Annotated in this window: 41 protein-coding genes, 4 tRNA genes and 1 rRNA gene (1 of these 46 only partly in view); 32 read left to right on the top strand and 14 right to left on the bottom strand. The window is 47.1% G+C overall.

Annotated elements, in window-relative coordinates; genetic code table 11:
• Together HW447_RS08005 and HW447_RS08000 are read left to right on the top strand one after the other, a co-directional pair.
• A 23S ribosomal RNA gene (locus HW447_RS08005) occupies positions 1 to 113 on the top strand; the annotation flags it as partial.
• A gap of 81 nt (positions 114 to 194) precedes the next feature.
• Positions 195 to 266: transfer RNA gene (locus tag HW447_RS08000), tRNA-Gly, on the top strand.
• 75 nt (positions 267 to 341) lie between these two features.
• Here HW447_RS08000 and HW447_RS07995 read toward each other — a convergent pair.
• The 5 genes from HW447_RS07995 to HW447_RS07975 form a co-directional block, all read right to left on the bottom strand.
• Positions 342 to 1,535, bottom strand: coding sequence for a tyrosine-type recombinase/integrase (locus tag HW447_RS07995; RefSeq protein WP_176254783.1), 1,194 nt, complete (start codon positions 1,533 to 1,535; stop codon positions 342 to 344).
• Positions 1,536 to 1,712: 177 nt separating this feature from the next.
• Positions 1,713 to 2,675 (bottom strand): rolling circle replication-associated protein, encoded by a 963-nt coding sequence (locus HW447_RS07990; protein WP_176254782.1) that lies wholly within the window; start codon positions 2,673 to 2,675, stop codon positions 1,713 to 1,715.
• 70 nt (positions 2,676 to 2,745) lie between these two features.
• Positions 2,746 to 3,498: an AAA family ATPase gene (locus HW447_RS07985; RefSeq protein WP_176254781.1), complete on the bottom strand. Its 753-nt coding sequence runs from the start codon at positions 3,496 to 3,498 to the stop codon at positions 2,746 to 2,748.
• Positions 3,485 to 4,207, bottom strand: a complete 723-nt coding sequence (locus tag HW447_RS07980) for a hypothetical protein (protein ID WP_176254780.1) — start codon at positions 4,205 to 4,207, stop codon at positions 3,485 to 3,487. Before HW447_RS07980 ends, HW447_RS07985 begins: the two co-directional genes overlap by 14 nt.
• Positions 4,204 to 4,521, bottom strand: coding sequence for a hypothetical protein (locus HW447_RS07975; RefSeq protein WP_176254779.1), 318 nt, complete (start codon positions 4,519 to 4,521; stop codon positions 4,204 to 4,206). The genes HW447_RS07980 and HW447_RS07975 overlap by 4 nt, the downstream gene beginning before the upstream one ends.
• Before the next feature lie 254 nt (positions 4,522 to 4,775).
• Between HW447_RS07975 and HW447_RS07970 the strand changes: the two genes are divergently transcribed.
• Positions 4,776 to 5,555 carry a hypothetical protein gene (locus HW447_RS07970; protein WP_176254778.1) on the top strand — a complete coding sequence of 260 codons (780 nt, stop codon included), beginning with the start codon at positions 4,776 to 4,778 and terminating at the stop codon, positions 5,553 to 5,555.
• A gap of 72 nt (positions 5,556 to 5,627) precedes the next feature.
• Here the strand turns inward: HW447_RS07970 and HW447_RS07965 are convergent, their stop codons facing one another.
• Positions 5,628 to 5,909, bottom strand: coding sequence for a helix-turn-helix transcriptional regulator (locus HW447_RS07965; RefSeq protein ID WP_176254777.1), 282 nt, complete (start codon positions 5,907 to 5,909; stop codon positions 5,628 to 5,630).
• A gap of 153 nt (positions 5,910 to 6,062) precedes the next feature.
• On the opposite strand from HW447_RS07965, the gene HW447_RS17980 reads away from it, so the two are divergent.
• Entirely contained in the window at positions 6,063 to 6,938 is an 876-nt protein-coding gene (locus HW447_RS17980; RefSeq protein ID WP_243176241.1) for a CAP domain-containing protein, read from the top strand.
• A gap of 82 nt (positions 6,939 to 7,020) precedes the next feature.
• Entirely contained in the window at positions 7,021 to 7,284 is a 264-nt protein-coding gene (locus HW447_RS07955) for a hypothetical protein (protein ID WP_176254776.1), read from the top strand.
• Between the two features lie 266 nt (positions 7,285 to 7,550).
• On the opposite strand, the gene HW447_RS07950 is transcribed toward HW447_RS07955, so the two are convergent.
• Together HW447_RS07950 and HW447_RS07945 are read right to left on the bottom strand one after the other, a co-directional pair.
• Positions 7,551 to 7,925 carry a tyrosine-type recombinase/integrase gene (locus HW447_RS07950; RefSeq protein WP_176254775.1) on the bottom strand — a complete coding sequence of 125 codons (375 nt, stop codon included), beginning with the start codon at positions 7,923 to 7,925 and terminating at the stop codon, positions 7,551 to 7,553.
• Positions 7,831 to 8,094: a hypothetical protein gene (locus HW447_RS07945; RefSeq protein WP_176254590.1), complete on the bottom strand. Its 264-nt coding sequence runs from the start codon at positions 8,092 to 8,094 to the stop codon at positions 7,831 to 7,833. Before HW447_RS07945 ends, HW447_RS07950 begins: the two co-directional genes overlap by 95 nt.
• Positions 8,095 to 8,463: 369 nt before the next feature.
• On the opposite strand from HW447_RS07945, the gene HW447_RS07940 reads away from it, so the two are divergent.
• From HW447_RS07940 to HW447_RS07830, 23 genes are all read left to right on the top strand, one after another.
• The gene (locus tag HW447_RS07940; RefSeq protein WP_176254774.1) at positions 8,464 to 9,495 is read left to right on the top strand and encodes an ABC transporter permease; all 1,032 of its coding nucleotides are present in this window, start codon (positions 8,464 to 8,466) and stop codon (positions 9,493 to 9,495) included.
• Between the two features lie 41 nt (positions 9,496 to 9,536).
• Positions 9,537 to 10,472 carry an iron chelate uptake ABC transporter family permease subunit gene (locus tag HW447_RS07935; protein WP_176254798.1) on the top strand — a complete coding sequence of 312 codons (936 nt, stop codon included), beginning with the start codon at positions 9,537 to 9,539 and terminating at the stop codon, positions 10,470 to 10,472.
• 4 nt (positions 10,473 to 10,476) lie between these two features.
• A complete protein-coding gene (locus tag HW447_RS07930; protein ID WP_176254773.1) occupies positions 10,477 to 11,229 on the top strand; it encodes an iron ABC transporter ATP-binding protein in 753 nt (250 codons plus the stop codon).
• Between the two features lie 50 nt (positions 11,230 to 11,279).
• Positions 11,280 to 12,344 (top strand): siderophore ABC transporter substrate-binding protein, encoded by a 1,065-nt coding sequence (locus tag HW447_RS07925; RefSeq protein ID WP_176254772.1) that lies wholly within the window; start codon positions 11,280 to 11,282, stop codon positions 12,342 to 12,344.
• A gap of 206 nt (positions 12,345 to 12,550) precedes the next feature.
• Positions 12,551 to 13,312, top strand: coding sequence for a tRNA pseudouridine(38-40) synthase TruA (gene truA / locus HW447_RS07920; RefSeq protein ID WP_176254771.1), 762 nt, complete (start codon positions 12,551 to 12,553; stop codon positions 13,310 to 13,312).
• A complete protein-coding gene (locus tag HW447_RS07915; protein ID WP_176254770.1) occupies positions 13,309 to 14,487 on the top strand; it encodes a cation diffusion facilitator family transporter in 1,179 nt (392 codons plus the stop codon). The genes truA and HW447_RS07915 overlap by 4 nt, the downstream gene beginning before the upstream one ends.
• A gap of 53 nt (positions 14,488 to 14,540) precedes the next feature.
• On the top strand, positions 14,541 to 15,080 hold the full coding sequence (locus tag HW447_RS07910) for an RNA polymerase sigma factor (protein ID WP_176254769.1): 540 nt from the start codon (positions 14,541 to 14,543) through the stop codon (positions 15,078 to 15,080).
• 412 nt (positions 15,081 to 15,492) lie between these two features.
• On the top strand, positions 15,493 to 16,683 hold the full coding sequence (trpB, locus tag HW447_RS07905) for a tryptophan synthase subunit beta (protein ID WP_176254768.1): 1,191 nt from the start codon (positions 15,493 to 15,495) through the stop codon (positions 16,681 to 16,683).
• Positions 16,676 to 17,458 carry a tryptophan synthase subunit alpha gene (gene trpA / locus HW447_RS07900; protein WP_176254767.1) on the top strand — a complete coding sequence of 261 codons (783 nt, stop codon included), beginning with the start codon at positions 16,676 to 16,678 and terminating at the stop codon, positions 17,456 to 17,458. The genes trpB and trpA overlap by 8 nt, the downstream gene beginning before the upstream one ends.
• A gap of 46 nt (positions 17,459 to 17,504) precedes the next feature.
• A complete protein-coding gene (trpC, locus tag HW447_RS07895; protein ID WP_176254766.1) occupies positions 17,505 to 18,290 on the top strand; it encodes an indole-3-glycerol phosphate synthase TrpC in 786 nt (261 codons plus the stop codon).
• Between the two features lie 125 nt (positions 18,291 to 18,415).
• Positions 18,416 to 18,487 (top strand) — tRNA-Gln (locus tag HW447_RS07890).
• 100 nt (positions 18,488 to 18,587) lie between these two features.
• Positions 18,588 to 18,659, top strand: a tRNA-Gln gene (locus HW447_RS07885).
• 39 nt (positions 18,660 to 18,698) lie between these two features.
• Positions 18,699 to 18,770: transfer RNA gene (locus HW447_RS07880), tRNA-Gln, on the top strand.
• Between the two features lie 137 nt (positions 18,771 to 18,907).
• Entirely contained in the window at positions 18,908 to 19,618 is a 711-nt protein-coding gene (locus tag HW447_RS07875) for an acyl-[acyl-carrier-protein] thioesterase (RefSeq protein ID WP_176254797.1), read from the top strand.
• 57 nt (positions 19,619 to 19,675) lie between these two features.
• Positions 19,676 to 20,509 (top strand): CvfB family protein, encoded by an 834-nt coding sequence (locus tag HW447_RS07870; protein WP_176254765.1) that lies wholly within the window; start codon positions 19,676 to 19,678, stop codon positions 20,507 to 20,509.
• 158 nt (positions 20,510 to 20,667) lie between these two features.
• The gene (locus HW447_RS07865; RefSeq protein WP_243176240.1) at positions 20,668 to 21,525 is read left to right on the top strand and encodes a YitT family protein; all 858 of its coding nucleotides are present in this window, start codon (positions 20,668 to 20,670) and stop codon (positions 21,523 to 21,525) included.
• 193 nt (positions 21,526 to 21,718) lie between these two features.
• Positions 21,719 to 22,831 carry an ABC transporter ATP-binding protein gene (locus tag HW447_RS07860; protein ID WP_176254764.1) on the top strand — a complete coding sequence of 371 codons (1,113 nt, stop codon included), beginning with the start codon at positions 21,719 to 21,721 and terminating at the stop codon, positions 22,829 to 22,831.
• Between the two features lie 154 nt (positions 22,832 to 22,985).
• Positions 22,986 to 24,074 carry a PucR family transcriptional regulator gene (locus tag HW447_RS07855; RefSeq protein ID WP_176254763.1) on the top strand — a complete coding sequence of 363 codons (1,089 nt, stop codon included), beginning with the start codon at positions 22,986 to 22,988 and terminating at the stop codon, positions 24,072 to 24,074.
• A 15-nt stretch (positions 24,075 to 24,089) separates the two neighbouring features.
• Positions 24,090 to 24,761, top strand: coding sequence for a cell division ATP-binding protein FtsE (gene ftsE, locus HW447_RS07850; protein ID WP_176254762.1), 672 nt, complete (start codon positions 24,090 to 24,092; stop codon positions 24,759 to 24,761).
• Positions 24,762 to 24,800: 39 nt separating this feature from the next.
• Positions 24,801 to 25,703, top strand: coding sequence for a cell division protein FtsX (locus HW447_RS07845; protein ID WP_176254761.1), 903 nt, complete (start codon positions 24,801 to 24,803; stop codon positions 25,701 to 25,703).
• Positions 25,704 to 25,745: 42 nt separating this feature from the next.
• Positions 25,746 to 27,008: a murein hydrolase activator EnvC family protein gene (locus HW447_RS07840; protein ID WP_176254760.1), complete on the top strand. Its 1,263-nt coding sequence runs from the start codon at positions 25,746 to 25,748 to the stop codon at positions 27,006 to 27,008.
• A gap of 193 nt (positions 27,009 to 27,201) precedes the next feature.
• Positions 27,202 to 28,440, top strand: a complete 1,239-nt coding sequence (locus tag HW447_RS07835) for a S41 family peptidase (RefSeq protein WP_176254795.1) — start codon at positions 27,202 to 27,204, stop codon at positions 28,438 to 28,440.
• Positions 28,441 to 28,678: 238 nt separating this feature from the next.
• Positions 28,679 to 30,166 (top strand): AAA family ATPase, encoded by a 1,488-nt coding sequence (locus HW447_RS07830; protein WP_176254759.1) that lies wholly within the window; start codon positions 28,679 to 28,681, stop codon positions 30,164 to 30,166.
• Positions 30,167 to 30,209: 43 nt separating this feature from the next.
• Here the strand turns inward: HW447_RS07830 and HW447_RS07825 are convergent, their stop codons facing one another.
• From HW447_RS07825 to HW447_RS07810, 4 genes are all read right to left on the bottom strand, one after another.
• Positions 30,210 to 31,469, bottom strand: coding sequence for a RelA/SpoT domain-containing protein (locus tag HW447_RS07825; RefSeq protein WP_176254758.1), 1,260 nt, complete (start codon positions 31,467 to 31,469; stop codon positions 30,210 to 30,212).
• Between the two features lie 107 nt (positions 31,470 to 31,576).
• Positions 31,577 to 32,389 (bottom strand): ABC transporter permease, encoded by an 813-nt coding sequence (locus HW447_RS07820; RefSeq protein ID WP_176254757.1) that lies wholly within the window; start codon positions 32,387 to 32,389, stop codon positions 31,577 to 31,579.
• Complete coding sequence (locus tag HW447_RS07815; protein WP_176254756.1) at positions 32,382 to 33,149, bottom strand: ABC transporter ATP-binding protein; 768 nt, start codon at positions 33,147 to 33,149, stop codon at positions 32,382 to 32,384. Before HW447_RS07815 ends, HW447_RS07820 begins: the two co-directional genes overlap by 8 nt.
• Before the next feature lie 110 nt (positions 33,150 to 33,259).
• Positions 33,260 to 34,813, bottom strand: a complete 1,554-nt coding sequence (locus HW447_RS07810) for a polysaccharide deacetylase family protein (RefSeq protein WP_243176239.1) — start codon at positions 34,811 to 34,813, stop codon at positions 33,260 to 33,262.
• Between the two features lie 321 nt (positions 34,814 to 35,134).
• On the opposite strand from HW447_RS07810, the gene HW447_RS07805 reads away from it, so the two are divergent.
• Together HW447_RS07805 and HW447_RS07800 are read left to right on the top strand one after the other, a co-directional pair.
• Complete coding sequence (locus HW447_RS07805) at positions 35,135 to 35,575, top strand: HIT family protein (protein WP_176254755.1); 441 nt, start codon at positions 35,135 to 35,137, stop codon at positions 35,573 to 35,575.
• A 114-nt stretch (positions 35,576 to 35,689) separates the two neighbouring features.
• Complete coding sequence (locus HW447_RS07800; protein WP_176254754.1) at positions 35,690 to 36,976, top strand: D-alanyl-D-alanine carboxypeptidase family protein; 1,287 nt, start codon at positions 35,690 to 35,692, stop codon at positions 36,974 to 36,976.
• Positions 36,977 to 37,090: 114 nt separating this feature from the next.
• Here HW447_RS07800 and HW447_RS07795 read toward each other — a convergent pair whose 3' ends face one another.
• Both HW447_RS07795 and HW447_RS07790 read right to left on the bottom strand, forming a co-directional pair.
• The gene (locus tag HW447_RS07795) at positions 37,091 to 38,107 is read right to left on the bottom strand and encodes an ABC transporter substrate-binding protein (RefSeq protein ID WP_176254753.1); all 1,017 of its coding nucleotides are present in this window, start codon (positions 38,105 to 38,107) and stop codon (positions 37,091 to 37,093) included.
• Positions 38,108 to 38,228: 121 nt separating this feature from the next.
• Positions 38,229 to 39,452: a helix-turn-helix transcriptional regulator gene (locus HW447_RS07790; protein ID WP_176254752.1), complete on the bottom strand. Its 1,224-nt coding sequence runs from the start codon at positions 39,450 to 39,452 to the stop codon at positions 38,229 to 38,231.
• Between the two features lie 227 nt (positions 39,453 to 39,679).
• Here HW447_RS07790 and HW447_RS07785 point away from each other — a divergent pair, with 227 nt between their 5' ends.
• Positions 39,680 to 41,068, top strand: coding sequence for an MFS transporter (locus HW447_RS07785; RefSeq protein WP_176254751.1), 1,389 nt, complete (start codon positions 39,680 to 39,682; stop codon positions 41,066 to 41,068).
• A 4-nt stretch (positions 41,069 to 41,072) separates the two neighbouring features.
• Positions 41,073 to 42,144, top strand: partial view of a beta-glucuronidase gene (uidA, locus tag HW447_RS07780; protein WP_176254750.1) — the 5' portion only. It continues 746 nt past the right edge of the window; only the first 1,072 of its 1,818 coding nucleotides appear in the window; it begins with the start codon at positions 41,073 to 41,075; its stop codon lies beyond the right edge, outside the window.

The following is a 42,144-nucleotide window of genomic DNA, read 5'->3' as shown; positions in this document are numbered from 1 at the left end:
ATATCCCATCGCAAGAGTAAGACCCCTTGAAGACGACGAGGTAGATAGGTCAGAGGTGGAAGTGCAGCAATGTACGGAGCTGACTGATACTAATCGGTCGAGGGCTTAACCAGACGGTATAGGAGCAAGAGAGAGTTGTTGTGGCTTGGCAGTTCAATATGTGGTTTTGAAGGTATGTGTGAGATAGATTAAATGCGCGAGTGGCTCAGTGGTGGAGCACCACCTTGCCAAGGTGGGGGCCGCGGGTTCGAATCCCGTCTCGCGCTCTATTTTATTTTAGCGGAAGCCTTTCGTTTCAAAGGTTTCCGCTGTTTTTGTGTGTCTTACAGGCTGTAGACAGCTTACAAAGCCTTAGATATGAGGTCATAGGTTTCTTTCTCCGTCAATGGATTGTAGATATATCCAAGGGTGGTATTCAAGTTGCTGTGTCCCAGCAGTTCCCGTATACAGTCTAACGGCACGCCGCTGGCATTTAGGTTGCTGGCGAACGTCTTTCTCATTTTGTGGGTGGACTTTGTAGACAGTCCCTGACGTTCCGCATATTTTTCCAGTACGTAGGCGATTTGCCTTGATGTCAGCCGTTTCCCGTCCCTCATAAAAATGTAATCGCCGGTACGCTCAATTCTTTGCAGAATATTGATTGCTTTCGGAACCAGAACCACGAACCTGTCACGGTTTGTCTTTGTATGCTCCACTACATCATATTGGTTTGTAACCTGATTTCTGACTTCCTCACGAACAATATGCAGATGGTTGCTATTGCAGTAATCTTCCCATTTAAGGGCTACCAGTTCACCGACACGCAGGCCAAGCAGGAAATTTAATTTCACAGCCAGAAAAGCAGTATCGCCGGTTTCTGTATACATACGGTCAAGATACTGGTTTAAGTCTTTCAGTTCATCAGAATTATAAGTTTCCGTCTTTCCCGTCTTTCTAACCACCTGTTTAAATTTGACAAGGATTTGAACCTTGTCCATGGGGTTCTCTGTGAGATACTTTTTTCTGACAGCATATTCAAACATACCATTCAAGATCGTTTTGATGTTGCACCATTCTTTGCGTGGGAGCCGAAACTCCTTAACAATGCGATTGCATTCCGTTTCCAGCAATAACTCATTCACCTGCCGGATTTTTTTATTGTGCAGGGCGGATGGTTCAAAATATTTTTTATAATGCTGTTTATGCCGTTTAATGGTGTTAGGGCTGTTTGTTACCGTCTGTTTGTATTCTAGCCATTCCTCATACAGTTCGTAAAAAGTCAGTTTGTCAATGTGCGAATTTTGGAAGTAAAGCGGAATCAGCTTGTCCAGCAATTCCTCTTCCGTTTGTGCCTTGATATTTTTTCGTTTTCCGTCTGCTCCTTTATAGCAGGTCTGCCACCGTCCGCCCTCTTTTGCTGGCGGTGTGATAGCATAAGTATGTATTTTTCGGATTTGTTCTCTTTTTGTAGACATAAGTATATCAAGCACACTGTCTGTGTTGATTATACCGCAGTCAAATGCTTCTTTCAAGATAACAAAATCCTTATTTGTCATATGTTTCATAGTCCACCTGTATCATAACGGTGGTGTATGATTCATAAATTTTTTCTGAATCATTTTTCTGGGTAATTTTTGAAGTTTAGATATTTAGATAGATATATATTTTTATATTATATAGTTGTTTTTTGTGTTTGTATTTTTCGTTTATATATGTTTGATTGTATATGTTGTTTATGTATTTTTTGTTGAACCATTACACCAAGTAGGGTTAATATGTTGCTTGTAAATTTGGCTTATGTAGGTACTGGAAAAATCACGCTCTGAATCTACGATTTTAACAGCGGATTCATGTACTTTTTGATAATTAGTCTTAGATAACGTTTCTATCGCCTCTCCATAACTCATCTTTTCTATGGTGGGTTTCTTGATTCCGCGGCTACATCGGTAGATATTTAATCCTGGCGGTAAAAGTTTTAAACGGCTACCTTTGATAATGTGCTTGCTATCTCCTTGTTCTGTTTGTACTGTCCGGAGTTCACCTTGCAGCAAATCACGAGTTAGTGGTATACCACTTTCAATATCCAAGTCCGATAGATACGCAGTCAGATAAGCCCCTATATTATCAATGTTACTATCCAATGCTTTAATACTAACAAAGCCATGCCCCCATATTTTTGCAAGTGTTTCGTTTTCAATGAATGGAGGGATTTTGGGAAAAATCGCTATCATATGGAGATGGAAAGCACCTCTTCCCTGAGCCTCTACACAAACAATGTATTCATAGGACATATCGTATTTATTTTTAATGTATCGCTGTAATCGCTTATTAAAATCACGATAATCTGTATATAACATTTTCGCATCTTGCATATTTTCGCGATATGTTAAAGTGATAAAACGAATTCGCTTAATATTCTGTGGGGTTACATTTGTGTTGATTAAATCCCGAAGATTTCGCATGGTCTTTTCGAGATTTCGCAGGTTTTCTGTCCGGTCATGTGCATGATGGGTAATTTTTTTTATTTCTCCAGTGGAGACAACCATATATTCTTTTTTTGATATTGGTTTGATAGTGGCACCTGTATTTTGTCTGTCAGAAATGGTTATTTGCTTAATATTCCCCATTGACTTTAAACAGACAGGGCGTCCACTATCAATATACTTTGGTATTTCAATTTTATTTCTTTTTATCATGGCATAATGTCACCTGTTAATCAAGTTAAAGGAGCACCCTGCAAGCAGGGCACTCCCAGAGGCCTCTAGGCTATTGCTCCGCACCGCCTGACGGCCTCCTGTTTACAGCTTCACATATAACTTTATGTAATTTTTGTGTATTTCTGGGAAGTACAGAACGGATTTTCTTTATCTGAATATCCGATATATAATAACCGACACCCACAGGACAAGGTTCAATAGTGTCCTTGTATTCATTAGCTATCATGGCAACACTCTCTTTGTTATTAGCCATAGAACCCATTAGAAAGCGATGGTTAAAATTTTCCCGTCCTAATAGAACGTCTGCGGAGGGACGCTGTAGTGCAAAACAAAGGTGGATTCGAAAACTTCTTGATAGATTTAGCATACGGGCAAGTTTACCTTTGATTTCTTCCTGTTCTTTCTTGGAAAGAGACATTAAGAGCGAAGGAAGTTCGTCCACCATGAGCAGTACGAAGTGATTGGATGGTACTCTCTTGTACAAGCGGTTTTCAAACAATTCAAAGAATGCATTAAATCCGGTAAGAGCATGATCTACAGCATAATAATTTGCCATTTCCTCACAATAGGTATAATCCATTCCCTTATAATCCACAATGTATATACAAATATCAGGTATATATAGACTTAATTTCCCCAGAAGGGAAGCGGTAAGCACCGTCTTACCACTTCCGCTAGGCCCACAAACAAGGCATCTTTGTCCCTGAACCCTAAAGTCAGAAAAGTTTAAGTATTTCATGATACCAAGTTGAAAATACTCTTCATCAAGACAAAAGGGAATTTCTGTTTTAGAAATCATCATCAAATACCTTTAGCTGTTGTGCATTATGATACATATAGGCGGTATTTTCTTTTGTATCAATGTAGTTAGCAGCTTCTGGTGTATCTACAATAACAAGAGAAATATGCCATGCACCCGAAACCAATATTACCTCATCCACAAATATCCTGGGGTACAATCGGTTGTGATATTCGACCGTAGCACGTCCAAGGTTCATGCTTCCGTCAGCAAGCCTCGCTTCCAGTTTGGAGGTTAATATTTCATAAAACAGATTTTCTTCCAGAGCTGCACCGTCTGACATAATCTTGAAACGGTAAACGCTACAGCCTTTCGAAGGTTCGTATTGAGAGCCTAAATCATCCTTTAAATCTCCGAATGTGGTCGGTGGGATCACGTGGAATACTCGATGATTTTCTTTAAAAATAAGAAAAATATTTCTCAATAGAATCTTATTAAAAAAGAGAATGTTATTTCCTGCGTTCTTATTGGCAGGTGTTTCAGCTTTTTTTTCGACAGACTTGCTTTGTGTGGAAAATCCAACAACGGCAATAATAGCTGCTGTAGCAATCATGAACGCATCAAAATTTTTCATGATAAAATTGACGAGTAATGCAGCCCCGATGATGACAATGATAATTGGCGGAACAAGAATAAGACAGTACTTTGCAAAAGTTTTCCAATCACCGGCAAGGTATGCATCTTGTATATTTTCTATCAAGCGTCTTATCATTGGAGAATCACCTCCTCAGCTGTGGCGGAAATACCTACTTTTCCGTTGATAGTATAAATTTTTCCAACAAAGCCCTTAAACGTGACGGAAATATCTTTTTCAGAAGCTTCCAGCTGTTCAGGCGTGATTTTTGGCACTTTGTCATTAGTTTTGACGGTGATCTTATCGAAGCCGGCTCTTGATGCGACGATGTAATTCCAGCCTTCTACATCTGGAGTCCAAGTGCCGTTTTTGATTATGTGCCGCTCTTTGACTTCGGCTAAGTATGCTCCTTTAGGGAATACTTGATTTTCAGTCAACATAATTTTCTTCATTGTTATTAAATTCCTTTCTGAAATTGATATAGTGAAACAAAAAAACTTTATATATTTTTCGCAATGGCCATTTGCTAGTTATATTATACTATATTACAGTCGAAAGTACATGACACAAATCGTCACAGTGATTGGTTGTAATGGAATATTTTGACGTATAAAAGAATAAAATGTAATATTAAATATCATAAATTGACAAAATGTGACTCGCCGATTATAATATAAATACAATCAGAAAAGGAGGCGTATTGCAAATGGAAGTGAATGTTCAGCTTTCATCAGAGAGATTTCGTGAAGAATGGGAGAGATTAAAAAAAGCAAAGGGAAATATTTCGGTGGAAAAAATATTAGAAAGCTATGTAAAAGATAAAGAATTCCCAAGAGAATATATTTCTCGTTTTAAAAGTGGTGATAAAAAACTTCGAGACGATGATCTGAAAATTTTTTCGGAGCTGTTTGGGATTAGAAAAGAATATCTGGCAGGGATCGATGATTATCGGACAGAAATTGATAAGAAGCGAGATGAACAAAAGAAGAAAGATATTTTTGAAAGTTTTCATAAAATGTTGATTGCACTTGGCTATGCAGAGTTGGAAATGAAAGAATCTGATTATAATATAACATTTCCTGAAAATACAAAGTTATTTATAGAAGCATTAAATACAGACACATCAGATGCAGGCCTGTCAGATCTAGAGGTTGTTAGAAGACGGTTGAAGAATAATGAAATTCACCTGTTTTTAAATGTTAATGAAAATAAATGGGTTCTTGTGCCTAAAAATGATTATTATCTCTTGCTTCAAGAGGTTATAGATTTTATCAATTTTAAATTATCAAAGCTCTTTTTTAATGCAGAGGAAGTTCCCTCTATGCTTCGGCCAGATGGTACTATTCCTCTGGGACTTCATAATTATTTACCATTGATAGGGGGAAAATATATGGATGTTCAGCTTGGATATGTTCCAAATGGTTCCCTAACAAAAGAAGCCATTGGTGAGAAAATAAAAATAACAATGCACAAACAAATAAAGTAGAATGATTTTCTTGGTATAAAAATAGGTTAGATTATAACTGTTTGTTAATAATCTAGCCTATTTTAGAAAGTATTATTTCAAAGATTTAAAATACTGAATCAATTCTGATAGCATGAGAATTTCTTTATCATTTAGGAAAGAAATATCCAGAGTTGACGTTTCATTTAGCCCTAATAAATAATCGGTGGAGACATGAAATAGTTTTGCTAATTCCACGATTAGGCTGGTGGAGGGAATAGAAATACCCATTTCCCAAGCATTTACAGAGCTTCTGGTAATATTCAATTTTTTAGCTAGAGCTGTTTGTGTAAGATTATTTCGTTCTCTTAGTTGTTTGATTTTTTCTCCAATCATAGTACACCTCCACTATTATAGCAATTTAACAAAAAAAGAGAGGATATTGCATTGCCAAAAAGATGTTTTAAATTGACAAACGTACGATTGTGGAATATACTATTACGAGTTATACTATAAAAAGTGTTTCTATATAAAGAGGAGGAAATTATTATGATGAAAAATATTAAAACTTTTACACTTATGGGATTAGCAGCAGCTTTAACATTCGCACAGCCAGTATCTTCTTATGCAGCTTGGCAGACTGGTGCAGGTGAAAATGCAACTCGTTGGTGGTATGACAATGAAGATAGTACCTATGCGTCAAATGGCTGGTACTGGCTTGATGGAAACAATGACGGAATTTCCGAGTGCTACTACTTTGACAACAACGGTTGGCTACTTACAAACACAACAACTCCAGACGGTTATACTGTAAATGAGGACGGTGCATGGGTAAAAGATGGTGTTGTTATGGCTACAACAATCAAGGTAAATAACAATAAAAAGTCAACAGTTTGGACAAGCGACGATGATGACAGCTCTAGCAAGTCAAGCAGCAAAGACAAGTCTGATTCTTACGAAGCAGCAGAAGATGATGACGAAGTTGATGTAAAAGATCTTGCAGTAGATGATCCAGAAAGATGGGATCACGAAGAAGCAGAGAAGTTCGTAGAACTGTTAAATGAGTATAGAGCAGAAAGAGGTTATGAAGATCTTGAGCTGACTGGTGGAGATGCAGAGTATTATGCAAACATTCGTTCTATGCAGATTGTAGATTATTTTGCGCACGATGTTCCAGAGGACAATGACTACATTGAATGGAACGAATACACTAATGAGTACATTGTAAAGAATGTAGTTTCTGCTGAGGATGCAATAAGAAAGTATAAATCATCAGTTGGCCATTGGAATGGGTTAATGGGCCTTGAAGATGTATATGAATTTGGAGTTGGCTTCTATCGTATGGATAATGGTAAATATGCAGTATCTGTAAATGCAAATGAGTTTAATGATGATGGTTGCAGATACGGAGATTATATTAAGTAAATTGAATAGCAAATGAAGTAACGACTATTTGGATTGTAAGTAGTCGTTATTTTATTGCAACAAAATAAATGGAGGTCTATAGGTGATTTTAAAGAACAAAAAGAGTAATGTATATTTAAAAGCATTATTTATGGTTTTATTAGTCATCGCTATGTTAATTCCAGCAACAGCATATGCTGCTGGTGTTAGGCCAGGGTCGAACGGTGGTGGTGATAGTGGAAGTATTGAACCAATTGATGGCGATCTAGGTAGCTTGGTTCCAAGTCAAGGTGGATTACCGGGTGTGGCTGGAGATTCTGGTCGTAAACAAGGCTGGATTGAAAGCATATGCTTTAATCCAGCCTAAGTTAATTATTGGGTTTTAGGATAAACACATTAAAAGCAGTAAAGGGGCGAGATGTATCTGCTTCGCAGACCCCTTGACTGCTTTTTTCCTATTATCTAAGTTGTAGACAGTATGTAGACACGCAGTAGACAGTGTGCATTCCTCCTTGATTTTATTAACGTTTTTGACGGTGGTAGAGTTCGAATCCCGTCTCGCGCTTTTTTTATTTACAGCGGAAAGCTTGGTTTTACGGGCTTTCCGCTGTTTTTTGCTCTTTACTCTATTTATTATCCGGCTAACGCTTTTTCCATATCGGCTTCGTTTTCAAGCCGTTCACGCCTGTTAAAACAGTAATTGTGGAGCGTTGTTCGCTCATCCTCATGCCCTTCCTGTTTGCGGACTTCATTGATATTGATTCCCGCGTCTAATAAAGCAGAAATATAAGACTTGCGGACTTTGTGGGTACTTTTGCAGTTAATATTCATATGCTCACAATATTTCCGGATTCTGGTATCAATCGCCCTTGGGGATATGAGCTTTCCGCCATGAACAAAAAGAAAATCCCTGTCATAATATCCTGTGTCCTTTTGGCTTGTCAGCGGCGGGGAGATAGGACAAATATACGCCCTTATTGTTTTGCCAGATAGGGTAAAATTTTTCAATGTGCTGCTTTAAAAGCTCCTGATCTTTTTTCTGCTGTTTTCTCATTCTGATATATTTGTGCAGTTTTTCTGTACTCAAATCCAGTATACCAGCGTCAAGGGCTTCTTTCAATATGGTCTGCAGGTCGATTGAATTAAGTGTTTCTGTATCAGTTGTGTGTTTATTCATGCTGGTCTCAGCTCCTTACAATTTTTAACGGGCTAATAAAAGATGCTGTTTTACATCTCTGTGAAGAAAAACGGCAGCATCTGTGAATTTTTCATATGTCTGTGCGTGAAATGGCAGTGGGGCGGCAATGACAGGATACTATATTTTCATATACGGTCCCTGTCACGATCTCTATCCGGGGGATGGAGCAAACAAATGCTATACAAAATATGCTTGACAAAATGGAAAAGTTAGTATATCCTAATCAGAGCAATGTGCATCGACTGCGGGCTCTGTGAAAGTCAGCAGCGGATACACATTTTATTTTACTCTATAGTTAGTAATGACTAATAAAAGGAGAGAAAGAGAGGTATTATTATTAAAAGCAGGATGTTAACGATTATCCTGGCAGTTACCCTGGTGGTTTTGTCAGCAGCCTCACTGTTTATAGGTGTAATCGACCTTACGCCAGCTTCTCTGGCGGCAGGAAATATGGAGCAGCTGGAAATTTTTCTGATTTCCCGCCTGCCTCGTCTGCTGGCGATCCTATGTACTGGAGTAGGGATGAGTGTAGCGGGGCTGATTATGCAGCAGCTCTGTATGAATAAATTTGTGTCTCCCACAACAGGAGCGACTATTTCATCCGCTCAGTTTGGTATTCTTCTGGCTCTGCTGTTTATGCCTGGATCCACCCTATGGGGGCGGGCGCTGTTTGCCTTTGCAGCAGCTGTAACGGGCACCTGGATCTTTGTCTGGTTCATACAGCGGATACAATTTAAGGATGCGGTGATGGTTCCCCTGGTAGGTATCATGTTCAGCAATGTGATTTCCGGTGTTACCAGCTATCTTGCTTATAAATACGAGATGACACAGGCTCTGTCATCCTGGCTGGTGGGGCATTTTTCCATGGTCTTAAGAGGAAGGTATGAGATCGTCTATCTGACGGTTCCGTTGGTGGTTCTGGCATTTATCTTTGCCAATCATTTTAATATTGTGGGAATGGGACGTGATTTTTCAAAAAATCTGGGTGTTCCCTATAATCTGATTCTGTTTATGGGACTGACCATCGCGGCCATGATAACGGCATCTATTGTAGTGGTAGTCGGTTCTATTTCCTATATTGGCCTGATCGTTCCAAATGTGATCGCTATGATCAAGGGAGACAGGATACGGGGAACGTTGGCAGATACAGCGCTTTTTGGCGCGGTTTTCGTACTGGTCTGCGATATGATCGGACGGAGTGTGATCGCGCCCTATGAGCTGCCCATTGAACTGATTGTGGGTATCATCGGCAGCCTTATTTTCATAGCCATTGTATTTTACAGGCTGAAATACGGACGAAGATCCCTTACATTCAGCTTTAAGAGGATTCAATTTCCGAAACATGGCGCAAAAGAACAAAAGGGAGGGAAAGAGCAGTGAAGCCGAAGAATTACCTCCGAAACCGGTACCGGCTTATACTGATGGCTGCGCTTGCTCTGGGAGCGGCGATTCTTTATATGCTGGTAAATGTGAATTTTGGCAATCAGAAACTGTTTTTATATGCTATGCGTATCCGAACCCCCAAGCTGATTGCCATGCTGATTACCGCTTTTGCCATCGGCGGTGCATCTATTGTGTTTCAGTCCATTATCAATAATACCATTGTTACGCCTTGTCTGCTGGGAATGAATTCCCTCTATATGCTGATTCACACGGCAGTGGTGTTTGTGGCAGGTTCTGGCAGTATACTGGCGGTCAATGCAAATGCGGCCTTTGGCGTGGACCTGGTGATCATGGGAGTGGTTGCTACCGTGATCTACAGCACCCTGTTTCAGAAAACGGGTCATAATGTGCTTTATGTGCTGTTGATTGGTACGGTGCTCAATTCTTTTTTTGGAAGTGTGCAGTCTACACTGACCCGGGTTATGGATCCAAATGAGTATGACAGTTTGCTGGCAGATCTGGTCGCAAGTTTCAGCAATGTAAATTCTGAGATCATGGTGATCTCTCTGGTTGTGCTGGCGGCTGTGGTATTCATTTTACGAAAGGAACTGGCGCTCCTGGATGTGATCACCCTGGGAAAGGATCAGGCGATCAATCTGGGAGTGGATTATGACAGGTGCATCCGCCGCCTGCTTTTGGGAGTGACCCTGTTTATCGCAGTGGCGACAGCCATGGTAGGGCCGGTTTCCTTTCTGGGGCTGATTCTGGCAAATCTTTCACGCCAGCTTTTAAAGACCTATCGCCACAGCCAGCTGATTTTAGGATCCGTGTTTTTTGGAATGATCATTCTGGTAGGCGGCCAGCTGATTGTAGAACGGGTATTTACGTATACGGTGCCTGTGAGCGTATTTATTACATTTTTTGGCGGCATTTATTTCCTGTATCTGCTGCTGACGGAAAGGAGGAGGGCGTAAGCTTATGCGTATCAGAGAACTGATCAAAAAATACGACGAAAAGACGGTTGTGGATTCTGTCAGCTTTGAACTTCCAAAGGGAAGGGTTACTTCCTTTATCGGTCCTAACGGTGCGGGCAAATCGACTGTAATGGGAATAATTTCGCGGCTGATCCAAAGAGACAGCGGCCGCGTGGAATTTGAAAACAGGGATATCGGAAGCTGGAAAAGCAGGGAATTGTCCAGACGGCTGGCGATCCTGACACAGAGCAACAATATCCAGATGAAGCTGACAGTGGAAGAACTGGTGGCTTTTGGCCGGTTTCCTTATTCCGGAGGTCGTTTGACGGCTGAGGACAGGGATATTATTAACCGGGCCATTTCATATATGGAACTGGAGGAATTTAAGGAACGGTTTGTGGATGAGCTGTCCGGCGGACAGCGCCAGAGAGCCTACATTGCCATGGTCATTGCGCAGGATACGGAATATATCCTGTTAGACGAACCCACCAACAATCTGGACATCTATCATGCTACCAATATGATGAAAATGGTTCGCCGTCTCTGCGACGAGCTGGGAAAAACAGTGGTGCTGGTATTGCATGAGATCAATTACGCAGCTTTCTATTCTGATTATATCTGCGCCTTTGCAGACGGAAAGGTGGCTAAATTCGGAACGGTAGAGGAGGTCATTACAAAGGAAACCCTCTCAAAGCTGTACCGGGTGGATTTTGAAATTATGGAAATTGAGGGAAAGCCTCTGTCGATCTGGTATTGAGAATAAGAGAATTTATTTATAAGCGAACATAAACATCAGGAGGATTTTTCATGAGAAACATACGATTATTGACTGTAATTGCAGCTGCAGCAATGGGGCTTTCAGCCTGCTCCGGCACAGGGGTAAAAACGGCGGATCAGACGGCAGGAAACGCAGCCGCACAGGAGACGGAGGCGAAAGAAACAGCCGACGCGTCGGCTGACGCAGAAAACGAAAAAACCACAGAAACAGCCGCAGATCGAACCACAGTTACAGTAAAAACCTTAAATGCAAACAAGGAAGAGATAGATCTGGAGGTTCCCTATGATCCTGAGCGGGTTGCCGTGATGGATATGGCAGCTCTGGATATTCTGGATCAGCTGGGGCTGGAGAGCCGGGTAGTGGGCGTTTCAGATACTTCTCTGGATTATCTGAAAAAATATGTAGACAATGAAAAGGTAGCGGCTCTTGGCACCATCAAAGAGGCTGACATGGAGGCCGTGATGGCCAGCGAGCCGGATGTAATCTTTATCGGGGGCCGTCTGGCAAAATCCTATGACGCTTTAAGTGAGATTGCTCCGGTAGTCTATCTGTCTACGGATACAGAACTGGGTACAGTGGAGAGTGTGCGTAAAAATGCAGGTATCATTGCGTCTATGTTCGGACTGGAGGATAAGGTAGACGGCCTGATGGAGGGGTTTGATGCCCGCCTGGCTGCGCTTTCCGAATTTTCAAAGGGTAAGACGGCGATTATAGGAATGTGCACCAGCGGAGGCTTTAACGTACTTGGAAATGACGGCCGCTGCTCCCTGATTGGCCGGGAAGCTGGTTTTGAAAATATTGGGGTAGATGCCAATATTGATACGTCTACCCATGGAAATGGGGCTTCCTTTGAGTTTGTAGTGGAAAAGGCGCCGGATTATATTTTCGTACTGGACCGTGATGCGGCCATTGGAACCGAGGGAGCAAAGCTGGCCAAAGACATTATGGAGAATGAGCTGGTGATGGGAACGGATGCCTACAAGAATGGAAATATCGTTTATCTGGCACATCCGGCAGTTTGGTATACTGCAGAAGGCGGCATCCGCGCCCTGGATCTGATGATCGGGGATCTGGAGAGCGCCCTCTTAAAATAAAGTTGTAATAGCCAGGCTTTTGTACTATAATAGGCGGGATACCGTAATGGACGGTCCCGCCTGTTTTCTCTGTATGAACAGTGAGGCAGATGTACGCGCCCAATATCCCGCAGACAGAGGATATTCCCAGGACGTTCGGCCAGTGGGAGAAAATGGTAAAGCAAAGCGGTATCCTGGACAGGAAAGGATAAGAAAGGACAACGCAGATGAATTATAAGGTGATCCTGGCCTATGATGGCACACGGTACAACGGTTGGCAGAGACAGGGAAATACAGATCGGACGATTCAGGGAAAATTAGAGCAGATCCTGACTCGGATGTCGGGGGAGAAGGTGGAGGTTTTTGGCTCCGGACGTACGGATGCAGGGGTTCATGCAGAGGGACAGACGGCTAATTTCCACTTAAAGCAGAAGGATCCTTATGAGGATAGAAGCCGGCAGATCAGAGAATATGTTAACGCCTATCTTCCGGAGGATATAGCAGTTCTTTCATGTGAAACCGTACCGGAACGTTTTCACAGCCGTTTAAGCGCGTTGAGAAAGACCTACCGTTATCAGATCGAGATGGGGGCGAAAAAGGACGTATTTCAGAGAGGATACTATTACGGCCTTGGTCAGCCTCTGGATCTTGTGAAAATGGAAGAGGCGGCTGTCTGCCTTACGGGCACCCATGATTTTAAAAGCTTCTGCGGCAACAGCCGCATGAAAAAATCCACAGTCCGCACCATTGAGTCTATTGGCTTTGAACCTACAGGAGATACGGGGCTTCATATCCGTTACACGGGAAACGGCTTTTTGCAGCAGATGGTGCGTATTTTGACCGGAACGTTGATTGAGGTTGGTTCAGGAAAGAAACGCCCGGATGAGATGAGGGAGATTTTAGAGGCCAAAGACCGTCAGGCGGCGGGATTTACGGCTCCGGCTCAGGGGCTTTTTCTGGAGAAGGTAGAATATGGTGAGGAAATATGACGGAATTTCTGGTGAAACATTTTGTGAAACAGTATGAGCAGACGGAAAAAGAGGAGGTGCGGACCTCATACGGCGTTCTGGCCAGTATGGTTGGAATCTGCTGCAATATCCTTCTTTTTGCAGCCAAGCTTTTTATTGGCCTTCTGGTCAATAGCGTCTCCGTTATGGCAGATGCGTTTAATAATTTATCGGATGCGGCTTCTTCCATCATCGGCTTTATCGGCGTAAGGATGGCGGGAAAGCCTGCGGATGACGATCATCCCTTCGGCCATGGACGTATTGAGTATATCTCCGCTTTTATCGTGGCATTTCTTGTGATCCAGGTGGGATTTTCACTGTTTAAGTCCTCAGTGGGAAAGATCCTTCATCCTGAGGACATGACGTTTAAATGGATTTCTGTCATTATCCTGCTCCTGTCCATTGGTGTGAAATTCTGGCTGTCGGCATTTAACCGTAAGCTGGGAAAGCGGATCAACTCCAAGGTAATGCTGGCTACGGCAGCCGATGCCATGGGAGATGTGATCACCACGGGAGCTGCGATGCTTTCTCTGGTAATATTTGGAATCTGGGGACTTAATATTGATGGAATTACCGGACTTTTAGTGTCGTTAGCCGTTCTTTTTGCAGGCTACAGCATTGCAAAGGACACGCTGGCTCCCCTGATTGGAGAGGCGATCCCGCCGGAGGTATATAAGGATATATCAAACTTTGTGGAGAGCTTTGACGGTATTCTTGGTACCCATGATCTGATCGTCCATAATTACGGCCCCTCCAAAAGCATGGCTTCCATCCATGCGGAAGTATCAGCCAGCACCGATATCGCTGTATCTCATGCCATTGTAGACAGGATCGAGCGTGAGGCGGCCCGAAAAATGGGACTGCTTTTGGTGATCCACATGGATCCGGTGGAAACGGATAATGAGCGGCTGAATACTTACAGGAAAATATTGGAAAAAGTATTGTTTGATGTGGATGTGCGGCTGAATTTTCATGATTTTCGTATGGTAGGAAAGGATAAGAATGTATGTCTTATTTTTGATCTGGTGGTTCCAAGGGAATATAAAGGCAGCGCAGTGGGAAAACTGAAAGCAAGGATCAGCAATGAGATGCGCAGAAGAGACCCGGACTGCCGCTGTGCGATCACAGTAGAAAACAGCTATCTGTCAGAGTCTTAAAGGACGGGAAACAGCCCCGGAAAAAGAGCTGATCTCCGCAAGGGGGAATAAACTTGATTCAGGAAGAATGGATACAAAACATAGCGGAAGGAGACAGAGAGGCCTTCCGCCTTTTTTATCAGGAGGCGGCCGGGCCGGTGTACAGCTTTATCCTGTCCCTTACAAAAGATCCCCATGAAGCGGAGGATCTGATGCAGGACACCTTTTTGGCAGTCTGGGACAGTGCGTCGTCTTATGAAAACCAGGGAAAGCCTCTGGCCTGGGTGTTTACCATTGCAAGACATCTGTGCTATATGCGCTTTAGGCAGCGAAAACGGGAGACGGATTTAGAGGGAATGGAACAGGAGAAAAGAGAAGAGGGGCAGGTTTCACTTGTGTTAGAGCAGGCTGCAGACCGCAGGGTTCTTCTGGATGCACTGGATGCCTTAAGGGAGGAGGATCGCCAGATCGTACTGCTTTATGTTGCGGCAGGCTTAAAGCATCGGGAGGTGGCCAGGGCCATGAACCTTCCTCTGGCAACAGAACTGTCAAAATATAACCGCTCTATGAGGAAATTGCAGAAAATTTTGCGGAATGCAGAAAAAGATGCTTGACAGATAAAAATGAGAGTGCTATATTTTTACTAACTTAATCAGCGAAACCGTTGAAACGGAGATAACGGCAGTTATGGCCTCACAGAGAGCCTGTGATGATGAGAAACAGGCAGACCCCAGATTGTCAAATGGACCGTTGAGGGCGCAGTCAAAGGAGAGATCTGAGTATTCTGCGACGTGAGGCTTACGTTAGCAGCCGATAGTATGATTGTACTATGCAGAGCGCACATTTTTTGTGAACAGAGGTGGCACCGCGGTTTATTCCGTCCCTGATGATATTCTATCATCAGGGACTTTTTGTTGCCGTGTATTCCCTAAATCGTCGGGCGGCAGGAAAGGGCCGGCGGGCGGCAGACGCAGGTTTTATGGAACAAAAAGTGAGAACGTTCTGACAATTGAGGAGGTAAATGATATGGCAGAAAAAAGAGGACGCTTTGGAATCCATGGAGGACAGTACATCCCCGAAACCCTTATGAATGCAGTGACAGAGCTGGAGGAGGCATATGAGCATTATAAAAATGACCCCGGTTTTCAGAAAGAACTGACGGAGCTTTTAAATGATTATGCAGGCCGCCCAAGCCGTCTCTATTTTGCAGAGAAGATGACAGAGGATCTGAAGGGGGCTAAAATCTATTTAAAGCGCGAGGACTTAAATCACACGGGAGCGCACAAGATCAATAATGTCCTGGGTCAGGCCCTTCTTGCAAAGAGAATGGGAAAGACACGCCTGATCGCAGAGACGGGAGCCGGCCAGCATGGGGTGGCCACTGCTACGGCGGCAGCCCTGATGGGAATGGAATGTGTGGTCTATATGGGAAAGGAGGATACCATTCGTCAGGCTCTAAATGTATACAGGATGCGCCTGCTGGGGGCTGAGGTGATTCCGGTAACAGAAGGAACCGGAACCTTAAAGGATGCCTGCTCTGCCTGCTTTAGAGAGTGGACTCGAAGGATAAGCGATACACATTACTGCCTGGGTTCTGTTATGGGGCCTCATCCGTTTCCGACGATTGTAAGAGATTTTCAGGCGGTGATTTCAAAGGAGATTAAGGAGCAGCTGGCCCGAAAAGAAGGCCGTCTCCCCGATGCCGTCCTGGCCTGCGTAGGCGGCGGCTCCAATGCCATCGGCGCATTCTATCATTTTATTGACGATCCATCGGTGCGCCTGATTGGCTGTGAGGCAGCGGGCCGGGGCGCAGATACGCCTAAGACAGCGGCTACTATTGCTGTGGGGCGCCTTGGCATCTTTCATGGAATGAAGTCTTATTTCTGCCAGGATTCCTATGGACAGATCGCTCCTGTTTATTCCATTTCCGCAGGTTTGGATTATCCGGGCATTGGGCCGGAGCACGCCATGCTCCATGACCAGGGCCGGGCGGAATATGTGGCCGTGACCGATGACGAGGCGGTGGCTGGTTTTGAATATCTGGCCCGAACCGAGGGCATCATACCTGCCATTGAGTCAGCCCATGCAGTGGCATATGCCAGAAAACTGGCACCTCAGATGGGAAGGGATCAGATTCTTGTAGTAAATATTTCAGGAAGAGGCGATAAGGACTGCGCGGCTATTGCAAGATACAGAGGGGAGGATATTTATGAGTAAGATAAAAAATGCATTTGCAGGGGGAAAGGCATTTATTCCATTTATTACCTGCGGGGATCCGGATCTGGAGACAACGGAGAGACTGGTAAAGGCCATGGCAGAGGCAGGAGCGGACATGATTGAGCTTGGGATCCCGTTTTCAGATCCTACGGCTGAGGGGCCGGTGATCCAGGCGGCCAGCGCCAGAGCGCTGGAACAAGGAGCGACTACGGATCGGATATTTGGAATGGTGGAACGGCTGAGAAAAAATGTAATGGTTCCTCTGGTATTTATGACCTATGCCAATGTGGTATTTTCCTATGGTTCTGAGGCTTTTATACGTGAGGCGGCGCGGATCGGCATTGATGGTCTGATCCTGCCGGATGTGCCCTTTGAGGAAAAAGAAGAATTTGAGCCTCTTTGCAAAGCATATGGTCTGGATCTGATCTCCATGGTGGCGCCCACCTCCAGACAGCGGATCCAGAAAATAGCAAAAGAGGCCAAAGGCTTTATCTATGTGGTCTCATCTCTGGGAGTGACCGGAATGAGAAATGAGATTACCACGGATCTTGAAACGGTTATACGGCAGATCCGTGCTGTGACGGATACGCCCTGTGCGATGGGATTTGGAATTTCAACACCAGAGCAGGCCGGGCAGATGGGGGCTCTGGCAGATGGAGCCATCGTAGGAAGCGCCATTGTGAAGCTGACGGCGGAACATGGAAGAGGCAGCACGCCCTATATTCAGGAGTATGTAAGAGCCATGAAGGCAGCGGTGAACCGGGCGGCCGGGTAAGCCGGAAGGCAAACCGGCGGCAGGAAAAATCGAAGGAGGAGCTTAAATGAACCAGACAATCTTAAATGAACTGGCAGAGTATGCCGCAGAGCGTGTAAAAAGGGATATGCAAAGAGCTTCAAAGGAGGAGCTTATATCCAGGGCTCTTTCCCGGCAGACAGGGACATTCCGATTTGAAAATGCCTTAAAAAAAGGAGGGCTTTCCCTGATCTGCGAGATTAAGAAGGCTTCACCCTCCAAAGGGGTGATTGATGCAGCGTTTCCATATATAAAGATCGCACAGTCTTATGAATCGGGAGGCGCAGATGCGGTGTCCTGCCTGACAGAACCCAGATGGTTTATGGGATCGGATGAAATTTTCGGGGAAATCCGTACTGCTATCCGTATTCCCATGCTCCGTAAGGATTTTACTGTGGATGATTATCAGATTTATCAGGCTTTTCTTATGGGGGCCGACGCAGTGCTGCTGATCTGCACGCTTTTAGACACCAGAAGGCTCCAAAGCTATCTTGCCGTCTGTGACCGGCTGGGGATTACAGCTCTGGTGGAGACTCATAATGAGGAGGAGATTAAGTCGGCCCTGAAGGCCGGAGCAAGGGTAATAGGGGTAAATAACCGAAATTTAAAGGATTTTACCGTGGATATTTCCAACGCGGCACGGTTAAGGGAGCGAATACCCTCAGATAAGATCTTTGTGGCAGAGTCTGGCGTGGCTTCTTTGGAGGATGTAAACAAACTTAAAAATGCAGGGGCGGATGCAGTTTTAGTAGGAGAATTTCTGATGCGGTCAAAAGAACCGGCGGCGCTTCTTGGACAAATGCGGGCAATATAGAGAAAGACAAAGGCGATGGGCAGAGTCCGGACAAAAGCCATGACACGGATGGAAACGTGGTAAAAACTCAAAAAAATACTTGACGGAGTCTTATGGCTGAGGTATAATACATGACGTTGCATTAATGGGCTATCGCCAAATGGTAAGGCAACGGACTCTGACTCCGTCATTTCAAGGTTCGAATCCTTGTAGCCCAGCTTAGAAACGTTTCAGTTTTTATAAAAAGTGCTTGACGAAATTCGTCATACTGTGTATAATTGTTTTCGCAGTTGTGAATATGGCATCTGACTGAACTAATGGGCTATCGCCAAATGGTAAGGCAACGGACTCTGACTCCGTCATTTCAAGGTTCGAATCCTTGTAGCCCAGCTTAAGGATATTTTACATATCCTGTATACAATTCAATAGTGGGCTATCGCCAAATGGTAAGGCAACGGACTCTGACTCCGTCATTTCAAGGTTCGAATCCTTGTAGCCCAGTTTAAGAGCCTTCAGATGCAGAAGCATTTGGAGGTTTTTTGTTTTACAGAATCCCTTTTTTCATCCACAGCTTGTATCACCGCTGCGTAATGTGGTATACTATGAAAATGGGAAAGAACCAGGAGAAAGAGACAGCTATGTATCAGTTTAACAGCAGGATCCGGTACAGCGAGACGGATGAGACAGGACGTCTGAGTGTGCCGGGGATTATCAATTATATGCAGGACTGCAGTACGTTTCAGTCCGAGGATCGCCATGCCGGCGTGGATTTTCTCACAGGAAGAAACAGGGCATGGCTTTTATCCAGCTGGCGGATCCTCATTGACCGTTACCCCAGACTGGGAGAAGAGATCGCCGTGGGAACCTGGCACTGCGGTACCAGGGGGATATACGGATACCGGAACTTCGTCCTTTTAGACCAGGCGCAGCAGCCGCTGGTGCGGGCGCTGTCTTTGTGGTTTCTCTATGACACTGAGAAAAATATGCCTGCCAGGATACAGCCGGAGGATATGCTGCCCTACGGGGAGCCGGAGCCGCCCCTGGATCTGGGAGAGGTGCCGAAAAAGATCAGGATTCCTGAGGAATATGACACAGCTTCGGCTGTGATCATCGGCCGCCACCATCTGGACACCAACCATCATGTGAACAATGCTCAGTATGTAGAGATCGCCAAAGACGCTCTCCCTCCGGGACTTAGGATCCGGGAGATCCGGGCGGACTATAAAAGGGCGGCGCTTTTGGGAGATACAGTGATCCCAAGGATCAGCTGTTCCGGTTCCGGCCAGTGGACTGTGGCCCTGGTAAATGAAACAGGCGAGCTATTTGCCGCTGTATGGCTTCAGGGATAGGAATGGGCAGTGCAGGCGTGTGGTATTTGCAGGGCAGTAAAAAGAGGAGTATGACGAATGATCGAATTAGGAAAAGTACAGGAACTTGAGATCGTAAGAACAAAGGAGTTCGGTGTATACTTAAGTGAGAAGGCGGGAGATGAGGCGGCAGTCCTTCTTCCGAAGAAAAAAGTGCCTGAAGGGGCCAGGATTGGGGACCGGATAAGCGTCTTTATATATAAGGACTCTTCCGACCGTCTCATTGCCACCACCGGAATGCCGAAACTTCAGGTAGGGGAGACGGCGATTCTGGAGGTAAAAGAGGTAGGGAAGATCGGAGCATTTCTGGATATGGGACTGGAAAAGGATCTCCTTCTTCCGTTTAAAGAGCAGACGCATCCGGTAAGGCGGGGAGAGAAGTGCCTGGTGTGTCTTTACGTAGACAAGAGTCACCGTCTGGCAGCGACGATGAAGGTGTATTCTCATATGAGCAGCGAGTCTCCCTACAAGGCAGAGGACTGGGTGGAAGGGACTATTTACGAGATCAATGAGGCCATCGGAGCCTTTGTGGCAGTGGACAACAAATATTACGGCCTGATCCCTAAAAGCGAGATGTATGGCCGTTTCAGAGAGGGAGATCCGGTAAAGGCCAGAGTTATGCGGGTTCGCGAGGACGGAAAGCTTGACCTGTGCGTGAGGGAAAAGGCTTATGTTCAGATGGGGGCGGATGCGGAGGCTGTCTTACAGGCCATCGATGAGTTTGACGGCGTTCTTCCATTTAACGACAAAGCGCGGCCTGAGACCATCTTACGGGAGTTTAATATGAGTAAAAATGCCTTTAAGAGGGCGGTAGGCCGTCTCTTAAAGGAAGGAAAGATACGGATTACGGAAAAGACCATCGAGCGGATATAGCGGGCTGTATTGCCATAAGGTACAGAGAGTGATACATAGCTTGCGAAGGTTCGCGGTACATGGTGGAGATCACAGGGCAGTTCCAGTTGATGGGCTGCTCTTTTTCTTACAGAAAGGACATGGAACGGTCTGTGTCCGGGCGGACAGGAGGAGACGAAGTGACAGGAAAAAAGAGGCAGATCGGGGAGTATATTGCCATCACGGCAGGCACATTTTTAATTGCCTTTGCCATTAAAAATATTTTTGATCCGGTAAACATGGTTACGGGGGGCGTATCCGGTGCGGCTATTATCCTGAAGGAATTGTGGGATATCCCCCTGTGGCTGACCAACACGGTTTTTAATATCCCGCTGTTTTTGGCTGCGTTTCGTATGATGGGATGGAAGTTTATAGGCAGGACGCTGTATTCAACGGCCTTGCTGTCAGCAGCCCTTTACATTCTTCCTGAATTTAATCTGATAAAGGATGATATGATCCTGTCGGCGCTGTTTGGAGGGCTGATAAGCGGTCTGGGAACAGGGCTTGTGTTTGCAGGAGGCTGCACTACCGGCGGCACGGATATGCTGGCAGTGCTGATGCGGGGGTGGCTGCGTCACTATTCTTCGGCTCAGATCATGCAGGTGCTGGATTGGATTATAGTGGCGGCAGGCGTGTGCGTATTCGGCATCAGGCCCTCTCTCTATGCCCTTCTTTCCATTTTCTGTCTGGCAAAGGTGACGGACAGCCTGATTGAAGGAATGAAATTTTCAAAAGTGGCCTGGATCATTTCAAAGCAGGATAAGGGAATTGCCCGGGCGGTGATGGAGCGGCTGGAGAGGGGAGTTACCAGCATCGGGGCCAGAGGAATGTACTCCATGGAAGAGAAAAATCTTCTGTTCTGCGTGGTTTCCCGCAAGGAGATTGTGGAGATTAAGGCCATTGTAAGGGAGTTTGATCCTCAGGCATTTTTCATCGTCAGCGACGCTCGTGAAGTTTTTGGAGAAGGCTTTATAGAAAAAGAAAACCGGATAACATAATAAACAAAAATTTAACGGAATCTTCTGGGATAAATTGACAGATCGGACATTTTTTTTGTTGAATATACAATTTAGCTAAATACAAAAATTGAAGTTTGTGGATTTACAATATGGATTAAACCAGGACTTTCATGTATGATAGAACCATCACAAATGAATGTAAGACAAATCCAATTCAGGAGGAAATCATAACATGGCAAGTTTATCCCTTAGAAATGTAACCAAGAAATACCCCAACGGCTTTGTCGCTGTTAAGGACTTTAACCTGGAGATCGCAGATAAGGAATTTATCATCTTCGTAGGTCCGTCCGGCTGTGGTAAGTCCACTACTCTTCGTATGATCGCAGGCCTGGAGGATATCTCCTCCGGCGAGCTCTACATCGATGGCAAGCTGGTAAATGACGTTGAGCCAAAGGACAGAGATATCGCGATGGTATTCCAGAACTACGCTCTGTATCCTCATATGTCCGTATATGACAACATGGCATTCGGCCTGAAGTTAAGAAAGACTCCAAAGGATGAGATCGACAGGAAGGTGCATGATGCAGCTAAGATCCTGGATCTGGAGCATCTGTTAGACCGTAAGCCAAAGGCTCTGTCCGGCGGTCAGAGACAGCGTGTTGCCATGGGTCGTGCCATTGTCCGCAGCCCCAAGGTATTCCTGATGGATGAGCCGCTGTCCAACCTGGATGCAAAGTTAAGAGGCCAGATGCGTGTTGAGATCTCCAAGCTGCATCAGAGACTGGAGACTACCATTATCTATGTTACACATGACCAGACAGAGGCTATGACCCTTGGTACCAGAATCGTTGTTATGAAGGACGGCGTAGTACAGCAGGTAGACAGCCCACAGAACCTGTATGACAGCCCATGCAACAAGTTCGTTGCAGGTTTCATCGGAGCTCCTCAGATGAATATGATCGATGCTCAGGTAGCTAAGGCTGGTTCTGACGTTACCTTATCCTTCGGCGGCCACACCGTAGCACTTCCTGCAGCAAAGGGCAAGGGCTTAGAGGACGGCGGCTATATCGGCAAGACCGTTACGCTTGGTATCCGTCCTGAGGATCTGCACGACGAGGAAGCTTTCCTTGCAGCTAATCCAAAGAGCATTTTCCAGGCTGAGATCCGTGTATACGAGATGTTAGGTTCTGAAGTTCTTCTGTACTTCGATATCGCAGACGCTAACTTTACTGCAAAGGTAAATCCGCGCACCACAGCAAGACCTGGCGATTCCATCAAGGTTGCTATGGATCTGGAAAAGGTACATATCTTCGATAAGGATACAGAGAAGGTTATCATTAACTAAGAGACCGACCAGCAGATTTCATAAAAGCTGAAAAACGATTGTAAAAAAGGGCAGGAGAGGTGACAACTCTCTTGCTTTTTTTGTAATTTTGCATTAAAATATGAAAATAGAGAAAGTAGCAACATTTGAAATACGTCAAAAAGGAGAGTATGGAATGATTTCAAATCAGATACTCCAGACTACACTGGATGGATTAAAAGCAATCACAAGAATTGATTTAGGTATTTGCGACACAGAAGGAAAGGTTTTAGCGTCTACCTTTACAGACGCAGAGGAATCAGAAAGTTCGATCCTGGTATTTGTGGATTCTCCGGCAGACAGCCAGGTAATTCAGGGATATCAGTTCTTTAAGGTGTTTGACGAGCATCAGCTTGAGTATATCCTGCTTGCAAAGGGTGCCAGCGATGACGTCTATATGGTAGGAAAGCTGGCTGCGTTCCAGATCCAGAACCTGTTAGTGGCTTATAAGGAGCGCTTTGATAAGGATAACTTTATAAAGAACCTTCTTCTGGACAACCTGTTGTTAGTGGATATCTATAACCGCGCAAAGAAACTCCACATCGAGACCGATGTAAAGCGTGTGGTATATATCATCGAAACGCACAATGAAAAGGATGTCAACGCCCTTGAGACTGTAAGAAGCCTCTTTGCTTCAAAGACAAAGGATTTCATTACTGCCGTGGATGAAAAGAATATCATCCTGGTAAAAGAGGTGCGTCAGGGCGAGTCCTACAGCGAGCTGGACAAGACGGCCAACACTATCCTGGATATGATGAATACAGAGGCCATGACAAAGGTTCGCGTATCCTACGGTACGGTGATCAACGACATTAAGGAAGTGTCACGCTCCTATAAGGAGGCCAAGATGGCTCTGGATGTAGGCCGTATCTTCTATGCAAATAAAAATGTAGTGGCTTACAGCAATCTGGGTATCGGCCGTCTGATTTACCAGCTGCCTATCCCTTTGTGCAAGATGTTTATCCGCGAGGTATTCGACGGCAAGTCTCCCGATGAGTTTGACGAGGAGACGCTGGCTACCATCAATAAGTTCTTTGAGAACAGTCTGAATGTATCCGAGACGTCCAGACAGCTCTATATCCACAGAAATACCCTGGTTTACCGCCTGGATAAGCTCCAGAAGAGCACAGGTCTTGATCTTCGTACTTTTGAGGATGCAATTACCTTCAAGATTGCGCTTATGGTTGCCAAGTATATGAAGTATATGGAAAGCCTGGATTACTAAAACGAGGTCAGGAAAATGATAGAACTCAGCCATGTCAGCAAGACATACAGTGAGGGAAACCGGGCTGTGAAGGATGTAAGCCTGACCATCGGCGACGGGGAATTTGTCTTTATCGTAGGGCGCAGCGGCTCAGGAAAGAGCACGCTTCTCAAGCTTCTTTTAAAGGAGTTTGAGCCCACGGAGGGACAGATCATAGTCAATGATATGGATCTGGGGAAGATGCCCAGAAGATATGTTCCTAAATACCGTAGAAAATTAGGTGTGGTCTTTCAGGACTTCCGGCTCCTGAAAGACCTTACTGTATTTGAGAACGTTGCCTTCGCCCAGCGGGTGATCGGGGTGCCGAACCGTGTCATAAAGGAATCGGTGCCGGAGATGCTTCGGATGGTGGGGCTTTCCGCTAAATACAAGACCCGTCCTGACAAGCTTTCCGGCGGTGAACAGCAGCGAGTGGCCATTGCCAGGGCGCTGATTAATCGGCCGGAAGTCCTTTTAGCCGATGAGCCCACAGGAAATCTGGACAGCTTTAATACCCATGAGATTATGGGCCTCTTAGAGGAGATCAACGAGAGGGGAACTACAGTGATTGTCGTGACCCACAGCCATGAGATGGTCCAGCAGATGAAAAAACGGGTGATTACCATGGACCGCGGAGTAGTGGTCAAAGATGAGGGCGGATCCAGATAAGACAAAAATGGGTCTGCCGGAAAGGCACGATCGTTTGAAATGAATACATTTTGGTATTGCCTGAAACAGGGCATCGTCAATATATGCAGAAATATTTTGTTTTCGCTGGCTTCTATAGCGACTATTTCTGCGTGTATTTTTTTATTCTGCCTCTTTTTTGCTCTGGCGGCCAATGTGGCTCATGGGGCTAAAATCGCCCAGGAAACCGTGGGAATCTCCGTCTTTTTTAATGATGGTATGTCAGAGGAGGAGATCCTTGCTGCAGGAGAAGAGATAAAAAGCTGGAGTGAGGTGAGAGAGGCGGATTATACCTCGGCCCAGGAAGCATGGGACACGTTTAAGAGCCAGTACTTTGAGGGCTCGGAGGAACTGGCCGAGGGGTTTGAAAATGACAATCCTCTGGCTGATTCCGCTTCATTTGAGGTTTTTTTAAATGATATTTCCGATCAGCAGAAGGTTGTCAGCCGGCTGGAAGCCATGGATGGGGTGCGGCGGGTCCGCTATTCCAGCACTCTGGCAGCAGGATTTACAAGCGTGGGAAAGATGATCAGCCTGATGTCAGCGCTGATTATCGGGGTGCTGCTGGCGGTAGCTGTATTCCTTATAAGCAACACTATTTCTGTGGCAGCGGCTTTCCGCAGGCGGGAAAATGAAATCATGCGCTATATCGGTGCTACGAATTTTATGATACGCGCCCCGTTTTTGGTGGAAGGACTGCTTCTGGGACTTTTTGGAGCGCTGATCCCGCTGGGAGGCATATGGTTTCTCTATGAGAAGGGAGTTTTGTATCTGGAGCAGAATTATTCCCTGATCACGGGGCTTTTTGAGCCGCTTTCTCTGAGAGATATTTTTCCGTATATGGCGGGAGGAGCCATGCTCCTGGGGGTTGGCATCGGCGTAGTGGTGAGCCTGGTGACGATTCGGAAACACCTGAGAGTGTAGACGCTTATGGGGCGGCAGGAATCTGTGGAAAAGGAGCGGCATATGAGAAAAAAGAAGATAGGGGCCGGGGCTGCGGCTGCGGTCGGAGTGATTCTGGCCATGGGAATGGTATTTTCCTCTTATGCCACGAATAAGGATATAGAGGATGCGAAGAAGAAGGTCTCTTCCATGGAGGAGGAGAAGCAGAAGGTTCAGGATACCTTAAAGGAATTAGAGGGTAAGAAGTCTGATACGGCGGCTTATGTGAAGGAACTGGACGGAAAACTGTCCTCTCTGACAGCAGAGCTTACGAAGCTGGAGGGAGACATTTCCGATAAAGAGAGCCAGATTGAAACGGCAAAGGAAGAGCTGCAGGCTGCAAAGGAGACAGAAAGCCGGCAGTATGCAGATATGAAGCTGCGGATCCGGTATATGTATGAAAATGGACAGACCAGCCTTTTGGAATCGGTGTTTCAGTCAGAGAGCATCGCTGAGCTTCTAAACCGGGCGGAGTATGCCAGCCAGATCACTTCTTATGACCGGAGAATGCTTAATGAATATAAAGCGGTACGGGAAGAGGTGGCAGTAAAGGAAGAAAACCTGGAAGAAGAGCGCCAGGAGCTGCTTGCCCTTCAGGACTCCACTAAAGCCAAGCAGAGCTCGGTACAGACGCTGATGGCTTCCAAGCAGGCAGAATTGTCTGCCTATAATACAAAGATTGCCTCGGCTCAGGATGAAATTGACCAGTATAATGCGGATATCAAGGCTCAGGAGGATCTAATGGCCCAGGTGGAGGCCGAGATCCGCCGTAAGGAAGAGGAAGCCAGAAAGGCGGAAGAGGCCAAAAAGGCAGCAGAGGCTAAAAAGGCGCAGGAGGCTGCAAAGAAGGAGGAGACTTCCGGGAAAACGGATAGTACGGTAAAAACGGGGAATACTGGTTTTACATGGCCCTGTCCTTCGAGCAGCAGGATTTCTTCCGGCTTTGGAGACAGAAGCTCACCAACCGAAGGGGCTTCCACCAACCATAAGGGGATCGATATTCCGGCGGCTTCCGGCTCTGCCATTGTGGCGGCGGCGGACGGCAAGGTGGTGATCTCTACATACAGTTATTCGGCCGGCAACTATATTATGATCGACCATGGCGGAGGGATCAGCACCGTATATATGCACTGTTCCCAGCTTCTTGTAAGCGAGGGGGACACAGTGAAAAAGGGACAGACCATTGCAAAGGTGGGGTCTACGGGATATTCGACCGGTCCCCACCTGCATTTCGGCGTTCGGTCCGGAGGCGTTTATGTAAATCCTTCCGGCTACGTGAGTCCTTAGGCAGGTGCGCCGTCGGCAGAGGGGAACCTCAGGTTCTCTTGTCTGCTGATGGGAAGGATAGAGAAATGGGCTGGGAAAAGGCAGATAGGAGACTGAAGTGGAAGAGCAGAGATTAGACAGACAGGATGAGAAAAAAAGGGCCGGAGGCGGGCAGAACCGATTCTGGCTGGGAGTGCTTACCGGTGCTCTTGTAATGGCCTTTGTGGGGCTGATCATCGTGGGAATGTCCGCGGGGATCTACCTTTTTGGCAGACGGGTCATGAGTCGGCAGCCGCAGTCGGGAGCGCCGGCAATTACGGATGATTCTTCAAAGGATCTGGATTTTAAACATATCACCTCTAAGATGGAGATGATACAGCAGATCATTGATCAGGTGTTTCTTTATGACGAGGATGAGGAAAATGTAGAGGACTACATTTACAGAGGAATGTTAGCAGGGCTGGATGATCCCTATTCCGTTTACTACTCAGAAGAGGATTATAAGATGATGCAGGAGAGTACCAGCGGCACTTACTCCGGCATTGGAGCCATGATCAGCCAGAACCGGACCACAGGCTTAAGCACCGTGGTAAAGGTATTTGACGGTTCTCCGGCCCTGGAAGCGGGCATGAAGCCCGGAGATGTGATCTATAAGGTGGAGGATACGCTGGTAGCCGGAGAGAGCCTGGATGTGATCGTAAGCAATTATGTAAAGGGAGAAGAGGGCACCGATGTACACATTACGGTGTATCGGACGGAGCAGGACTCCTATGTGGATCTGACGATTACAAGGCGCAAGATTGAGGTGCCTACGGTGGAATTCAGGATGCTGGATGACAAGACTGGATATGTGGCAGTCAGTGAATTTGATCTGGTGACGGTGGAGCAGTTTGAACAGGCCATTGATGAGCTAACTGCAAAGGGGATGAAGCAGCTGGTGATTGACTTAAGAAATAATCCCGGCGGCATATTAGACAGCGCTGTGGCCATGGTAGATTATCTGCTTCCAGACGATATTTCCACTTATAAGAAAGGGAAAGGCAAGTCCCTGATTGTCTATACGGCGGATAAGAACCAGGAAGGAGAAACCTACACCGCTTCTGACGGCCATTCTGTGGATATTCCCATGGCGATTCTGGTAAATGGGGATTCCGCCAGCGCTTCTGAGGTATTTACAGGGGCCATGAAGGATTATGACAAGGCCGTGGTGGTTGGAACTACCAGCTATGGAAAGGGAATTGTCCAGAATCTGATCCCTCTGGGAGATGGCTCAGCCATCAAGGTTACAACGGCTCATTACTATACACCCAGCGGCTTTGATCTTCACGGAAAAGGCATTGAGCCGGACGTGGAGGTAGAACTGGATGAAAAGCTGAAGACTCAGGCAGTTATCGCCCCAGAGGAGGATAACCAGCTTAAAAAGGCGGTAGAAGTGTTAAACAGCGGACGGTAGGATTAGAGAACGGAAAGAGCATCCCAACGTCTGTAAGATAAAAAAGACGGTTTTGGTCAGGTTCTGTGGGAAAAAGAGACAGAACAGATCAAAGCGGTCTTTTTTTTTGCAGCTGCGGCATATAAAAAAATACATCCCAAACTGCGGGAAAAATCGCTCACCCGGTTGTTGGCAGGACGATTTCGTGCTACACTGAAGCGGGAATTTTAACATATTTAGAAAAAAGGGGAATCGAACCATGCCAGTTTTTGATTTTGACCATATGTCCAAAACACAGGATCCTGAGCAGGCAGAGAGTGCCTGGGACGTTTTTTATTCCGATGCCTCGGAGGCGACGCCGGAGAACCCCATACTGATTCTGGATAATCAGGGGGAACAATGGGATCATCATACCTGCGGGCTTTTTACCAGCCCGGTTCGGGGCACGGCCTTTGAATTTAAGGATGGAAACCGTACGGTCAGAGGTGATATTTTAAAGATAGATGCCCGTTTTGTAAGTCTGATCCGCTGGCTGGGAGAGAGCCATATCAATGTGCGCCTTTCCGGTGAGAACGGTAAGGAGGGATATGCGGTCTGCCGGATCAGGGAAACCGCCTTCGGCAAGGGCGCCAAGCTTTCTGCCGAGGACGGCTTTCTGCAGTTTATGATTGAGCGGCTTTTTGCCAGCAGCGCGCCTTCAGAGACAGAGGAAGAGGAGGAAACGGAAGAGGGGGATGATATGAAGCTGACCAGCCTGCAGAGCATCACAGATTTTATGACCTGTGCCGGAAAGACGCTGCCGGATCATATCCGCCTCTGGGCCAGAAGAAACCTTGCAGTGGCAAAGTCCCATGAGGTATCGCCTGAGGAGCGCCGCCATGCACAGAGAGCCCTGTCTATTATGATGAATGTGCGGTGGAAGCATGATTACTTTGAGGCCATCGATCCAGTGGAGGCCAGAAAGATCCTGGATGAGGAACTGTACGGTATGGAGCGTGTGAAGCAGAGGATTATAGAGACGATTATCCAGATTAACCGTACCCATACGCTGCCTGCTTACGGCCTTCTTCTGGTAGGGCCGGCGGGAACGGGAAAGTCCCAGATTGCCTACGCGGTGGCGCGGATCTTAAAGCTGCCCTGGACTACGTTGGATATGAGTTCCATCAATGATCCGGAGCAGCTTACGGGAAGCTCCAGAGTTTATGCTAATGCAAAGCCAGGTATCATTATGGAGGCCTTTTCCATGGCGGGAGAGTCTAATCTGGTGTTTATTATCAATGAGCTGGACAAGGCTGCATCCGGCAAAGGAAACGGCAATCCTGCGGATGTGCTTTTAACCCTTCTTGATAATCTCGGATTTACGGATAACTATATGGAGTGCATGGTGCCTACTTCCGGTGTGTATCCTATCGCAACGGCCAACAATAAGGAACAGATCAGCGCGCCGTTAATGTCGCGGTTTGCAGTGATCGATATTCCTGATTATACACCGGAGGAAAAGAAAATTATTTTCTCAAAATTTGCCCTTCCAAAGATCCTGCGGCGTATGAGCCTGCGCCCGGAGGAGTGTATACTGACGGACGAGGCTCTGGACATGGCAGTAAAGCTGCACTCCAATACAAGCGGGATCCGGGATCTGGAGCAGGCGGCGGAGCATCTGGCTGCCAATGCTCTGTACCAGATCGAGGTGGATCATCTGGAGAAGGTGGTATTTGACGGGAAAATGGTTCGGGAACTGCTGGGATAAAGAGGGTGCCGGATGAGGCTATATGTCGGATGAGCGGCTCACGCTATTCTTTTTCTGCCTGTTTTTCCGGTTCCAGCACGTTTGCCAGCTTTTCTCTCAGAACCTGAGCCTCATTCCCCAGTTCCTGTATGTAGGCTGCCTCAGGAACCTCGATATCGTGGATCAGGGCATTTCTCATCTTCCGAAGGAACGCGATCTGATTCAGGCTTTCCCTGTCCAGAAGGTTAAGACGTTTTAATGCGTTGATATTGAATACGCTCAGGGAACGGGAGCTGCGCTTGGTGGTACGGTTTAACAGGGCCTCCAGGGGTACCCACTGGCTAAAGAAGGAACTGATGGCTTCACGGCGCTCCTCATCCTGGTCGGATACTGCGGCTCTCAGGGACTGATAGGCCAGATAGCGTTTTTCATTGCCGCTGATGATCTGGTCGATGATCTGTTGGGAAATGTTTCGCTTGTCCTTTTCAAACTTGACCGATTTTAAAATTGGCCCCATGTGCTTTACATCCAAAAGCTTCAGATTGAGCAAAAGCCGAAAAAGAAGCTCGATATTTCCCATCCGCAGTTCGATATCCTCTGTGCGGAAGTTGCTGCTCAGGTAATTGTAAAGATAGGAGGCCAGCTCATACTGGTTATCAAAGACCGCGTTCTTGCTGCGGATTCGTTCGTTTCCCGCAGCCTGCAGGCGTTCCAGGGCAATTTCACCGGCAAGGACAAGGCCGTTGAGCTCGTCCAGGATGGCAAGCTCTTCCTCAGAGAGCGTTCCCTGGAGAGGCTTGTAGATCAGATCGTGTTCCACCTCGGACCAGGCGTGCATCAGGACAGACGCCACCTGGATCTCAATGCGGGCCCGGCAGTAGCGTTTTTCCGACGGCTGGGCAAACTCCTCCCGCAGATAGACGCGGTAGTGGTTGGCCCAGTAGCCGGAAAAACGTTTGTTGTAGGTGGGGGGCTTGGACTGTTCCGGGAACTGCTTGCTCTCCAGGATATGAAACTGATCCCGGATCAGCTGGTCGGCCTGGAGACGGTCTCCAGGGAAGTAGAGGGAGACACGGACACCGCACAGATCTGCGATGTCCTCATAAATCTCCTTCATATTTTTATAGGGAACCGGGCGCTTTGCATTGCGGCGAAGTACCTTGCTTTTTAAACGGCCCGGATTCTTGGCCCGGTAGGTGACTATGGCGCGAATACCGGAGGAGCGGAGTATGGCCTCCAGCTGACCGGCGGCCAGGCGGCCTACGGATTCGTAGTAATTGAATTTCTTTTTGTAGTTTTCGATAAACTGGTTGATCAGATCCACAGGCTCCTCCTTCTCGTGGGGCGGCTGCCCCGGAACCGGTTGTTGTCTTTGGGGTTGAATACTTGTTTCATCATACCATATGGGCGCAGGGAGCGCAAGCGGTGCGGCTACCGGCTGATTTTCTTTTCTGCACAGGCAATGGCCTGATACAAAAGCCAGGAAAGCAGGCACAGAACCATAATGGATGTCATGAGCACTGTCATGGTGAAGGTCTGGGCGGAATAGGTGATCAGGTAGCCAAGTCCCGCCCGTGCGGAGAGAAATTCCCCAATGATGACGCCTACCAGGCAGAGGCCGATATTGACCTTCATATTGTTAATGAGCAGCGGAAGGGATCCGGGCAGCAGGACTTTAAAGAGAACGTCGCTGCGGGTGCCGCCCAGGGAGCGGATCAGCCGGATCTTGTCATCATCGGTCTGGCAGAAACTGCTGTACAGAGTGAGAATGGAGCCGAATACAGCTACTGAGACGGCGGCAGTGACGATGGTGGTCATGTTATTTCCCAGCCATACAATGAGCAGAGGCGCCAGGGCCGACTTGGGGAGACTGTTCAAAAGGACTAAAAAGGGTTCTAAAATACCCGCCGCGGTGGGGCTTGCCCACAGAAACAGGGCGCAGGCCAGACCTGCTGCGGTGCAGACGGCAAAGCTTACCAGCGTTTCCGCCAGGGTGACGCCGGTATGCACAAAAATGCTTTTGTCCTGGATCATGGAGATCAGGCATTTTACGATCAGGGTGGGACTGCTGAAAATAAAACGGTCAATGAACCCCAGCCGTGCGGACAGCTCCCAGAGGCTTAAAATCAGCACAAGAAGCATAATACGCCATGTGCGGATCATGTTTTTTTGGCGGAGCTGGCTGGCCAGGTATTCCTGCTGTGCCAAGGATGGGGCAGCAGCTGTGGTAAGGCTTTTACTCATGGGTTTTCAGCTCCTTCCATACGGTGTTGAAATATCTGGAAAATTCAGGACAGTTTCTGCGCTCCAGGGGGCTTTGGCAGTCCTGGGGAAATGTGATGGTCAGGATCTTTTTGATTCTTCCGGGCCTGGGGGTGAGAATTATGATGCGGTCTGCGGTGCTGATAGCTTCGGACAGATCGTGGGTTACAAGGATTGCCGTTTTTCCTGTAGTTCGCAGAATAGAGCTGATATCATCGCACACAGAAAGTCTTGTCTGATAATCCAGGGCGGAAAAGGGTTCGTCAAGAAGAAGAAGATCCGGTTCCAGAGCCAGCGTGCGGATTAGAGCAGCCCTCTGGCGCATCCCGCCGGACAGCTCCGATGGTCTGGCGTGCTCGAATCCTTTCAGGCCATAAGAGGCAAGCATTTCCTTTAAACGGTTTATACTTTTTGTATTCAGGCGGTGCTGGATCTCAAGTCCAAGGGAAACATTTGATAAAATATCCCTCCATTCAAACAGATGATCCTTCTGGAGCATATATCCGGTTGCAGAAGGGGAATGGGAGAGCGGAAGTCCGTCTATGAGGATCTGTCCTTCATCCGGCTGAGTCAGACCGCATAAAAGGGAGAGAAGAGTGGATTTGCCGCAGCCGGAAGGCCCTACGACAGCAGCAAATTCACCGGGGGCCAGAGTAAACGATATATTGGAAAGAGCCAGCGTTTCGCCGTCCGGAGTATGGTAGGAGTAGCTGACTCCGGTCACATCCAGTTTGGGTGTCATTTTCTGGAAACTCCTTTCATAAGATGTGTCTTTGGTATAGTATACGCATGGAACACACAAAAAGAAACGCTTTTACCGGCCAATCTGGCGGGCAAAAGCGTTTCCTTCTTTTACTGGGAAGCAGCCGCTTGGGCGGCCGCAGTATTCTCAGACTGGGCGGTAGCCTGGGAGGGGGCCGCGCCGGATGTCTCATTTTGCGTGTGGTCATAGCTCCACGTTACCGGCGTAGGACGGGAGGAATCAAAGATCTGGGAAGCGTCAAAGAGATCCGCCAGCCGCTTTTTGGAAGGATCCGTCTGGATCATATCCTGGTACAGACGATAGCCGTCCAGGTTCCGCCGGGCCATTCTCAGGTAGTCTGGACCCTTCTGGATCCAGGAAGGCTTGCTGGCGTCTACATTGCAGAAATACCGGAAACCTTTGGAGCGGAGGTACTGATAGCGGTAGTTTTCATCTGAATACGGCTTCCAGTCGGCTACATCATTTCCATTAGGGAAAATGTATATGTCCGTGGGACCGATCAGGGATTCCACTTCCGTTTCCCACTTATCTGTGTCTGCGTAAAAACGTTCGTCGCTGATCTGATAGGTCTGTCCAGGGACGGAGGACACACCCATCCACAGATGGCCCCAGCTGTGGCTTGCAAGCTCCCAGCCGTTGTCTCTCAGACATTGCGCCACTTTGGCGGCCTGTTCCCGGTCACTTTCGTAAGTAGGGCTGTCGCTGTAGGAAGCGGCGGTGCGGTATCCTAAGATCCCCTCATAGCCGGTAAGGGCAATGATGGCTCTGGCCCCCTTATAGGAAAAATCAGGGTGTTCTTTAATAAAATCCTCTAAAATCGGGATCAAGTCATAGGAGCCGGTGGAAACCGTGCCGTCATCCAGCGTCATTTCACAGGTGGGTTTCCCGTCATTTCCAATGATGATGCGGCTGGCAAAGCCGTCATCCTTCATATAGGAATAGTAGCATACATCATCCTGGGACATGACAATGGGCTTTTTTCCTTCTGGAAGAAGGATATTTCCCCAGGTGAACACAGGATTTCCGTTTTCGTCCGTGGTTTCATAGGCAATGTCATGGATGCGGACTAAAACATAGCCGTCATTATAAAGTGCATCCAGTATTTTTAAAAACTCGTCCTTTGTAGTCATTACGGAATTGTAGCCCGGGGTTCGGCTGTCGCCGTCAAAGGCCTTGGCCGTGTCCATGATCAGGGAATGAAAAAATACATGGGGAACGTTCTTCACGTCCGCAGGCACAAGGGCAGCTTTGGCCGCCTCATAGGAGGAAATAGCTTCTGCTACCGCCGGTTCCTCTGCCGCAGAAGCGTCCTCTTTGAGGAGGGAAATGGCTTTGTCATAGTCATAGCCTGCCGCCAGGAAGGCCGCCTGACTTAAAAGGCTTTCTAACGAATCCGCGGGATTCGCTGAGACGGGAAGGCCGCCGGAGGGCTGGGGTTGGGACGCTGCATCAGAGGGGGAGGCAGCGACGGCCGGCCGGGGAGGCTGCCGCTTTAATACAAAGCGGGTCAGTGCAAATATACCTGCGCCTAACAGCGCCAGGATCAGGATTACGGCGAAAATAGTAGGAAGATGCCGGGACAGGCCCACAAGCTTTCTTCGGTGTCTGCGGGCCTGACGGCGTCTGAAATCTGTTCGGCTCATAAATGGTTTCAATCTCCTGTTATGTATTGATATTTTTAGGGTGTACCGGCAGCTGTGTATGGTACTGCCTTATTATAACACAAAAAAGCGGCCTTCGGGTATGGGCAATCATAACGATTTTCTTAAAATACGTTGTAACTGTTCAGAATGGCGAAAGGCATTCCCACGTCCCGAGTGGTTACAATACTTTGAGGACAGCGGAAACTGGCAATAGGAAAGCTGTTGAAATTTGGCTGCATCCGTGGTATCTTTAAAGCAGTAATGATTCAATACAGCCCTGGCTGTACGGCAGCTGGGCGCGCTATGAAAAGGAGAAAAACGATGGCAGAAATAGTAAAAGATCCAAATTGTGCATATTGTATGCAGGGAGAACTGGCAGCAAAGTTTGCCTACCCGGTCTGTGAGATGAAAACAGGCTTTCTCTATGTATTTAAGGAGCAGAGCAAGAAGGGAAGAGTGATTCTGGCTCATAAAAAGCACGTGAGCGAACTGATCGATTTGACCGACGAGGAGAGAAATGACTTTTTTGCCGAGGTGGCCCAGGTGGCAAGAGCTGTACACAAGGTATTTCATCCCGATAAGGTAAACTACGGCGCATACGGCGATACTGGCTGTCATCTTCATTTCCACATTGTTCCCAAATATAAGGGCGGCGAAGAGTGGGGCGGCACCTTCGAGATGAACAGCGGAAGAACCATTCTTACAGATGCTGAGTATGAGGAGATGGCAGAGGCCTTAAGAAAAGCGTTAAAAGAGGTCTGAGCTGCCATAGGCGTTTTTGGACAGCGGAAAATCCCGATCCAGGTCAGCTGCACATAAAGAGCCGGTCCGGTTTCATATATTAGGCAGAGAACGTCTTTTTAAGGAAGTGCGCCTATGAAAAGGACAAAAGCAGCAGGATGCGCGCTGGCGCTTGTGATCATGGCGGGGCAGGTCCTGACGGCTCTGGCTACAGAACCAGGGATCGCTATTCCGGTGAATGTGCCGGCTCAGGAGGTAAGCGGGGAAACGGCCAGAATGCAGGCAGAGACGGGGGAAAATACCGCCCCTCAGGCGGCGATCCAGATATCGGCTCCTTCCGCAGTGCTGATGGAGGCATCTACCGGCCAGGTCATCTATGAAAAAGGGGCGGACGAAAAGAGAAGTCCTGCCAGCGTTACCAAGGTAATGACACTGATCCTGATTTTTGATGCTCTGGAAGCAGGAAAAATACAGCTGACGGATGAAGTGGTTACCAGCGCCAACGCAAAGTCCATGGGAGGCTCTCAGGTGTTTTTGGAGGAGGGAGAGGTTCAGACCGTGGAAACCCTGATCAAATGTATTGTGATCGCCTCTGGAAATGACGCCTCTGTTGCGATGGCCGAGTATATCGCAGGAACCGAGGAAGCCTTTGTGCAGCAGATGAATGAGAGAGCAAAGGGGCTTGGTATGACCGAAACACATTTTGTGGACTGCTGCGGCCTTACGGAGGATCCGGCCCATGTGACCACAGCCAGGGATATTGCCAAAATGAGCCGGGAACTGATCAATCGTTATCCTCAGATCCATAATTATTCTACCATTTGGATGGAAAATATCACCCATGTGACGAAGCAGGGAACCAAGGAATTTGGGCTGTCAAATACAAATAAGCTTCTGCGTATGGCTACCAGCTTTCAGGTTACCGGCTTAAAGACAGGCTCTACATCCCTGGCAAAATACTGCCTGTCCGCTACTGCGGAAAAGGATGGTGTCAGGCTGATTGCGTCTATCATGGCGGCTCCTGATTTTAAAGCGCGGTTTGCCGATGCACAGACCCTGCTCAATTACGGTTATGCAAACTGTAAGCTTTATGAGGATAAAGAGGGGATTCCCCTTCCTGAGATCCTGGTGGACGGAGGGGTAAAAGACCGGGCCAAACTGGCTTTGAACGGAAGTTTCCAATATCTGAGTCTTAAAGGAGAGGATCTGTCAGCGGTGGAAAAGAAACTGGCGTTAGAAGACGCTCTTCCGGCTCCGGTCACCCAGGGGCAAAAAGCCGGAGTGCTGGAGTACTGGCTAAACGGCGAGAAGATCGGAGAGATGGATGTGGTTACAGCAGAGGAGGTGCGAAAAGCACAGTATGGGGATTATCTGAAATGGCTTTTGAGCGCGTGGAGATTTGAAAAACAGGCTGAGGGATAAAACACGTCAAATATTTTAGCAATCAGGAAGAAAAAGAGACGCTTTTGGCAGGATTCATTCCCAAAGGCGTCTCTTTTTACAAATCATATCTTTACGGATCTCTGTCAGAGTGGATTATTTCACCGCTTTCGTGGAAAACTCTGTGGTTACCAGTTCTTTATAGGGCACTGTTTCTTTTAGCTGCCCCGCTTCTTCTAAGATTCGTTCCAAAAGTTCAAAACTGCTTTCCTCAAACACCGTATCCTCTTTCCAGGTATCCTGCGCCTTATAACGCTCCACGATCTGAGTCAGCTTATCTAAAGGCGTTTCCTTAAACTGCGGGGAAATGGTTTTTGCAATTTCTTCTGAAGAATGGGAATTTACATAATCAAGTCCCCGCTGAATGGCATTTGTAAAGCTCTGGATCACCTCCGGGTGCTGTTTGATATAGCTTTTTCTGGCGCTGTAGGCTGTATAGGGAACATAACCGGATTCCGTTCCCAGGGAGGCTACGACTGAACCGTTTCCTTCCAGTTCCAGAGTGGTGGCGAAAGGTTCAAATTCGATGGTATAATCCGCGTCGCTGCTCGTAAATGCCGCCGCCGTCAGTCCAAAGCTGATGCTCTGGTCAATGGTAAGATCGGTGGAAGGGTCAAGGCCGTTTTTCTTTAAAATGTATTCAAAGACCATCTGAGGCATACCGCCGGCCCGCCCGCCTAAGACTTTCCTGCCTTTTAGACTGGCCCAGTCAAAGTTTTCCTCGGCCTGCCGTCCTACCAGGAAATTTCCGGCCCTCTGGGTCAGCTGGGCGAAGTTAACGGCAGGATCCTCAGAACCTTCCTGGTATACATAGATGCTGGCTTCGGAACCCATAAAACCGATCTGGGCATCGCCGGAGATCAGGGAGGTCATAACTTTGTCAGCGCCGCCGGCATTTACAAGAGTCAGATTGATCCCCTCTTCTTCAAAATATCCCAGCTCGATCGCCGCATACTGAGGGGCGTAAAAAATGGAATGGGCCACTTCGCTTAAGGTTACAGGGGTTCCTCCGTTCCCGGAAGAACCGGAAGAACTGCAGGCGGAAAGGGATAGGGCAGTAAGGCTTCCAGCCATAAGGAGGGATAAAAAACGTTTTGCAGTTAAAACATACATAATGGATAGCTCCTTGCATATGCGTTCATACTGTTATTGTATTATTGATTTCCTCTTATGGTGCGGTGTGAGCGGGAAATGTCAGCAGACGGCGGCTTTGGTCCCTGTCAGGGCAGAAGGGCTATTGATTGCCCCGTATCATTTCACGGTACTGGCTGGGAGTCATGCCCTTTTTTCTGCGGAAGATCTTTGTAAAATAACTGAGATCCGCAATGCCGCACACAGACGCGATCTCCTGAATGGGCTCGCTGGTAGTATTTAACAGATAAATCCCGTGGCTGATCCGTCGGTCGGTTACAAAGTCTGTCAGAGTGGAGCCTGTTTCACGCCTGAAAAGGGTGGACAGATAGGTTTTGTTGACGGAGAGCCGGTCTGCCAGGGTACTTAGGCTTAGGTCATCCCGGAGATTCAGGCAGATGAGATCCACGGCCCTCTGGATCAGAGGAGAATAGGAGCGTGTGGAGTGGTTCTGAACCAGAAGGCTGTATTTGTAGATCATTTCTGCAGGAAGGGCCTCCAGACGCGACACGCTGTAGAGCGTTTCCAGCTGTATGGCGAAACGGGAGGACAGTTCGTCTAAATAGACCGGATGGACGCCTCCGTACTGAGCCGCCTTTCGGCAGAGGGTATTAAAGATGATGAGATAGTTTTTTTTGTCGCGTGTGGTATCTGCAAGCCGCTGCTCCATACCGTAGGAGTTGCCGGTGTTCAGATATTCCCTGGCCGAGGTATAGTCGCCGCGGGAGATAGCGTCCATAAGTGCCTGTTCATTTTTATAACGCAGCTCAATGCTGTCGGATACATCCTGATTCCGGCCAAAGGAATCTTCGGTATCGTACTGCACCCGGAGCTCTCCGGTACACTCCTGAGGCAGGATGCGGTAGGGGCCATCATAGAGACGGCTGCACAGACAGGTCAGGATGCTGCGTATGCAGCTCTTGTCCCGAAGAACGGGAAGTGAGGTGTAATACTGGGAAAGGAAGGGAATGTGAATCTCTGGGATATTCAGCCGTCTGGCCAGAGACTGCACAAAACCAAGGGTAGCGTCCTCCATGGCAAAGGGGCCCACGGTAAGTACCCGTTTTTGTCCTGCTTTTGGAATGGGGATGCACAGATAATAGCACCAGAACAGGTCTTTTATGAAATAGACCAGGTGTTTTTCATGGAAATTCTCCTCCGGCCGGAAAAAGGTGGAGATCACATTGCTGCAGTCTTTTAAAAGTGTGCGGCGCAGATTCAGATCAAAGGCATCGTCCCATTTGTAGGGGGCATCGATGAGCCTCGTATGGATACGCATTTCTTCAAAATAGTTTCTTACAAAGTTTAAAAGTTCGTTCTGATCCATAGGAACCTCCCGGTTTGCAGCATAATAGAAAATAGTAAAATATTCAGTAATAGTAGTATAATATATTTTTATTGCAAAATCAAACAGAATATTATTATATAAATAGTAAATAATATTATTGCTTAAAACAGCAAAATAACATACACTGCGTTTACAGACAAAGCAATCAGCAATCAAGGCCGTCTGTTGGCTTCAGACAGCGGATGGCAAGTCAGGAGGAGGTTAAAATGAACCGTCAGGAAACGAAAGAGGCGCCCTTTGGAATGAGGGACCGACTGGGGTGTATGTTCGGTGATTTTGGAAATGATTTTACATTTCTTCTGTCATCTATGTTCCTTATGAAATTTTATACGGATGTTATGGGAGTTTCGGCTGCTGTTGTAGGTGCCATGATGATGATCGCCAGAGTGGTGGACGCATTTTCAGACGTGACTATGGGGCAGATCTGCGACAGGTGCCGTCCCGGAAAGAAGGGGAAATTTGCACCCTGGATCAGGCGGATGTGCGGTCCGGTGGCTCTGGCATCTTTTTTGATGTATGCAGTATGGTTTAAGGATATGCCCATGGGCTTTAAGATCTTCTGGATGTTCTTTACCTATCTGCTCTGGGGAAGCATCTGCTATACAGGCATCAACATTCCTTACGGATCCATGGCATCTGCCATTACAGCAGATCCAAAAGAGAGAACTTCTCTTTCAAGTTTCCGTACCATTGGAGCTACTCTGGCAAACACGGTGATCGGTGTGGTTCTGCCGCTGATCGTTTACTATGAGGATGCTCAGGGCAATACTGTATTTTCCGGCAGCCGGATGATGACAGCCGCTCTGCTCTGTTCCGTTGGCGCCATTATCTGTTATCTGCTCTGCTACCATATGACCACAGAACGTGTTAAAATGGAAAAGACCGCAGAGAAGTTTTCCTTTAAGGAACTGATCCGTACTACGATTTCCAACCGCGCGCTGATCGGCATTGTAGCGGCGGCGCTGCTATTGCTGCTGGCACAGCTCACACTGTCTGGTATGGGGAATTATATTTATCCTAATTACTTTGGAAACCGTGAGGCTATGTCCACCGCCAATATGGGGGTTACTGTTATCACACTGGCGCTTTCCACTGTGATTGTAAATATTTCCGGAAAATACGGAAGAAAAGAGCTCGCGGGAGTGGGCGCGGCTGTGGGAGCAATCGCACTGATTGCCGCTTTCATCCTTCATACGAAAAACGTATGGGTATTTGTGGCCCTGTATCTGATTTCTTCTCTGGGCACAGCCATTTTTAATCTGGTGTGCTGGGCTATGATCACGGATGTAATTGACGATGCAGAGGTTCGTACCGGAAAGCGGTCTGACGGAACAATCTATGCGGTTTATTCTTTTGCGAGAAAGCTGGGACAGGCTGCATCTTCTGGACTGACCGGCGGACTTTTGACAATGGTCGGATATTCCGCAGCAACGGCTTTTGAGCCGCAGGTGGTAGACGGCATCTACAATATCACCTGCCTGGTGCCGGCAGCCGGTTTTATTTTACTGGCTCTGGCTTTAAAATTCCTTTATCCTCTGGATAAAAAACAAGTAGAAAAAAATGCGAAGATCTTAAGAGAAAAGAGAGGAGAGTAATCGTATGCTGTATCCTATATTAACGCCATCCAGATCCTTAAATGATTTAAACGGGGTCTGGGAATTTAAGCTGGACAATGGAAATGGATTTGAGGAGGAGTGGTTTAAAAAGCCGTTGGAAACTCCCATGACCATGCCGGTTCCTGCTGCTTACAATGATTTAAAGGAAGGCGTGGATTTCAGAGATCATTACGGCTGGGTGTTTTATCAGAGAACCTTCTCTGTGCCGGAATTTATGAAGGATCAGAGAGTGATTTTGCGCTTTGACGCAGTGGCCCACGAAGCCAAGGTGTACATCAATGGAGAGCTGGTATGCACGCATAAGGGCGGCTTCCTTCCCTTTGAGGTGGAAATCTCCGATCTGGCAGGAAAGGGCGAGTGCCTCCTGACCGTAGCAGTAAGCAACATCATTGATTATACCACACTGCCTGTTGGAGGAAAGAGCAGTCTTCTGGGAGGCGGTCTTCCTGGTTTTGAGGCAAAGGGCCCCAAAAAGCCAGTGAACAATCCAAATTTTGATTTCTTTAACTACTGCGGCATTATCCGTCCGGTACGGATCTATACCACACCAAAGTCCTATATCAGCGATGTTACCGTTACTGCTGAGGTAAAGGGTGAATATGCGGCTTTAAACTACCGCATTGATACCATTGGCGAAGGCAGCTGTCTGGTTGAAGTATTTGACAGAGAGGGAAATAAGGTGGCAGAGGCTGCGGGAACAGAGGGCGTATTAGAGATTAAGAATGTAAAGCTGTGGCAGCCTTTAAATGCCTACCTTTATGATATCCGCGTGACTTTTGGAACGGATGTATACACCCTGCCTTATGGTGTTCGCACCGTTCGTGTAGAAGGAACCCGATTCCTTATCAATGAGAAGCCGTTCTATTTTAAGGGTTACGGCAAGCATGAAGACACCTTCCCCAACGGCCGCGGCATCAATCTGCCTATGAATACCAAGGACATTTCCCTGATGAAATGGCAGGGAGCAAACAGCTTCCGCACCAGCCATTATCCATACAGTGAGGAAATGATGCGCCTCTGCGATCAGGAAGGCATCGTAGTGATCGATGAGACGA

Source organism: Enterocloster alcoholdehydrogenati, assembly GCF_013282095.1.
Taxonomy (GTDB): domain Bacteria; phylum Bacillota; class Clostridia; order Lachnospirales; family Lachnospiraceae; genus Enterocloster; species Enterocloster alcoholdehydrogenati.
This window is presented reverse-complemented; position numbering and strand designations above follow the sequence as displayed.

Coding starts and splice junctions, on each gene's coding strand:
- HW447_RS07995 (WP_176254783.1), bottom strand. CDS start 1,535: ATGACAAATAAGGATTTTGTTATCTTGAAAGAAGCATTTGACTGCGGT.
- HW447_RS07990 (WP_176254782.1), bottom strand. CDS start 2,675: ATGATAAAAAGAAATAAAATTGAAATACCAAAGTATATTGATAGTGGA.
- HW447_RS07985 (WP_176254781.1), bottom strand. CDS start 3,498: ATGATGATTTCTAAAACAGAAATTCCCTTTTGTCTTGATGAAGAGTAT.
- HW447_RS07980 (WP_176254780.1), bottom strand. CDS start 4,207: ATGATAAGACGCTTGATAGAAAATATACAAGATGCATACCTTGCCGGT.
- HW447_RS07975 (WP_176254779.1), bottom strand. CDS start 4,521: ATGAAGAAAATTATGTTGACTGAAAATCAAGTATTCCCTAAAGGAGCA.
- HW447_RS07970 (WP_176254778.1), top strand. CDS start 4,776: ATGGAAGTGAATGTTCAGCTTTCATCAGAGAGATTTCGTGAAGAATGG.
- HW447_RS07965 (WP_176254777.1), bottom strand. CDS start 5,909: ATGATTGGAGAAAAAATCAAACAACTAAGAGAACGAAATAATCTTACA.
- HW447_RS17980 (WP_243176241.1), top strand. CDS start 6,063: ATGATGAAAAATATTAAAACTTTTACACTTATGGGATTAGCAGCAGCT.
- HW447_RS07945 (WP_176254590.1), bottom strand. CDS start 8,094: ATGAATAAACACACAACTGATACAGAAACACTTAATTCAATCGACCTG.
- HW447_RS07940 (WP_176254774.1), top strand. CDS start 8,464: ATGTTAACGATTATCCTGGCAGTTACCCTGGTGGTTTTGTCAGCAGCC.
- HW447_RS07935 (WP_176254798.1), top strand. CDS start 9,537: ATGGCTGCGCTTGCTCTGGGAGCGGCGATTCTTTATATGCTGGTAAAT.
- HW447_RS07930 (WP_176254773.1), top strand. CDS start 10,477: ATGCGTATCAGAGAACTGATCAAAAAATACGACGAAAAGACGGTTGTG.
- HW447_RS07925 (WP_176254772.1), top strand. CDS start 11,280: ATGAGAAACATACGATTATTGACTGTAATTGCAGCTGCAGCAATGGGG.
- truA (WP_176254771.1), top strand. CDS start 12,551: ATGAATTATAAGGTGATCCTGGCCTATGATGGCACACGGTACAACGGT.
- HW447_RS07915 (WP_176254770.1), top strand. CDS start 13,309: ATGACGGAATTTCTGGTGAAACATTTTGTGAAACAGTATGAGCAGACG.
- trpB (WP_176254768.1), top strand. CDS start 15,493: ATGGCAGAAAAAAGAGGACGCTTTGGAATCCATGGAGGACAGTACATC.
- trpA (WP_176254767.1), top strand. CDS start 16,676: ATGAGTAAGATAAAAAATGCATTTGCAGGGGGAAAGGCATTTATTCCA.
- trpC (WP_176254766.1), top strand. CDS start 17,505: ATGAACCAGACAATCTTAAATGAACTGGCAGAGTATGCCGCAGAGCGT.
- HW447_RS07875 (WP_176254797.1), top strand. CDS start 18,908: ATGTATCAGTTTAACAGCAGGATCCGGTACAGCGAGACGGATGAGACA.
- HW447_RS07870 (WP_176254765.1), top strand. CDS start 19,676: ATGATCGAATTAGGAAAAGTACAGGAACTTGAGATCGTAAGAACAAAG.
- HW447_RS07860 (WP_176254764.1), top strand. CDS start 21,719: ATGGCAAGTTTATCCCTTAGAAATGTAACCAAGAAATACCCCAACGGC.
- HW447_RS07855 (WP_176254763.1), top strand. CDS start 22,986: ATGATTTCAAATCAGATACTCCAGACTACACTGGATGGATTAAAAGCA.
- ftsE (WP_176254762.1), top strand. CDS start 24,090: ATGATAGAACTCAGCCATGTCAGCAAGACATACAGTGAGGGAAACCGG.
- HW447_RS07845 (WP_176254761.1), top strand. CDS start 24,801: ATGAATACATTTTGGTATTGCCTGAAACAGGGCATCGTCAATATATGC.
- HW447_RS07840 (WP_176254760.1), top strand. CDS start 25,746: ATGAGAAAAAAGAAGATAGGGGCCGGGGCTGCGGCTGCGGTCGGAGTG.
- HW447_RS07835 (WP_176254795.1), top strand. CDS start 27,202: ATGGCCTTTGTGGGGCTGATCATCGTGGGAATGTCCGCGGGGATCTAC.
- HW447_RS07830 (WP_176254759.1), top strand. CDS start 28,679: ATGCCAGTTTTTGATTTTGACCATATGTCCAAAACACAGGATCCTGAG.
- HW447_RS07820 (WP_176254757.1), bottom strand. CDS start 32,389: ATGAGTAAAAGCCTTACCACAGCTGCTGCCCCATCCTTGGCACAGCAG.
- HW447_RS07815 (WP_176254756.1), bottom strand. CDS start 33,149: ATGACACCCAAACTGGATGTGACCGGAGTCAGCTACTCCTACCATACT.
- HW447_RS07810 (WP_243176239.1), bottom strand. CDS start 34,813: ATGAGCCGAACAGATTTCAGACGCCGTCAGGCCCGCAGACACCGAAGA.
- HW447_RS07805 (WP_176254755.1), top strand. CDS start 35,135: ATGGCAGAAATAGTAAAAGATCCAAATTGTGCATATTGTATGCAGGGA.
- HW447_RS07800 (WP_176254754.1), top strand. CDS start 35,690: ATGAAAAGGACAAAAGCAGCAGGATGCGCGCTGGCGCTTGTGATCATG.
- HW447_RS07795 (WP_176254753.1), bottom strand. CDS start 38,107: ATGTATGTTTTAACTGCAAAACGTTTTTTATCCCTCCTTATGGCTGGA.
- HW447_RS07790 (WP_176254752.1), bottom strand. CDS start 39,452: ATGGATCAGAACGAACTTTTAAACTTTGTAAGAAACTATTTTGAAGAA.
- HW447_RS07785 (WP_176254751.1), top strand. CDS start 39,680: ATGAACCGTCAGGAAACGAAAGAGGCGCCCTTTGGAATGAGGGACCGA.